At 66.3% G+C, this 57,212-nt stretch carries 53 protein-coding genes and 1 tRNA gene (1 of these 54 only partly in view); 36 read left to right on the top strand and 18 right to left on the bottom strand.

What is annotated here, in order from left to right:
• Positions 1–1,231 carry the 3' portion of a long-chain fatty acid--CoA ligase gene (locus LGM42_RS23505; RefSeq protein ID WP_060312574.1) on the top strand. It extends 443 nt beyond the left edge of the window, so only the last 1,231 of its 1,674 coding nucleotides appear in the window; its start codon lies beyond the left edge, outside the window; it ends in the stop codon at positions 1,229–1,231.
• A gap of 288 nt (positions 1,232–1,519) precedes the next feature.
• Here the strand turns inward: LGM42_RS23505 and LGM42_RS23500 are convergent, their stop codons facing one another.
• Complete coding sequence (locus LGM42_RS23500; RefSeq protein WP_059580821.1) at positions 1,520–2,671, bottom strand: porin; 1,152 nt, start codon at positions 2,669–2,671, stop codon at positions 1,520–1,522.
• A gap of 276 nt (positions 2,672–2,947) precedes the next feature.
• Between LGM42_RS23500 and coq7 the strand changes: the two genes are divergently transcribed.
• From coq7 to lpxC, 18 genes are all read left to right on the top strand, one after another.
• Positions 2,948–3,574, top strand: a complete 627-nt coding sequence (gene coq7, locus LGM42_RS23495; RefSeq protein WP_226233297.1) for a 2-polyprenyl-3-methyl-6-methoxy-1,4-benzoquinone monooxygenase — start codon at positions 2,948–2,950, stop codon at positions 3,572–3,574.
• A 386-nt stretch (positions 3,575–3,960) separates the two neighbouring features.
• Positions 3,961–4,389: a division/cell wall cluster transcriptional repressor MraZ gene (gene mraZ / locus LGM42_RS23490; RefSeq protein WP_006487094.1), complete on the top strand. Its 429-nt coding sequence runs from the start codon at positions 3,961–3,963 to the stop codon at positions 4,387–4,389.
• A gap of 23 nt (positions 4,390–4,412) precedes the next feature.
• Positions 4,413–5,354: a 16S rRNA (cytosine(1402)-N(4))-methyltransferase RsmH gene (rsmH, locus tag LGM42_RS23485; RefSeq protein ID WP_059581194.1), complete on the top strand. Its 942-nt coding sequence runs from the start codon at positions 4,413–4,415 to the stop codon at positions 5,352–5,354.
• A complete protein-coding gene (gene ftsL, locus LGM42_RS23480; RefSeq protein WP_059580826.1) occupies positions 5,351–5,692 on the top strand; it encodes a cell division protein FtsL in 342 nt (113 codons plus the stop codon). Before rsmH ends, ftsL begins: the two co-directional genes overlap by 4 nt.
• Positions 5,689–7,536, top strand: a complete 1,848-nt coding sequence (locus LGM42_RS23475) for a peptidoglycan D,D-transpeptidase FtsI family protein (protein WP_226233296.1) — start codon at positions 5,689–5,691, stop codon at positions 7,534–7,536. Before ftsL ends, LGM42_RS23475 begins: the two co-directional genes overlap by 4 nt.
• Positions 7,533–9,071: a UDP-N-acetylmuramoyl-L-alanyl-D-glutamate--2,6-diaminopimelate ligase gene (locus LGM42_RS23470; RefSeq protein WP_226233295.1), complete on the top strand. Its 1,539-nt coding sequence runs from the start codon at positions 7,533–7,535 to the stop codon at positions 9,069–9,071. Before LGM42_RS23475 ends, LGM42_RS23470 begins: the two co-directional genes overlap by 4 nt.
• The gene (locus tag LGM42_RS23465; RefSeq protein ID WP_226233294.1) at positions 9,068–10,474 is read left to right on the top strand and encodes a UDP-N-acetylmuramoyl-tripeptide--D-alanyl-D-alanine ligase; all 1,407 of its coding nucleotides are present in this window, start codon (positions 9,068–9,070) and stop codon (positions 10,472–10,474) included. Before LGM42_RS23470 ends, LGM42_RS23465 begins: the two co-directional genes overlap by 4 nt.
• Before the next feature lie 16 nt (positions 10,475–10,490).
• A complete protein-coding gene (gene mraY, locus LGM42_RS23460) occupies positions 10,491–11,660 on the top strand; it encodes a phospho-N-acetylmuramoyl-pentapeptide-transferase (RefSeq protein ID WP_006477019.1) in 1,170 nt (389 codons plus the stop codon).
• Between the two features lie 28 nt (positions 11,661–11,688).
• Complete coding sequence (gene murD / locus LGM42_RS23455; RefSeq protein ID WP_226233293.1) at positions 11,689–13,197, top strand: UDP-N-acetylmuramoyl-L-alanine--D-glutamate ligase; 1,509 nt, start codon at positions 11,689–11,691, stop codon at positions 13,195–13,197.
• Positions 13,194–14,477, top strand: a complete 1,284-nt coding sequence (ftsW, locus tag LGM42_RS23450; RefSeq protein WP_059580840.1) for a putative lipid II flippase FtsW — start codon at positions 13,194–13,196, stop codon at positions 14,475–14,477. The genes murD and ftsW overlap by 4 nt, the downstream gene beginning before the upstream one ends.
• Positions 14,478–14,598: 121 nt before the next feature.
• Entirely contained in the window at positions 14,599–15,702 is a 1,104-nt protein-coding gene (gene murG, locus LGM42_RS23445) for an undecaprenyldiphospho-muramoylpentapeptide beta-N-acetylglucosaminyltransferase (RefSeq protein ID WP_060312589.1), read from the top strand.
• Positions 15,699–17,096: a UDP-N-acetylmuramate--L-alanine ligase gene (gene murC, locus LGM42_RS23440; RefSeq protein WP_226233292.1), complete on the top strand. Its 1,398-nt coding sequence runs from the start codon at positions 15,699–15,701 to the stop codon at positions 17,094–17,096. Before murG ends, murC begins: the two co-directional genes overlap by 4 nt.
• 84 nt (positions 17,097–17,180) lie before the next feature.
• Entirely contained in the window at positions 17,181–18,122 is a 942-nt protein-coding gene (locus tag LGM42_RS23435) for a D-alanine--D-alanine ligase (RefSeq protein WP_034206326.1), read from the top strand.
• 19 nt (positions 18,123–18,141) lie between these two features.
• Complete coding sequence (locus LGM42_RS23430) at positions 18,142–18,894, top strand: cell division protein FtsQ/DivIB (protein ID WP_034186356.1); 753 nt, start codon at positions 18,142–18,144, stop codon at positions 18,892–18,894.
• A 26-nt stretch (positions 18,895–18,920) separates the two neighbouring features.
• Positions 18,921–20,153 carry a cell division protein FtsA gene (ftsA, locus tag LGM42_RS23425; RefSeq protein WP_006487138.1) on the top strand — a complete coding sequence of 411 codons (1,233 nt, stop codon included), beginning with the start codon at positions 18,921–18,923 and terminating at the stop codon, positions 20,151–20,153.
• Positions 20,154–20,269: 116 nt separating this feature from the next.
• Positions 20,270–21,466 (top strand): cell division protein FtsZ, encoded by a 1,197-nt coding sequence (ftsZ, locus tag LGM42_RS23420; protein WP_021159911.1) that lies wholly within the window; start codon positions 20,270–20,272, stop codon positions 21,464–21,466.
• Between the two features lie 188 nt (positions 21,467–21,654).
• Positions 21,655–22,161 carry a peroxiredoxin gene (locus LGM42_RS23415; RefSeq protein WP_059580848.1) on the top strand — a complete coding sequence of 169 codons (507 nt, stop codon included), beginning with the start codon at positions 21,655–21,657 and terminating at the stop codon, positions 22,159–22,161.
• Positions 22,162–22,401: 240 nt separating this feature from the next.
• Positions 22,402–23,319, top strand: coding sequence for a UDP-3-O-acyl-N-acetylglucosamine deacetylase (gene lpxC, locus LGM42_RS23410; protein WP_059580853.1), 918 nt, complete (start codon positions 22,402–22,404; stop codon positions 23,317–23,319).
• Between the two features lie 80 nt (positions 23,320–23,399).
• On the opposite strand, the gene LGM42_RS23405 is transcribed toward lpxC, so the two are convergent.
• Positions 23,400–23,876, bottom strand: coding sequence for a DUF721 domain-containing protein (locus LGM42_RS23405; protein WP_059580855.1), 477 nt, complete (start codon positions 23,874–23,876; stop codon positions 23,400–23,402).
• A gap of 256 nt (positions 23,877–24,132) precedes the next feature.
• Between LGM42_RS23405 and secA the strand changes: the two genes are divergently transcribed.
• From secA to LGM42_RS23385, 4 genes are all read left to right on the top strand, one after another.
• A complete protein-coding gene (gene secA / locus LGM42_RS23400; protein WP_226233291.1) occupies positions 24,133–26,925 on the top strand; it encodes a preprotein translocase subunit SecA in 2,793 nt (930 codons plus the stop codon).
• 144 nt (positions 26,926–27,069) lie between these two features.
• Positions 27,070–28,311, top strand: coding sequence for a bifunctional glutamate N-acetyltransferase/amino-acid acetyltransferase ArgJ (gene argJ, locus LGM42_RS23395; protein ID WP_226233290.1), 1,242 nt, complete (start codon positions 27,070–27,072; stop codon positions 28,309–28,311).
• A 19-nt stretch (positions 28,312–28,330) separates the two neighbouring features.
• Positions 28,331–29,200, top strand: coding sequence for an ATP-binding protein (locus LGM42_RS23390; protein ID WP_027783462.1), 870 nt, complete (start codon positions 28,331–28,333; stop codon positions 29,198–29,200).
• Positions 29,197–29,640 (top strand): NUDIX domain-containing protein, encoded by a 444-nt coding sequence (locus LGM42_RS23385; RefSeq protein WP_059580864.1) that lies wholly within the window; start codon positions 29,197–29,199, stop codon positions 29,638–29,640. Before LGM42_RS23390 ends, LGM42_RS23385 begins: the two co-directional genes overlap by 4 nt.
• A gap of 57 nt (positions 29,641–29,697) precedes the next feature.
• Here the strand turns inward: LGM42_RS23385 and LGM42_RS23380 are convergent, their stop codons facing one another.
• From LGM42_RS23380 to LGM42_RS23340, 9 genes are all read right to left on the bottom strand, one after another.
• Positions 29,698–29,898, bottom strand: coding sequence for a DNA gyrase inhibitor YacG (locus tag LGM42_RS23380; RefSeq protein WP_089466612.1), 201 nt, complete (start codon positions 29,896–29,898; stop codon positions 29,698–29,700).
• A gap of 28 nt (positions 29,899–29,926) precedes the next feature.
• Positions 29,927–30,682, bottom strand: coding sequence for a cell division protein ZapD (gene zapD / locus LGM42_RS23375; RefSeq protein ID WP_059580870.1), 756 nt, complete (start codon positions 30,680–30,682; stop codon positions 29,927–29,929).
• Positions 30,683–30,791: 109 nt separating this feature from the next.
• Positions 30,792–31,397, bottom strand: a complete 606-nt coding sequence (coaE, locus tag LGM42_RS23370) for a dephospho-CoA kinase (protein WP_059580872.1) — start codon at positions 31,395–31,397, stop codon at positions 30,792–30,794.
• A gap of 1 nt (position 31,398) precedes the next feature.
• Positions 31,399–32,310 carry a prepilin peptidase gene (locus LGM42_RS23365; RefSeq protein WP_060312599.1) on the bottom strand — a complete coding sequence of 304 codons (912 nt, stop codon included), beginning with the start codon at positions 32,308–32,310 and terminating at the stop codon, positions 31,399–31,401.
• A gap of 46 nt (positions 32,311–32,356) precedes the next feature.
• Complete coding sequence (locus LGM42_RS23360) at positions 32,357–33,568, bottom strand: type II secretion system F family protein (protein WP_226233289.1); 1,212 nt, start codon at positions 33,566–33,568, stop codon at positions 32,357–32,359.
• Entirely contained in the window at positions 33,565–34,818 is a 1,254-nt protein-coding gene (locus tag LGM42_RS23355) for a GspE/PulE family protein (RefSeq protein WP_226233288.1), read from the bottom strand. Before LGM42_RS23355 ends, LGM42_RS23360 begins: the two co-directional genes overlap by 4 nt.
• Positions 34,819–34,901: 83 nt before the next feature.
• Positions 34,902–36,194, bottom strand: a complete 1,293-nt coding sequence (locus tag LGM42_RS23350; protein WP_226233287.1) for an HlyC/CorC family transporter — start codon at positions 36,192–36,194, stop codon at positions 34,902–34,904.
• Between the two features lie 140 nt (positions 36,195–36,334).
• A tRNA-Pro gene (locus tag LGM42_RS23345) sits at positions 36,335–36,411 on the bottom strand.
• 148 nt (positions 36,412–36,559) lie between these two features.
• Positions 36,560–37,555, bottom strand: coding sequence for a polyprenyl synthetase family protein (locus LGM42_RS23340; RefSeq protein WP_059580886.1), 996 nt, complete (start codon positions 37,553–37,555; stop codon positions 36,560–36,562).
• Positions 37,556–37,765: 210 nt separating this feature from the next.
• Here LGM42_RS23340 and rplU point away from each other — a divergent pair, with 210 nt between their 5' ends.
• The 4 genes from rplU (at position 37,766) to proB (ending at position 40,874) form a co-directional block, all read left to right on the top strand.
• A complete protein-coding gene (gene rplU / locus LGM42_RS23335) occupies positions 37,766–38,077 on the top strand; it encodes a 50S ribosomal protein L21 (protein ID WP_006025184.1) in 312 nt (103 codons plus the stop codon).
• Between the two features lie 24 nt (positions 38,078–38,101).
• Positions 38,102–38,365, top strand: a complete 264-nt coding sequence (gene rpmA / locus LGM42_RS23330) for a 50S ribosomal protein L27 (RefSeq protein ID WP_006476999.1) — start codon at positions 38,102–38,104, stop codon at positions 38,363–38,365.
• A gap of 186 nt (positions 38,366–38,551) precedes the next feature.
• Positions 38,552–39,664 (top strand): GTPase ObgE, encoded by a 1,113-nt coding sequence (gene obgE, locus LGM42_RS23325; protein WP_059580889.1) that lies wholly within the window; start codon positions 38,552–38,554, stop codon positions 39,662–39,664.
• A 91-nt stretch (positions 39,665–39,755) separates the two neighbouring features.
• Positions 39,756–40,874 carry a glutamate 5-kinase gene (gene proB / locus LGM42_RS23320; protein WP_059580892.1) on the top strand — a complete coding sequence of 373 codons (1,119 nt, stop codon included), beginning with the start codon at positions 39,756–39,758 and terminating at the stop codon, positions 40,872–40,874.
• 96 nt (positions 40,875–40,970) lie between these two features.
• On the opposite strand, the gene LGM42_RS23315 is transcribed toward proB, so the two are convergent.
• Together LGM42_RS23315 and LGM42_RS23310 are read right to left on the bottom strand one after the other, a co-directional pair.
• Positions 40,971–41,579: a CNP1-like family protein gene (locus LGM42_RS23315; protein WP_059580894.1), complete on the bottom strand. Its 609-nt coding sequence runs from the start codon at positions 41,577–41,579 to the stop codon at positions 40,971–40,973.
• A gap of 13 nt (positions 41,580–41,592) precedes the next feature.
• Positions 41,593–42,237: an RNA pyrophosphohydrolase gene (locus tag LGM42_RS23310; protein WP_059580896.1), complete on the bottom strand. Its 645-nt coding sequence runs from the start codon at positions 42,235–42,237 to the stop codon at positions 41,593–41,595.
• 228 nt (positions 42,238–42,465) lie between these two features.
• Here LGM42_RS23310 and LGM42_RS23305 point away from each other — a divergent pair, with 228 nt between their 5' ends.
• Both LGM42_RS23305 and LGM42_RS23300 read left to right on the top strand, forming a co-directional pair.
• On the top strand, positions 42,466–44,202 hold the full coding sequence (locus LGM42_RS23305; protein ID WP_226233286.1) for a proline--tRNA ligase: 1,737 nt from the start codon (positions 42,466–42,468) through the stop codon (positions 44,200–44,202).
• A gap of 20 nt (positions 44,203–44,222) precedes the next feature.
• Complete coding sequence (locus tag LGM42_RS23300) at positions 44,223–44,825, top strand: MarC family protein (protein WP_059638023.1); 603 nt, start codon at positions 44,223–44,225, stop codon at positions 44,823–44,825.
• A 92-nt stretch (positions 44,826–44,917) separates the two neighbouring features.
• Here LGM42_RS23300 and LGM42_RS23295 read toward each other — a convergent pair whose 3' ends face one another.
• A complete protein-coding gene (locus tag LGM42_RS23295) occupies positions 44,918–45,469 on the bottom strand; it encodes a hypoxanthine-guanine phosphoribosyltransferase (protein WP_059580903.1) in 552 nt (183 codons plus the stop codon).
• A gap of 94 nt (positions 45,470–45,563) precedes the next feature.
• Positions 45,564–46,931: a signal recognition particle protein gene (gene ffh / locus LGM42_RS23290; RefSeq protein WP_059580906.1), complete on the bottom strand. Its 1,368-nt coding sequence runs from the start codon at positions 46,929–46,931 to the stop codon at positions 45,564–45,566.
• Between the two features lie 89 nt (positions 46,932–47,020).
• Here ffh and LGM42_RS23285 point away from each other — a divergent pair, with 89 nt between their 5' ends.
• The 7 genes from LGM42_RS23285 (at position 47,021) to LGM42_RS23255 (ending at position 54,928) form a co-directional block, all read left to right on the top strand.
• On the top strand, positions 47,021–47,914 hold the full coding sequence (locus LGM42_RS23285) for an inner membrane protein YpjD (protein WP_059580909.1): 894 nt from the start codon (positions 47,021–47,023) through the stop codon (positions 47,912–47,914).
• Positions 47,915–47,927: 13 nt separating this feature from the next.
• Positions 47,928–48,212 (top strand): PP0621 family protein, encoded by a 285-nt coding sequence (locus LGM42_RS23280; protein WP_226233285.1) that lies wholly within the window; start codon positions 47,928–47,930, stop codon positions 48,210–48,212.
• Complete coding sequence (gene ampD, locus LGM42_RS23275; RefSeq protein ID WP_059580913.1) at positions 48,209–48,799, top strand: 1,6-anhydro-N-acetylmuramyl-L-alanine amidase AmpD; 591 nt, start codon at positions 48,209–48,211, stop codon at positions 48,797–48,799. The genes LGM42_RS23280 and ampD overlap by 4 nt, the downstream gene beginning before the upstream one ends.
• 452 nt (positions 48,800–49,251) lie before the next feature.
• Positions 49,252–52,266, top strand: coding sequence for a ribonucleoside-diphosphate reductase subunit alpha (locus tag LGM42_RS23270; protein WP_060965546.1), 3,015 nt, complete (start codon positions 49,252–49,254; stop codon positions 52,264–52,266).
• 365 nt (positions 52,267–52,631) lie between these two features.
• Positions 52,632–53,843, top strand: coding sequence for a ribonucleotide-diphosphate reductase subunit beta (locus LGM42_RS23265; RefSeq protein ID WP_006476978.1), 1,212 nt, complete (start codon positions 52,632–52,634; stop codon positions 53,841–53,843).
• Between the two features lie 82 nt (positions 53,844–53,925).
• The gene (locus tag LGM42_RS23260) at positions 53,926–54,252 is read left to right on the top strand and encodes a hypothetical protein (protein ID WP_081059043.1); all 327 of its coding nucleotides are present in this window, start codon (positions 53,926–53,928) and stop codon (positions 54,250–54,252) included.
• A gap of 28 nt (positions 54,253–54,280) precedes the next feature.
• Positions 54,281–54,928, top strand: a complete 648-nt coding sequence (locus LGM42_RS23255; RefSeq protein WP_081059044.1) for a histone H1-like DNA-binding protein — start codon at positions 54,281–54,283, stop codon at positions 54,926–54,928.
• A 237-nt stretch (positions 54,929–55,165) separates the two neighbouring features.
• Here the strand turns inward: LGM42_RS23255 and LGM42_RS23250 are convergent, their stop codons facing one another.
• The 3 genes from LGM42_RS23250 to tpx form a co-directional block, all read right to left on the bottom strand.
• A complete protein-coding gene (locus LGM42_RS23250) occupies positions 55,166–55,639 on the bottom strand; it encodes a glycine zipper 2TM domain-containing protein (RefSeq protein ID WP_059580922.1) in 474 nt (157 codons plus the stop codon).
• Between the two features lie 19 nt (positions 55,640–55,658).
• Positions 55,659–56,597, bottom strand: coding sequence for a carbohydrate kinase family protein (locus LGM42_RS23245; RefSeq protein ID WP_059580925.1), 939 nt, complete (start codon positions 56,595–56,597; stop codon positions 55,659–55,661).
• A gap of 85 nt (positions 56,598–56,682) precedes the next feature.
• On the bottom strand, positions 56,683–57,186 hold the full coding sequence (gene tpx, locus LGM42_RS23240) for a thiol peroxidase (protein WP_050013872.1): 504 nt from the start codon (positions 57,184–57,186) through the stop codon (positions 56,683–56,685).
• Between the last annotated feature and the right edge of the window lie 26 nt (positions 57,187–57,212).

Below are 57,212 nucleotides of genomic sequence, written 5' to 3'. Positions count from 1 at the left end.
CGCATCGATGGGCGACCTGCTGGGCATCAAGGGATGGCTCGTCAATTACGTCGTGCGCAACGTGAAGAAGATGGTGCCGGCGTGGCAACTGCCGTCGTTCACGCGCTTCAAGGCCGCGCTGTCGGAAGGCGCGCGGCAGGCGTTCAAGCCGCAGAAAATCGGCCCCGACGACGTCGCCTTCCTGCAGTACACGGGCGGTACGACCGGCGTCGCGAAGGGGGCGACGCTGCTGCACCGGAACATCGTGTCGAACGTGCTGCAGGCGGGCGCCTGGCACCATCCGGCTCATGAGAAATTCCCGGACGTGAAACAGTTCGTGACGGTCGTCGCGCTGCCGCTGTATCACGTGTTCGCGCTGACCGTCTGCGGTTTCCTGACGATGCGCACGGGCGGCATGGGCATCCTGATCCCGAACCCGCGCGACATCGCCGGGATGATCAAGGAGCTGAAGGGCTACCAGATCTCGACGATTCCGGCCGTCAACACGCTGTACAACGCGCTGCTGAACCATCCCGAATTCGGTCAGCTCGACCTGTCGAAGCTCGTGATCGCCAACGGTGGCGGCATGGCGATCCAGGAAGGCGTGGCGAAGCGCTGGTATGAAAAGACCGGCACCGCGATCATCGAAGGATACGGGTTGTCCGAAACGTCGCCGGTGGCTACCTGCAACCCCGTGACGGCGACCGAATACAGCGGCACGATTGGTCTGCCGCTGCCGTCGACCGAAGTCGCGATCCGCGACGATGCCGGCAACGACGTCCCGCTCGGCGAACCCGGCGAGATCTGCATCCGCGGGCCGCAGGTGATGGCTGGCTACTGGAACCGGCCGGACGAGACCGCGAAGGTCATGTTCGCGGACGGCTTCTTCAAGACGGGCGATGTCGGCGTGATGGATGCGCGCGGCTACGTGAAGATCGTCGATCGCAAGAAGGACATGATTCTCGTATCCGGCTTCAACGTGTATCCGAATGAAGTCGAGGACGTGGTGGCGTCGCATCCGGGCGTATTCGAGGTGGCGGCGGTCGGCGTGCCGGACGAGCATTCCGGCGAAGCCGTGAAGCTGTTCGTCGTGAAAAAGGATCCGGCGCTGACCGACAAGGACATCCTCGCCTATTGCAAGGAGCGGCTCACCGGGTACAAGCGGCCGAAGCTGGTCGAGTTCCGCACGGAGCTGCCGAAGACGAACGTCGGCAAGATCCTGCGGCGCGAACTGCGCGACGGACGCGCGTAACGCGCGCAACGATGCGATCGAACGACAAAGCCCGGCACTTGCCGGGTTTTTTGTCTGTGGGGCGGGCTGGATGACGGAAGCGCGCGTTACGTGCGGGAGACCGCGGCAAGCCTCGCGTTTCGGCCTGACGGTCGGGGGGAGGGGACGGCGCGCCGCGACGTGCGTCTACCGTCGACCCGCTCGACCCACTGCCGCCGACCCGCCACCCGCCGGCCTCCCCGCCGCCCCGGAAAAGAAAAAGGCGCCCGAAGGCGCCTTCAATATGCCGCGGCTTGTCAGACAAGCTGATTAGAACTTGTGACGGATACCGACGCGTGCCGCGACCTGGTTGCTGGTGCTCGACCCGGCCAGACCGTTGATCGCTGCCGTTGCCTTCAGGACGTTGCCGTTCGAATCGAGCACGTTGCCCGATGCGTGCTGGTACACGCCGATCACGTAGACGTCGGTGCGCTTCGACAGGAAGTAGTCGACGCCCAGCGAGCCCTGGTGGTACTTGGCCGCCGAGTTGCCGTCGATCTTGCTGCCTTGCGTGTAGTCGTACGCCGCGCCGAGGATCAACGCCGGGGTCAACTGGTACTTGAAGTTGATTTCGCCATTGTTGAACGTCGCGGTCTGGTTCACGAACGGGCCTGCCGAGAAGCCCTTGAACTTCGTGTTCGAGTACGTCGCACCGATCGTCGCCGCGCCGAACGTGTACGCACCGCCCGCGCCGATGACCTGGTACGTGTTCGCGTTGTTCGCGTACGCGCCGTAGATCGGCGACGAGACCGACGAAGACGTCGAGCCGTTGTTGAACATGCCGCCGAACTGGTTCGGCGTACGTGCGTTCAAGTAACCGACGCCCAACACCAACGGGCCGTTGGTGTAGCCGGCGCCGAGCGACCAGACCTGGTTCTTCGAGAACTGGCCCGCCTGACCGCCGAAGCTGTACAGGCCGCCGAACGTGAGGCCGCCGTAGTTCGCGCTCGTGAACTTGACCGCGTTGTTCACGCGATACGCGTTGTTGAAGTTGTCGAGGTCGCCCGGGTGAGCGGCGATGTAGCCGCCCCACTGGTCGCCTGCCTCGAGCGGGCCGACGAAGTCGACGACGGAGTCGTACTGACGACCCAGCGTGACCGTACCGTACGGGCTCGACAGGCCGACGTAAGCCTGACGACCGAACATCAGGCCGCCCTGACCGAGCCTGCCGCTGTTCACGTCGAAACCGTTTTCGAGGGTGAAGATCGCCTTCAGGCCGCCACCGAGGTCTTCGGTGCCGCGCAGGCCGAAGCGGCTGCCTTGCATCACGCCGCTGGCGAGGCCGTACAGGTGCTTGCCGCCTGCGTTGTTGTTGAAGAGGAAGCCTTCATCGATGATGCCGTAAAGCGTCACGCTGCTTTGCGCATGGGCAGCGCCAGCGAACGCGCCCAGCGCGACGAGCGCGAGAAGCGACTTTTTCATTAGCGGATCTCCAAGAATCACTGAATTTTTTTGACGGGGCGGATAGTTATGTTCTGTCGACGAGCCCCATCAACTTCGCAAGAAGTCGGACGTAATGTAGCAAAGCCGATTTTTGCCACAAAGCGAAATGCTGCTGCTCAAGGTCGCCATGTTTCCTTTATGCAACAATGGTTAAAATCACGGGTTAACCGCAATTTCCGCTGAATAATCAAGTCGGTTACGCAGCGGACTCGTGCCCTTGCCGCGCGCAGCGGCACCTGCAGCCAGGAGAACAGGATGGTGTTGGATGAACTGATCAGCGAATTCGATCGTGGCCTGCGATCGCTGACCGGCATTAGCCGGATGAGCCGGCCGGTGCCCGTGCCGGCCGATGCGCCGGACGTCGAACTGACGCCCGCCGAGCGCACGCACGCGGCCGGACTGATGCGTGTGAACCACGTCGGCGAGGTCTGCGCGCAGGCGCTCTACCAGGCGCAGAAGCTCACCGCGCGCACGGCGTCGGCGAAGGCGATGTTCGAGGAGGCCGCGCGCGAGGAGGAGGATCACCTCGCGTGGACCGCGCACCGGCTGAAGGAGCTCGACTCGCGGCCGAGCCTGCTGAATCCGCTGTGGTATGCCGGCGCGCTCGCGATCGGCGTGGCGGCCGGCTCCCTCGGCGACAAGGTCAGCCTCGGCTTCATGGCCGAGACGGAGCGGCAGGTCGAGAGCCATCTCGAAGGTCACATGTCGGAGTTGCCGGCCACTGACGCCGCGTCGCGCGCGATCGTCGACCAGATGCGGATCGACGAAGTGAAGCACGGCAAGGCCGCGACCGACGCCGGCGGGATCGAGCTGCCGCTGCCCGCGCGGATGCTGATGCGTGCCGCGTCGAAAGTCATGACGAGCACCGCGTACTATCTCTGAGATTTGCGCCGGGGCGGCGTGGGACGTCGCCCCGGTTCGCCGCCTCCGGCATCGCCCGCTTACTCCTCGTTTTCCCGCCCCCGAAAGCCCCGTCCGCACGCCCGTCTGGCCCGTCTTTCTCACGTATCACCTTCACAAGTTGCACTAGCTCATTCATTTATAACGGTTTTTGGTATGAGGGGCCGCATGAGCTTGTGCGCGTAAGTCCTTGTTCTAACTAACAAAATTCGTCAAAAAAGCGGGCCGCTCCCTTGACCGTGCCACACCCTTCCACTAAAGTGGGAGACAGTGTGAGAAAGTGTATTTTTGTGTGATTTAGCAGGCTGTTCCGGCTAAATTCTCAGCATTGAGCGGGTGCTTCGGTGCCCTGAACGGGAGAGCGGAAAGTGTTCCAAGGGGCGTCGGCGCTGACGCTCGATGCGAAAGGGCGGATGTCGGTGCCGGCTCGCTATCGCGAAGCGCTGCAAGGACAGGCAGAAGGACGGGTGACTGTGACCAAGCACCCGGACGGCTGCCTGTTGCTGTTTCCGCGCCCCGAATGGGAAGTGTTCCGCGCCAAGATCGCCGCGCTGCCGATGGACGCGCACTGGTGGCGGCGAATTTTTCTCGGCAATGCGATGGATGTCGATCTCGACAGCGCGGGCCGGATTCTCGTATCGCCCGAGCTGCGCATGGCAGCCGGACTGGAAAAGGAAGTCATGTTGTTGGGAATGGGTAGTCACTTCGAGCTGTGGGATTCGCAGACCTACAACGCGAAGGAGCAGGCAGCGATGGCGCAGGGCATGCCCGACGCGCTGAAGAATTTCACGTTCTGATTGCGGTGACGGAGACGCCCGCGATGGGAAATGAATTGCGGCATCGGACGGTGCTGTTGGATGAGGCGGTCGAGTCGCTCGTGACGCGGCCGGACGGCGTGTATGTCGACGGCACGTTCGGGCGCGGCGGCCACAGCCGCGCGGTGCTCGCGCGGCTGGCGGCGGCCGGGCGGCTGATCGCGTTCGACAAGGATCCGAGGGCGATCGAGACGGCGCAGGGCATCGAGGATGCGCGCTTCTCGATCGTGCATGACAGCTTTGCATCGATGCGCGACGCGCTTGCGGCGCGCGGCGTCGAGAAGGTGTCGGGGGTGTTGCTGGACCTGGGCGTGTCCTCGCCGCAGGTGGACGATCCGGCGCGCGGCTTCAGTTTCCGCGCCGATGGTCCGCTGGACATGCGAATGGATCCGACGCGTGGCGAGTCGGCGGCCGAATGGCTCGCGCGGGCTTCGGTGCAGGAATTGACGGAGGTGATACGGGATTATGGGGAAGAACGGTTTGCTTTTCAGATTGCAAAGGCGCTTGTTGCTCGCCGGGCAGAGTCCGACCGTCTTGGGCCTCTCGACACCACGGGCGAGCTTGCCCAAATCGTGGGTCACGTCGTCAAAACCCGTGAGAAGGGCAAGGATCCGGCAACCCGCACCTTTCAGGCTATACGGATTCACGTCAATCAAGAGCTTGCGGACCTGCAAGTCGTACTAGACGCGGCACTGTCGTTGCTGGAGCAAGGGGGGCGGCTGGTGGTCATCAGCTTTCATTCACTCGAGGACCGGATCGTCAAGCGATTCATGCAGGCGCACGCGAGTGCGCCTGCGGTCGATCGTCGCCTGCCGATCCGCGCCGTCGATCTCCCGAGCCCGCCGCTCAAGATCATCAGCCGCCAGTTTCCGAGCGACGCGGAAGTCGCTGCGAATCCGCGCGCCCGCTCGGCCGTGATGCGCATCGCGGAGCGCGTCACGCCATGAGCCGCCTCAATATCTTCCTGCTGATCATCGTGATGGGTTGCGCGCTGTCGGTCGTCAACTCGACGAACCAGCAACGTCAGATCTTCATCCAGCTGCAGCGCGCGCAGTCGCAGGAGCGTCAGCTCCAGCAGGACTACGCGCAGCTTCAATATCAGCAGAGCGCGCTGTCGAAGACGTCGCGCATCGAGCAGCTCGCGAACGATTCGCTGAAAATGCAGGCGATCTCGACGGGCCGCACGCAATACCTGACGCTGCCGCCGGGCGCCGCGAAGGCGATCGACGCGCCCATCCCGGCGTCGGCCGACACGGCCGGCAAGGGCAAGGGAGGCGCGCGATGAAGCCGTCCCCGAAGCGCCAGAACGTGAAGTTCTCGTCGAGCCCGGTGCTGGGCGTGCATCTGCCGATGTGGCGCTCGAAGCTCGTCGTGTTCCTGCTGTTCATGGCGTTCGTCGCGCTGGCCGCGCGGGCGTTCTGGATCCAGGGGCCCGGCAACGCGTTCTATCAGAAGCAGGGCGAAAGCCGCTACCAGCGCACGATCGAACTGCCCGCGACGCGCGGCAAGATCCTCGACCGCAACGGGCTCGTGCTCGCGACGAGCCTGCCCGTGCGCGCGATCTGGGCGATTCCCGACGCGGTGCCGGACGATCTCGACGCCGACAAGATCAACCAGCTCGGCAAGCTCCTCGGCATGACGCCGAAGGAACTGCGCGTGAAGCTGTCGGAAGACAAGGGCTTCGTCTACGTGAAGCGCCAGGTGCCGATCGACGTCGCGGACAAGGTCGCCGCGCTCGACATTCCCGGCATCTATCAGCGCAACGAATACAAGCGCTTCTACCCGGAAGGCGAGATCACCGCTCACCTGATCGGCTTCACGAACGTCGAGGACGAAGGGCAGGAAGGCGTCGAGCTGGGCGACCAGAAGATGCTGTCCGGCACGTCGGGCATGCGTCGCGTGATCAAGGACCGGATGGGGCACATCGTCGAGGATGTCGCCGAGCAGATCCCGCCGCACAACGGCACCGACGTCGACCTGTCGATCGACAGCAAGATCCAGTACATCGCGTACGCGAACCTGAAGGCCGCCGTCGAGAAGTTCAAGGCGAAGGCCGGCGCGGCGATGGTCGTCGACGTGCGTACCGGCGAAGTACTCGCGCTCGTCAACTATCCGACGTACAACCCGAACGACCGCTCGCGCATGACCGGCGAGCAGTTGCGCAACCGGATCATGACCGACGTGTTCGAGCCGGGCTCGATCATGAAGCCGTTTACGGTATCGCTCGCGCTCGACTTGCACCGCGTGACGCCGAACACGCTCGTCGAGACGGGCAACGGGCATTTCGTGCTCGACGGCGCGCCGATCACCGATGACGCCGGCTTCGGCACGCTGACGGTCGGCGGCGTGATCCAGAAGTCGAGCAACATCGGCGCGACGAAGATCGCGATGACGATGCGGCCCGAGGAAATGTGGAACATGTATACGAGCATCGGCCTCGGCCAGGCGCCGAAGGTCGGCTTCCCGGGCGCGGTGGCCGGCCGCCTGCGGCCGTGGAAGAGCTGGCGCCGCATCGAGCAGGCGACGATGTCGTACGGCTACGGCCTGTCGGTGTCGCTGTTCCAGCTCGCGCGGGCGTATACGGCGATCGCGCACGACGGCGAGCTGATGCCCGTGACCATTTTCAAGACCGACCCCAATCAGCCGATCGCGGGCACGCAGGTGTTCAACCCGACCACCGCGCGCGAAGTACGCGCGATGCTCGAGACGGTCGTCGCGCCGGGCGGCACGTCGCCGGATGCGGCCGTGCCGGGCTATCGCGTCGGCGGCAAGAGCGGCACCGCGTACAAGCACGAAGGCCACGGCTACACGCGCAAGTACCGCGCGTCGTTCGTCGGGATGGCGCCGATGCCGAACCCGCGCGTCGTGATCGCGGTGTCGGTCGACGAGCCGACGGCCGGTAGCCACTTCGGTGGCCAGGTGTCGGGCCCCGTATTCTCGGCGATCGCCGGCGACACGATGCGCGCGTTGAACGTGCCGCCGAACATGCCGATCAAGCAGCTCGTCGTGTCCGACGATTCGCCGGACTCCGCTGCCGCAAAAGGCCCGCAAAAGCTGGCTACGGGGGGCGGCGCGAAGCATATGATCGTATCCAGCACGACCCGTAATTCACCAGGAGTTGTTCGATGAGCGCCGCCCGCAGTTCCCATCCGGCGCATCAGCAGATCGCAGCCGCGCTCGCGTGGCTGCGTCAGCATGTGGCCCCCGCGGCGCAACTGCATGCCGACACGCGCAGCCTCGAGGCTGGCGACGTGTTCGTCGCGTATGCGGTCGACGGGGCAGATAACCGCGCTTTCATGGCCGACGCCGTCGCACGCGGCGCGGCCGCCGTGCTGTATCAGCCGGAAGGGCTGGTCGACGCGCCGGCCGTACCCGTCGCGCTCGCGGTGCCGGCGCTCGATCAACTCGCCGGCGAGATCGCCAGCGGCTGGTACGGCGATCCGAGCGACAGCCTGCTCGCGATCGGTGTCACGGGCACGAACGGCAAGACGTCGTGCACGCAATGGATCGCCACCGCACTGACGGCGCTGCGCGAGCCGTGCGCGGTGATCGGCACGCTCGGCACCGGGATGCCCGGCCAGCTCGTGCCGACGGGCTTCACGACGCCCGACGCGCCGCAGCTGCAGCGCAGCCTCGCGCAATTGCGCGACGCGGGCGCGCAGGCCGTGGCGATGGAAGTATCGTCGCACGCGCTGCACCAGGGGCGCGTGAACGGAACGGCGTTCGACATCGCGGTGTTTACGAACCTCACGCAGGATCACCTCGACTATCACGGCACGTTCGACGCGTACGAGGCCGCGAAGGCGAAGCTGTTCGCATGGCGCGGCCTGCGCGCGGCGGTGATCAACCGCGACGACGCGGCAGGCCGCCGCCTGCTCGAGAAACTGGCCGGCCGCGTGCGCACGATCGCGTACGGAATCGGCGACGCACCGGCGCCCGACGCCGATCGCGCGCTGGTCGCGCTCGACGTGCGCGCCACCGCGACGGGTACCGCATTCCGCCTGCGTTCGTCGTGGGGCGACGCGGACGTCGAGGTCGGCACGCTCGGCACGTTCAACGTCAGCAACCTGCTTGCCGTGCTCGGTTCGCTGCTCGCGGCCGACATGCCGTTCGACGCGGCACTCGCCGAGATCGAGCGGCTCGAGTCGGTCAACGGCCGGATGCAGCGGCTTGGCGGCCGGCTGCAGAACGACGAACCGCTCGTCGTGATCGATTACGCACACACGCCCGATGCGCTCGAAAAGACGCTCGATGCACTGCGCCCGATCGCCGCGGCGCGCGGTGGCCGGCTGATCTGCATGTTCGGTTGCGGCGGCGATCGCGATGCGACGAAGCGCCCGCTGATGGGCGCGATCGTGGAGCGGCTCGCCGACGAAACCGTCGTCACGAGCGACAACCCGCGCAGCGAAGATCCGCAGCGCATCATCGATCAGGTCGTCGCGGGCATGACCGCACCCGATCGCGCACGCCGTATCGAGGATCGCGCGAGCGCGATCCTGCAGGCCGTGCGCGGTGCCGCACGCGAGGACGTCGTCGTGCTGGCCGGCAAGGGCCACGAGGCCACGCAGGAAATCATGGGCAAGAAACGCGCATTCTCCGACCAGGACCACGCACGGCTCGCGCTCGCGGCGCGCGCGACGCACGGCAAGGGAGGCGCCGAATGACGATGCTCAGTCTCGGCGAAGCCGCCCGCCTGATTCCCGGCGCCACCGTCCATGGCGACGCGGGCGTCACGTTCGACCGCGTGTCGACCGACAGCCGCACGGTCGGCCCGGGCGACCTGTTCGTCGCGCTGAAGGGCGAGCGCTTCGACGCGCACGACTTTCTCGGCGACGTCGCCGCGCGCGGAGCGGCCGCGGCGCTCGTCGCGCACGCGCCGGCGGGCGTCGCGATGCCGATGATCGAAGGCGGCGAAACGCGTGCCGCGCTCGGCGCGCTCGCGCATGGCTGGCGCATGCGGTTCCCGCTGCCGCTCGTCGCGGTGACGGGCAGCAACGGCAAGACGACCGTCAAGGAAATGATCGCGTCGATCTTCGCGGCGGCGGTAGGCGCCGACGCGCGGCTCGCGACGGCCGGCAACCTGAACAACGATGTCGGCCTGCCGCTGACGCTGCTGCGCCTGTCGGCCGCGCATCGTCTCGCGGTGATCGAGATCGGCATGAACCACCCGGGCGAAACCGAAGTCCTCGCGCGTCTTACCGCGCCGACGGTGGCGCTCGTCAACAACGCGCAGCGTGAGCACCAGGAATTCATGGCGACGGTCGAAGCCGTCGCGCTCGAACACGCAGCCGTGATCCATGCGCTGCCGCCGGACGGCGTCGCGGTGTTCCCGGCCGACGACGCGTACGCAAGCATCTGGCGCGTCGCGGCGACCGGCAACCGGATCCTCGATTTCGCGCTGCACGACGCCGAACGGCAGAACGACGCGCAGGTCGTCGGTCGCCTGCACGGCGGCGAACTCGCGATCGACACGCCGGCGGGTGCCGTCACGGTGCGGCTGCGCGCGCTCGGCGAACACAACGCGCGCAACGCACTCGCCGCGACGGCCGCTGCGCTCGGCGCCGGCGTCGCGCTGTCGGCGATCCGGCAGGGGCTCGAATCGTTCGAACCGGTCAAGGGCCGGCTGCAAGTGAAGCAGGCGAGCGTCGGCAGCCTCGCCGGCGCGACGGTCGTCGACGATACCTACAACGCGAACCCCGATTCGATGCGCGCCGCGATCGACGTGCTCGCCGCACATCCGGCGCCGCGCGTGCTGGTGATCGGCGACATGGGCGAGGTCGGCGATGAAGGGCCGGTCTTCCACCGCGAGATCGGCGCGTACGCGCGCGAACGCGGGATCGACGCGCTGTTCGCGCTCGGCGACGCATCGCGCGACGCGTGCACGGCCTACGGCGACACCGCACGCCATTTCGGCGACGTCGGCGCGCTCGTGTCGGCGCTGCTCGCGGCCGGTTACGGCGCGCAGGCGACGGTGCTCGTGAAGGGCTCGCGGTATATGAAGATGGAGCGCGTGGTCGACGCGCTGACGAACCAACCCGCGGCGGGCACGGTGCCCGCCGCACACTGAGTAGAAGGAAGGAAGCATGCTGCTGGCGCTGGCGCAATGGCTGCAAGGAGACGCAAGCTTTTTGCGCTTGTTCACGTACCTCACGTTCCGTGCGGTGATGGCCACCATCACCGCGCTCGGGATCGGGCTCGTGTGCGGACCGTGGGTGATCCGCAAGCTGACGCAAATGAAGGTCGGGCAGGCCGTGCGCAAGGACGGCCCGCAGACCCACCTCGTCAAGTCCGGCACGCCGACGATGGGCGGCGTGCTGATCCTGATCGGCATCGCGGTCGCGACGCTGCTGTGGGGCGACCTGACGAACCGTTTCATCTGGATCGTGATGCTCGTCACGTTCGGTTTCGGCGTGATCGGGTGGGTCGACGATTACCGCAAGGTCGTCCACAAGGACCCGCGCGGGATGTCGTCGCGCGAGAAGTATTTCTGGCAGTCGGTGATCGGGCTGTTCGCGGCCGTCTATCTCGCGTTCAGCGTGTCCGAGGCGAACAACGTTCGCGTGTTCGACCTGTTCATGGCGTGGGTGAGGAGCGGCCTGTCGATGGGGCTGCCGGCGCGCGCCGACCTGATGCTGCCGTTCCTGAAGTCGATCAGCTACCCGCTCGGCGTGTGGGGCTTCATCGTGCTGACCTACTTCGTGATCGTCGGCGCGAGCAACGCGGTGAACCTCACCGACGGCCTCGACGGCCTCGTGATCATGCCGGTCGTGCTGGTCGGCGCGTCGCTCGGTGTGTTCGCGTACGTGATGGGCAGCGCGGTCTATTCAAAATACCTGCTGTTTCCGCACATCCCCGGCGCGGGCGAACTGCTGATCTTCTGTTCCGCGATGGGCGGGGCAGGGCTCGCGTTCCTCTGGTACAACACGCACCCCGCGCAGGTGTTCATGGGCGACGTCGGCGCGCTGGCGCTGGGCGGCGCGCTCGGCACGGTCGCGGTGATCGTACGCCAGGAAATCGTGCTGTTCATCATGGGCGGCATCTTCGTCGCGGAAACGCTGTCGGTGATGCTGCAGGTGTCGTGGTTCAAGTACACGAAGAAGCGTTATGGCGAAGGCCGGCGCCTGCTGAAGATGGCGCCGCTGCATCACCATTTCGAATTGTCCGGCTGGAAGGAAACGCAGGTGGTCGTGCGTTTCTGGATCATCACGCTGATGCTGTGCCTGTTCGGTCTGACCACCCTCAAGCTGCGGTAAAGGAAAGGTAACAAGGATGTCTGGCGAGATGTTTGGAGATCGGCAACGGCCGATGGTGCTCGTACTGGGGCTCGGGGAATCGGGTCTCGCGATCGCGCGATGGTGCGCGAGGCACGGGTGCCGGCTGCGTATTGCCGATACCCGCGAGGCGCCGCCGAACTTTGCCGCGCTGCAGGCCGAAGGCATCGACGCGGAATTCGTCGGCGGGGCGTTCACGCCCGCGCTGCTCGACGGCGGCGTCGAGATCGTCGGGCTGAGCCCCGGGCTGTCGCCGCTGGAGCCGGCGCTCGCGGCGCTGGTCGCGGCCGCGAACGAGCGCGGCATCGCGGTATGGGGCGAGCTGGAATTCTTCGCGCAGGCGCTGCGCGCACTCGGCACGAGCGGCTACCAGCCGAAGGTGCTCGCGATTACCGGCACCAACGGCAAGACCACGACGACGAGCCTCACGGGCCTGCTGTGCCAGCGCTCGGGCAAGAAGGTCGCGGTCGCGGGCAACATCAGCCCGGCGATGCTCGACCGGCTCGCGAGCGCGATCGACGAAACCGCGTTGCCCGACGTCTGGGTGCTCGAACTGTCGAGCTTCCAGCTCGAGACCGCACGCACGTTCGCGCCCGATGCGGCCGCGATCCTCAACATCACGCAGGACCATCTCGACTGGCACGGCAGCTTCGACGCGTACGCGCAGGCAAAGGGCCGGATCTTCGGCGCGACGACGACGCGCGTGCTGAACCGCGACGACGCGGCCGTGATGCAGTTCGCGCCGGCAGCCGGCGCGGCCGACGCGCCGCGCACGGTCACGTTCGGCCTGAACGAGCCGACGCAGGACGGCGACTACGGGCTATCGCGCGACAACGGCATCGCGTGGCTGGTGGAGGCCGTCGATCGCGACGCGCCGGATGAGGCGACGACCCGCCGGCGCAAGCGGGACGCCGCGCACACGCCTGACATCGCGCAGAAGCGCCTGATGCCGGCCGACGCGCTGCGCATCCGCGGGCTGCACAACGCGGCGAACGCGCTGGCCGCGTTCGCGCTCGCTCGCGCGATCGATCTGCCCGCCGCGCCGCTGCTGCACGCGCTGCGCGAATACCGCGGCGAAGCGCATCGCGTCGAAGTGATCGCGACGATCGACGACGTCGACTACGTCGACGACAGCAAGGGGACGAACGTCGGCGCGACGGTGGCCGCGCTCGACGGGCTCGCGCAGAAGACCGTGCTGATCGCGGGCGGCGACGGCAAGGGACAGGATTTCGCGCCGCTCGTCGCGCCGGTCGCGCGCTGGTGCCGCGCGGTGATGCTGATCGGCCGCGACGCGCCGGCGCTGCGCGACACGCTCGCCGAAACGGGCGTGCCGCTCGCCGACCACGCGACGCTCGAAGGCGCGGTGCGCGCGGCGGCCGAGCTGGCCGAGCCGGGCGATGCGGTGCTGCTGTCGCCCGCGTGCGCGAGCCTCGACATGTTCAGGAACTACGCCCATCGCGCGGAGGTGTTCCGCGCGGCGGTCGACGCCATCGCCATCGACAAAGGAGCGACGCCATGAGCTGGTCCGATCGCCTCGTCTCCCGTTTCAACGACCGACGCGACACCGGCGGCAACGCCGCGGGCGGCCGCGTCGCATCGGCCACGCGCGCCGCGACGGGCGGCCTCGCCAGCGTCGTCAACGGTGTGCGTCCGACCCGTTCGCGGATGCTCGATTTCGACTATTCGCTGCTGTGGGTCGCGATCGCGCTGCTCGGGCTCGGCGTCGTGATGGTGTATTCGGCGTCGATCGCGATGCCCGATTCGCCAAAATACGCGTCGTATCACGATTACGCGTTCCTGATGCGCCACTGCGTGTCGCTCGGCGTCGCGTTCGGCGCGGCGGTGATCGCGTTCCGCGTGCCGGTGTCGACCTGGGATAAATACGCGCCGCATCTTTTCCTGATCGCACTCGTCGGTCTCGTGATCGTGCTGATCCCGCACGTCGGCAAGGGCGTGAACGGTGCGCGCCGCTGGATTCCGCTCGGCATCACGAACATGCAGCCGTCGGAAATCATGAAGCTCGCGGTGACGATTTACGCGGCGAACTACACGGTGCGCAAGCAGGAATACATGCAGAGTTTCGCGAAGGGCTTCCTGCCGATGGCGTTCGCGGTCGGTCTCGTCGGCGCGCTGCTGCTGCTCGAGCCCGACATGGGCGCGTTCATGGTGGTCGCCGCGATCGCGATGGGCGTGCTGTTCCTCGGCGGCGTGAACGGCAAGCTGTTCGGCGGCCTCGTCGCGACGGCGGTCGGCACGTTCACGATGCTCGTGTGGCTGTCGCCGTGGCGTCGCGAGCGGATCTTCGCGTATCTCGATCCGTGGGACGAACGCTACGCGCAGGGCAAGGCCTACCAGCTCACGCACTCGCTGATCGCGTTCGGCCGCGGCGAATGGTTCGGCGTCGGTCTCGGCGGTAGCGTCGAGAAGCTGAACTACCTGCCGGAAGCGCATACCGACTTCATCCTCGCGGTGATCGGCGAGGAGCTCGGTTTCATCGGCGTGCTGGTCGTGATTCTGCTGTTCTACTGGATCGTGCGCCGCGCGTTCGAGATCGGCCGCCAGGCGCTCGCGCTCGATCGCACGTTCGCGGGCCTGATGGCGAAGGGCATCGGCATCTGGTTCGGCGCGCAGACGTTCATCAACATGGGCGTGAACCTCGGGCTGCTGCCGACCAAGGGCCTGACGCTGCCGCTCGTGAGCTACGGCGGTTCGGGCATTTTGCTGAACTGCGTCGCGCTCGCGGTGCTGCTGCGGGTCGATTACGAAAATCGCGTACTGATGCGGGGAGGGAAGGTATGACCTCCCCGCGTCAGTACGCGATTTCGGTGAAGGCTAACTTCGTGCGCGAAGCGCGCGAAGTTAAGCGAAGCGGCCGTAGCCAAAACATGCGTTCATTCTTGCTGATGCGGGGAGGGAAGGTATGACCGCGTCGCAACGCACGCTGATGGTGATGGCAGGCGGCACCGGGGGCCACGTGTTCCCGGGGCTCGCGGTCGCGCACCGGATGGAAGCGGCGGGCTGGCGCGTCGTATGGCTCGGCAATCCGGCCGGGATGGAAGCGACGCTCGTGCCGAAGCACGGCATTCCGATGGAGTACGTGCGGTTCGGCGGGCTGCGCGGCAAGGGCCTGAAGACCAAGCTGACGCTGCCGGTCAACCTGCTGCGCGCATGCTGGCAGAGCCTCGGCGCGCTGCGCCGCGTGCGGCCGGACGTCGTGCTCGGGATGGGCGGCTACATCACGTTCCCGGCGGGTGTGATGACCGCGCTGTCGGGGCGTCCGCTCGTGCTGCATGAACAGAATTCGATCGCGGGCCTGACGAACAAGGTGCTCGCGAAACTCGCGAAGCGCGTGCTCGTCGCGTTCCCCGGCGCGCTGCCGCACGCGGAATGGACGGGCAACCCGATTCGCGCGGAACTTGCGCATACCGAGCCGCCCCACGCGCGCTATGCGTCGCGCAGCGGCCCGCTGAACGTGCTGGTCGTCGGCGGCAGCCTCGGGGCGGCCGCGCTGAACGAAGTCGTGCCGCGCGCGCTGGCGCTGCTGGCGCCGGGCGAGCGCCCGCGCGTCGTGCACCAGGCCGGCGTGAAGCACATCGATGCATTGAAGGCGAATTACGAAGCGGCCGGTTTCGCGGCCGGCGAAGACGTGCGGCTCGTGCCGTTCATCGACGACATGGCGGCCGCGTATGCGGCGGCGGATCTGGTGATCTGCCGGTCGGGCGCGATGACGGTGTCGGAGATCGCGGCGGTGGGCGTGGCGGCGCTATTCGTGCCGTTCCCGTACGCGGTCGACGATCACCAGACGACCAACGCCGCGTTCCTCGCCGATGCCGGTGCGGCCGTGCTGGTGCAACAACGCGACCTGTCGGCGGAACTGCTCGCCGACTGGCTGCGCGGCCAGTCGCGGGCATCCCTCGCGGAGATGGCGGAACGTTCGCGCTCGCTCGCGAAGCCCGAGGCCACCGACGAAGTCGCGCGTGTGTGCGCGAAGGCGGCCGGCGCGAACCTGGAACAACTGCAATGAAACACATCGTCAAACACATTCATTTCGTCGGGATCGGCGGCGCGGGCATGAGCGGCATCGCCGAAGTGCTCGTCAACCTCGGCTACGCGGTCAGCGGCTCGGACCTGTCGCGCAACGCGGTGACCGATCGCCTCGCGGCGCTGGGCGCGCGGATCGCGATCGGCCACGACGCGGCGAACATCGAGGGCGCGAACGCGGTCGTCGTGTCGACGGCCGTGCGCTCCGACAATCCGGAAGTGCTGGCCGCTCGCCACCAGGGCGTGCCGATCGTGCAGCGCGCGGTGATGCTGGCGGAGCTGATGCGCCTGAAGCAGGGCATCGCGATCGCCGGCACGCACGGCAAGACCACGACGACGAGCCTCGTCGCGAGCGTGCTCGCGGCGGGCGGGCTGGACCCGACGTTCGTGATCGGCGGCCGGCTGATCAGCGCCGGCGCGAATGCACGGCTCGGCACGGGGGATTTCATCGTCGCCGAGGCCGACGAGTCGGACGCGTCGTTCCTGAACTTGTATCCGGTGATCGAAGTCATCACGAACATCGACGCCGACCACATGGACACCTACGGCCACGATTTCGCGCGGCTCAAGCAGGCGTTCATCGAATTCACGCAGCGCCTGCCGTTCTACGGCAGCGCGGTGGTGTGCGTCGACGATCCGAACGTGCGGCAGATCATTCCGTTCATTTCGAAGCCGGTCGTGCGCTACGGCCTGTCGCCGGACGCGCAGGTGCGCGCGGAGGACATCGACGCGCGCGACGGCCGGATGCATTTCAACGTGATCCGCGAAGGTCGCGCGCCGCTCTCGGTGGTGCTGAACATGCCCGGCCTGCACAACGTGCAGAACGCACTCGCGGCGATCGCGATCGCGACCGATCTCGGCGTGTCGGACGACGCGATCCAGCTGGCGCTGGCGGAATTCAACGGGGTCGGCCGGCGCTTCCAGCGTTACGGCGAAGTGCCGAGCGCGGACGGCGGCCAGTACACGCTGATCGACGACTACGGCCATCACCCGGTCGAGATGGCCGCGACGATCGCGGCCGCGCGCGGTGCGTTCCCGGGCCGCCGCCTCGTGCTGGCGTTCCAGCCGCACCGCTACACGCGCACGCGCGACTGCTTCGACGATTTCGTCAACGTGCTGTCGACGGTCGATGCGCTGGTGCTGACGGAAGTCTACGCGGCGGGCGAAGCGGCGATCCCGACGGCCAGCGGCGACGCGCTGTCGCGTGCGCTGCGCGCGGCGGGCAAGGTCGACCCGGTGTTCGTCGCGACGGTCGACGACGTGCCGGACGCATTGGCGAAAGTCGCGCAGAACGGCGACGTGGTGATCACGATGGGCGCGGGTTCGATCGGCGGCGTGCCGGCGAAGCTCGTGCAACACACTGAACAGAAGGCATGACATGAAACGACTCCCACGCTTACTTCGTTCGCTGCCCCCCGCGGGGGCGGTCAGCCTCCTTGGGGCGGCCCGGCGGAGGTCGGCATGAGCGGAATCGATCCGAAACGCTTCGGCAAGGTGGCGGTGTTGTTCGGCGGCGAATCCGCCGAGCGCGAGGTGTCGCTCACCTCGGGCCGCCTCGTGCTGCAGGGCCTGCGTGACGCGGGCGTCGACGCGCATCCGTTCGACCCGGCCGAGCGGCCGCTGTCGGCGCTGAAGGACGAAGGCTTCGTGCGCGCGTTCAACGCGCTGCACGGCGGCTACGGCGAGAACGGCCAGATCCAGGGCGCGCTCGATTTCTACGGGATCCGCTACACGGGCAGCGGCGTGCTCGGGTCGGCGCTCGGCCTCGACAAGTTCCGCACGAAGCTCGTGTGGCAGCAGACGGGCGTGCCGACGCCGCCGTTCGAGACGGTGATGCGCGGCGACGACCTGGCCGCGCGCGCGACCGACATTGTCGCGAAGCTCGGCCTGCCGCTGTTCGTGAAGCCGGCGAGCGAAGGCTCGAGCGTCGCGGTGCTGAAGGTGAAGACGGCCGACGCGCTGCCGGCCGCGCTCGCGGAAGCCGCGACGCACGACAAGATCGTGATCGTCGAGAAGAGCATCGAAGGCGGCGGCGAATACACCGCGTGCATCGCCGGCGATCTCGACCTGCCGCTGATCAAGATCGTGCCGGCGGGCGAGTTCTACGACTACCACGCGAAGTACGTCGCCGACGATACGCAGTACCTGATCCCGTGCGGCCTGCCGGCGCAACAGGAGGCGGAATTGAAGCGCATCGCGCGCCGCGCGTTCGACGTGCTCGGCTGCACCGACTGGGGCCGTGCGGATTTCATGCTCGACGCGGCCGGCAATGCGTATTTCCTGGAAGTGAACACGGCCCCCGGGATGACCGACCACTCGCTGCCGCCGAAGGCCGCGCGCGCGGTCGGCATCGGCTATTCGGAGCTGGTCGTGAAGGTGTTGTCGCTCACGCTCAACGACTGACGCAGGATCGGAACGACGTATGTGGAACAACGTTCGCCAACTCAACCTTGCCGCCAGCGCGCTGTACGCGCTGCTGCTGCTCGTGTTGGCGGCGGCCGGCTGCTACTGGCTGATCCAGCGCCCGACGTTCGCGCTGCGGGAAATCCGGATCGACGGCGACACCGAGCACATCAACTCGCCGACGGTGCGCGCGGGCGTGGTCGGCCGGCTGAAGGGCAATTTCTTCACGGTCGATCTCGATGCGGCGCGTGCCGCGTTCGAGCAGATGCCGTGGGTGCGTCACGCGAGCGTGCGCCGGGTGTGGCCGAATGCGCTGGCTGTCACGCTCGAGGAGTACAAGCCGCTCGGGACCTGGGGCAGCGATCAGCTGGTGAGCGTCGACGGCGAGCTGTTCACCGCGAACCAGGGCGAGCTGGAGCAGGAACTGCCGGCGTTCGACGGTCCGGAAGGCAGTGCGAAGGAAGTCGTCACGCGGTATCGCGACTTCGGGAAATGGTTTGCGCCGCTGAAGGCGGCGCCGGAAGAAGTGACGCTGTCGGCGCGGTACGCGTGGACGGTGAAGCTGTCGAACGGCATGCAGGTCGAGCTGGGCAAGGAACGCAACAGCGACACGCTGCATGACCGGAGCCAGCGCCTGGTGGCCGCGTGGCCGGCCGTCACGGAGCGTTGGGGCAACGACATCGAGTACGCGGATCTGCGTTATCCGAACGGATTCGCGATTCGCGCGGCGGGCATGCGGTTCCTGACCGATACCGACAAGCGCAAGAAGTAACGAGAGATCACACGCAAGAGCACTTTATGAGCAAAGACTACAAGGATCTGCTGGTTTCCCTCGACATCGGCACGTCGAAGGTAGTGGCCATCGTCGCCGAGCTGAAGGGCGAGGGCCACTACGAGGTGATCGGTCTCGGCCAGAGCGAGTCGAAGGGTCTGAAGAAAGGTGTGGTGGTCAACATCGAGGCCACCGTGCAGTCGATCCAGCGCGCGCTCGAGGAAGCCGAGCTGATGGCCGACTGCAAGATCACCAACGTGTTTACGGGGATCGCGGGCAGCCACATCCGCAGCTTCAACTCGAGCGGGATGGTCGCGATCAAGGACAAGGAGGTCACGCAGACGGACGTCGCGCGCGTGATCGAGACCGCGAAGGCGATCAACATCCCGACCGACCAGCAGGTGCTGCACATCCTCACGCAGGAATTCATCATCGACGGCCAGGAAGACGTGCGCGAGCCGATCGGGATGAGCGGCATCCGGCTGGAAGTGAAGGTGCACATCGTGACGGGCGCGGTGAGCGCCGCGCAGAACATCGTCAAGTGCGTGCGCCGCTGCGGGCTGGAAGTGAACGACCTGATCCTGCAGCCGCTCGCGTCGTCGCTGGCGGTGCTGACGGAAGACGAGAAGGATCTCGGCGTGGTGCTGGTCGACATCGGCGGCGGCACGACGGACATCGCGATCTTCGCCGAAGGCGCGATCCGCCACACGGCGGTGATTCCGATCGCCGGCGACCAGATCACGAGCGACATCGCGATGGCGTTGCGCACGCCGACGCCGGATGCGGAAGACATCAAGGTCGGCTACGGGATCGCGAAGCAGGCGCTCGCCGATCCGGACGAAATGGTCGAAGTGCCGGGCCTCGGCGAACGCGGCCCGCGCACGCTGTCGCGCCAGGCGCTCGCGGCCGTGATCGAGCCGCGCGTCGAGGAACTGTTCTCGCTCGTGCAGCAGGTCGTGCGCGAGTCGGGTTACGAAGAACTCCTGAGCTCCGGCGTGGTCATTACCGGCGGCGCGTCGATGATGCCGGGCATGGTCGAGCTCGGCGAAGACATTTTCCTGAAACCGGTGCGCATCGGCGCGCCGGAATATGCAGGCGGCCTCTCCGACGTCGTGCGCAATCCGCGCTACTCGACGGCGATGGGGTTGCTCGTCGAAGGCAGTGCGCAGCGCATGCGCGGCCGCAAGGTCGCCGTGCAGTCCGGCAACGCGGGGCAGGTGTTCTCGCGGATGAAGGAATGGTTCCTGAGCAACTTCTGACGAGTCGAACCGAATCGAAATTCGCGCTGGTGCCGGCGGCTGGCGCGCGACAGGGGGTTGCCCGATCTCCTGCCGAATAACGGCCGAGTAGCAGTCATTCTCTTGACGGAGGCAACATGGAATTCGAAATGCTGGAAACCGAGACCAACGGCACCATCATCAAGGTGGTCGGCGTTGGCGGCGCTGGCGGCAATGCCGTCCAGCACATGATCAACCGCGGCGTGCAGGGCGTCGATTTCATCGTGATGAACACGGACGCCCAGGCGCTGTCGCGTTCGCGCGCATCGTCGGTGATCCAGCTCGGCAACACGGGTCTTGGCGCCGGTGCGAAGCCGGAAATGGGCCGTGCGGCAGCGGAAGAGGCGCGTGAGCGCATCGCCGACGCACTGCGCGGCGCGCACATGGTGTTCATCACGGCCGGCATGGGTGGCGGCACGGGCACGGGCGCGGCGCCGGTGGTCGCGCAGATCGCGAAGGAGATGGGCATTCTGACGGTCGGTGTCGTCAGCAAGCCGTTCGAGTTCGAAGGCGGCAAGCGCATGCGCGTCGCTGAAGCAGGCTCGCAGCAACTGGAGGATCACGTCGACTCGCTGATCGTCGTGCTGAACGACAAGCTGTTCGACGTGATGGGCGACGACGCCGAGATGGACAAGTGCTTCCAGTGCGCGGACGACGTGTTGAACAACGCGGTGGCGGGTATCGCGGAAATCATCAACGTCGACGGCCTCGTGAACGTCGACTTCGAGGACGTGAAGACGGTGATGGGCGAGCAGGGCAAGGCGATGATGGGCACGGCGACGGTTGCCGGCGTCGATCGCGCGCGCCTCGCGGCGGAACAGGCCGTGGCGAGCCCGCTGCTCGAAGGCGTCGATCTGTCGGGCGCGCGCGGCGTGCTGGTCAACATCACGTCGAGCCGTTCGCTGCGCCTGTCGGAAACGCGCGAAGTGATGAACACGATCAAGAGCTACGCGGCGGAAGATGCGACGGTGATCTTCGGTGCGGTGTACGACGACGCGATGGGCGATGCGTTGCGCGTGACGGTCGTGGCGACGGGTCTGGGCCGTGCGGCGAAGAAGCAGCAGTCGGCACCGATGACGCTGCTGCGCACGGGTACGGACAACCAGCCGGTCAGCGCGGTGTCGCACGGCTATGCGCCGGCGCATCACGTCAGCACGGCCGACTACGGCGCGCTCGATACGCCGGCGGTGTGGCGCAACTCGCGCGAAACCGCGGCATCGCACGTGCAGGCGCTGCAGGAGAAGGGGGTCGACACGTACGACATCCCGGCTTTCCTGCGCAAGCAGGCTGACTGACGCAAACACAGGCGAAGCCGCGGCGACACCGCCGCGGTATCGCCGGCGTGACGGATGCCACGGACCACGACAGGCCGCGTCGGATGCGACGCCGGGCCGGGAAAGGTGCCCTCTTCGCTTGTGCGAAGCGGGATGGGCCGTGCTGTCCGCGACACGCTGAAAAACCGTATCGCTATGAGGGACCAGCCATGATTCAAGTGGGCGACGCGCTGCCCGACGCGCAATTGTTCGAGTTCGTCGACGACGCGCGCGAAGGGTGCACGCTGGGGCCGAATGCCTTCAGCGTGCGCGACCAGGTTGCGGGAAAGCGGGTGGTGATCTTCGGATTGCCGGGCGCGTTCACGCCGACCTGCTCGGCGCAGCATGTGCCGGGCTACGTCGAGCACGCCGAGCAACTGCGCGCGGCGGGTATCGACGAGATCTGGTGCGTGTCCGTCAACGACGCATTCGTGATGGGCGCATGGGGACGTGATCTGCACACCGCGGGCAAGGTGCGCATGATGGCGGACGGCAGCGCGGCTTTCACTCATGCGCTGGGGCTGACGCAGGATTTGTCCGCGCGTGGCATGGGAATTCGTTCCCTGCGCTACGCGATGGTGATCGACGGCGGTGTGGTCAAGACGCTGGCCGTCGAGGCGCCGGGCAAATTCGAAGTGAGCGATGCGGCGAGTGTGCTCGCGACGTTGACGTCCTGATCGTGCGGCGCGCCGTTGCCTTCCGGCAACGCTGCTCGCCGGCCTCAGGGCAGTTGTAACACGGGTCGATGACCGGAAACGCCTCCGTTCCGGGCATCGGCCCGTCCCGTATCGGCGCGGGTAAACAGTCGAAACAGATTGATACGCAGTTTCAGACAGCGTTGAATTGGGAATTACGCTATAATCGCGCCTATCGAATATAACTCCTGATTGATATCCTCAATCAAGACGAAGAAGACCATGTTGAAGCAGCGCACCATCAAATCCATCGTGAAGACCGTCGGTATCGGTCTCCACTCGGGCCGCAAGGTCGAACTGACGCTCCGTCCGGCCGCGCCGGGCACGGGTATCGTGTTCTCGCGCGTCGACCTGCCCACGCCCGTCGATATTCCGGCCTCCGCGATGTCGATCGGCGACACGCGGCTCGCGTCGGTGCTGCAGAAGGATGGCGCGCGCGTGTCGACGGTCGAGCACCTGATGTCGGCGTGCGCCGGCCTCGGCATCGACAACCTCTATGTCGACGTGACGGCCGAGGAAATCCCGATCATGGACGGCAGCGCCGCGTCCTTCGTGTTCCTGATTCAATCCGCCGGCATCGAAGAGCAGAACGCGCCGAAGCGCTTCATCCAGGTGAAGAAGCCGGTCGAAATCCGCGATGGCGACAAGTTCGCGCGTCTCGATCCGTATTTCGGTTTCAAGCTGAAGTTCACGATCGACTTCCGTCACCCGGCCGTCGACAAGACCGGCCAGGAGTTGGAGGTCGATTTCGCGAATACGTCGTACGTACGGGAGATCGCGCGCGCGCGCACGTTCGGTTTTGCCCATGAAGTCGAAATGATGCGCGAGCTGGGCCTCGCCCGCGGCGGCAGCATGGACAACGCGATCGTGCTCGACGAGTACCGGATCCTGAACAACGACGGGCTGCGCTACGACGACGAATTCGTGAAGCACAAGATGCTCGACGCGATCGGCGACCTGTACGTGATCGGCCACCCGCTGCTGGCGTCGTACACCGCGTACAAGTCGGGCCACGGGCTGAACAACGCGTTGCTGCGCGAGCTGCTCGCGCACGAAGACGCGTACGAGATCGTGACGTTCGACGATCCGCAGGCGGCGCCGAAGGGGTTCGCGTTCGACGCGCAGACGGCCTTCGCGTGAGCTGTGTTCAGCGCAAGCAATAAAAAAGCGACCCTCGGGTCGCTTTTTTATTGGCGGGCCGCCGCCTGCGGCCCTGGCGATCAACGCGGCTTCGCGCCGTGCCGTGCCGCCATCCGCGCGAGCGCCGCCTGCAGCGGCGACGGTTCGAGGTGGTCGGCGAGGTCGCGCAACGCGGCGGCGCCGGCCGAGGTCATCCGCGCCTGCTTCACATGTGGCGGTTCGGGCGCGTCCTTCGGCCGCACGCGCACCCGCAGCGTCGTCACCGGCCAGCCGCGCTTCTGGAGATCGCCGAGCAGCCGCATTTCGACCTGCCGCAGCCGTGCTGCCAGCGCATTGTGTGCGGCAAAGAGGGTCAGGGTGCCGTCCTTGATGAAGCCCGGTTCGACGTGATTCGCCAGATAATCGGGCAGGCACGCGCCGAGGTCGCGCTGCAGCGACGCGATCTGCTCCACGCCGGCGCGCAACGCCGCGAACGCGTCGGTACGGCCGAGCACTTCGGACACGGGTTGCGGACGATAGGCGGCGAGCGGGCCGAAACGCTTGGAAAATCGGTTCATCGAGGCATTCTTCGAGCGCGCACGCGCGCGGAGGTTGCAGCCGATTGTACTCGCGCCGGCTCGCGCACGCGTGGCTTTCGCCCCTGTCCGCCCGGCCCCGGCGCGCGATGGCCGTCCGGCCGGGACGCGGGCGCATGCGTCCCCGCGTGCTAAAATTCGACGTTTGAGTCCACTAATTCGCTAAGCCGCCGAGGCTCGGGCGCCGGGGCGCGCAACACGCGCCGGGCGCCGGTGCTGCGACGCAGGATCCGATCCGATGACAACCGGTTTTCTCCAGAAAATTTTTGGCAGCCGCAACCAGCGGCTCGTCAAGCAATACCAAAAGACCGTCGCGACGATCAATGCGCTCGAAACGCAGATCGAGAAGCTGACGGACGACCAGTTGCGCGGCAAGACGGACGAATTCCGCCAGCGGGTCGCGGCCGGCGAGTCGCTCGACAAGCTGCTGCCCGAAGCGTTCGCGGTCTGTCGCGAGGCAAGCCGCCGCGTGCTGAAGATGCGCCACTTCGACGTGCAGCTGATCGGCGGCATGGTGCTCCACTACGGCAAGATCGCGGAAATGCGCACCGGCGAGGGCAAGACGCTCGTCGCGACGCTGCCCGTGTACCTGAATGCGCTGGCCGGCCGCGGCGTGCACGTCGTGACCGTCAACGACTACCTCGCGCAGCGCGATGCCGAGTGGATGGCGCGCCTCTACAACTTCCTCGGTCTGTCGGTCGGCATCAACCTGTCTGGCATGGAGCACGACCAGAAGCAGCAGGCGTACGCGGCGGACATCACGTACGGCACGAACAACGAATTCGGCTTCGACTACCTGCGCGACAACATGGTCTACGAGACCGACGCGCGCGTGCAGCGGGCGCTGAATTTTGCCGTCGTCGACGAAGTGGACTCGATCCTGATCGACGAAGCGCGTACGCCGCTGATCATTTCGGGTCAGGCCGAGGATCACACCGAGCTGTACGTGCGGATGAACGCACTGCCGCCGCTGCTCGAGCGCCAGATCGGCGAAGAGAAGGCCGACGGCACGGGCGTCGAGAAGCCGGGTGACTACACGCTCGACGAAAAGTCGCGCCAGGTGTTCCTGACGGAATCGGGCCACGAGAAGGCCGAGCGCCTGCTCGCCGAATGGGGCCTGATCGGCGAGGGCGAGAGCCTGTACGCGCCGCAGAACATCACGCTGATGCACCACGTGTACGCGGCGCTGCGCGCCCACACGCTGTTCCACAAGGATCAGCACTACGTCGTGCAGAACGGCGAAGTGGTGATCGTCGACGAATTCACGGGCCGCCTGATGGCCGGCCGCCGCTGGTCCGACGGCCTGCACCAGGCGGTCGAGGCGAAGGAGCACGTGAAGATCCAGAGCGAGAACCAGACGCTCGCGTCGATCACGTTCCAGAACTACTTCCGGATGTACGCGAAGCTGGCCGGCATGACCGGTACCGCGGACACCGAAGCGTACGAATTCAACGAGATCTACGGCCTCGAGACGGTCGTGATCCCGACCAACCGCCCGCCGAAGCGGATCGACAAGCAGGACCAGATCTACAAGACGGCCAAGGAGCGCTACGACGCGGTGATCCGCGACATTCGCGACTGCTACGAGCGCGGCCAGCCGGTGCTGGTCGGCACGACGTCGATCGAGAACTCCGAACTGCTGTCGCACCTGCTGAAGCAGGCGGGGCTGCCGCACGAAGTGCTGAACGCGAAGCAGCACGAGCGTGAAGCGGCGATCGTCGCGGAAGCCGGCCGTCCGAAGCGCATCACGATCGCGACCAACATGGCCGGCCGCGGTACCGACATCGTGCTCGGCGGCAACGCGGAGAAGCAGGCGGCGTTCATCGAGGCCGACGATGCGATTCCGGCCGACGAGAAGGCACGCCGCATCAAGCAGCTTCACGACGAGTGGGAAACGCTGCACGAGGAGGTGAAGGCCGCGGGCGGCCTGCACATCATCGGCACCGAGCGCCACGAATCGCGCCGGATCGACAACCAGCTGCGCGGCCGTGCGGGCCGTCAGGGCGACCCCGGCTCGTCGCGCTTCTACCTGTCGCTCGACGATCCGCTGCTGCGCATTTTCGCGGGCGACCGCGTGCGCTCGATCATGGATCGCCTGAAGATGCCGGAAGGCGAGGCGATCGAGGCCGGCATCGTCACGCGGTCGATCGAATCGGCGCAGCGCAAGGTCGAGGCGCGCAACTTCGACATCCGTAAGCAGCTGCTCGAATACGACGACGTGTCGAACGACCAGCGCAAGGTGATCTACCAGCAGCGCAACGAACTGCTCGAAGCGCACGACATCACCGAGACGATCACCGCGATGCGTCACGGGGTGATCACCGAAGTCGTCCGCCAGTTCGTGCCGGAAGGCAGCATCGAGGAGCAGTGGGATGTGCCGGAGCTCGAGGAAGCGCTGCGCAACGACTGGCAGCTCGATCTCGCGATCCAGGAAATGGTGAACGAGTCGTCGTCGATCACGGCCGACGAGATCCTCGACGCCGTGACGACGGCCGCCGACGAGCAGTACGAGGCGAAGGTCGCGATGGTCGGCCGCGAATCGTTCAGCGCGTTCGAGCGCTCGGTGATGCTGCAGACGGTCGACCGCCTGTGGCGCGAGCACCTCGCGGCGCTCGACCACCTGCGCCAGGGTATTCATCTGCGCGGCTACGCGCAGAAGAACCCGAAGCAGGAGTACAAGCGCGAGGCGTTCGAACTGTTCGCCGCGATGCTCGACGCGATCAAGCAGGAAGTCACGCGCATCGTGATGAACGTGCAGATCCAGTCGCCGGAGCAGCTCGAGGAAGCCGCCGAGCAGATCGAGGAGCGCAGCGGTCATCTCGAGAACGTCGAATACCAGCATGCCGATTACGCGGACGCCGGCGCGCCGGTGGCGAACGTCACGGCAGCCGCGGCGGCGACGGCCGACATGGTCGGCAGCGCGATGACGCACAGCGGGCCCGGCGGCGAAATGCCGAAGGTCGGCCGCAACGATCCGTGCCCGTGCGGCAGCGGCAAGAAGTACAAGCAATGTCACGGGAAGCTGTCATGATCGGCGGCGGCGCGCATCACGCGCGCCGCGTCGTTCGCAGCTTCCAGTCAGTGACGTGAGTTGTGGCGGCCCGCGCGTGCGGCCGCCGGTTCTTCCAATCGATGCCGGCACGTGCCGGCATTTTCCATCCGGCAGGTGTGCCCCATGGCTGTCAATTTTCCGTCGATCGATCCCGCCCAACTCCATCCCGTCGCCGGCGTCACGCTCGGCTGGGCGGAAGCGAACATCCGCAAGCCGAATCGCAAGGACGTGCTGGTCATCTCCGTCGACGAAGGCGCGACGGTCGCGGGCGTGTTCACCGAAAACCGTTTCTGCGCAGCGCCGGTCACCGTCTGCCGCGAGCACCTGGCGAAGGTGCGTGCCGGCGGCGCGGGCATTCGCGCGCTGGTCGTGAATACGGGCAATGCGAACGCGGGCACCGGCGAGCCGGGCCTCGTGAACGCACGCGAAACCTGCACGGAACTCGCGCGTCTGGCCGGCATCGAGCCGGCGCAGGTGCTGCCGTTCTCGACCGGCGTGATCCTCGAGCCGCTGCCGATCGATCGCCTGAAGGCCGGCCTGCCGGCCGCGCTCGCGAACCGCAAGGCCGCGAACTGGTTCGACGCCGCGCAGGCGATCATGACGACCGACACGCTGCCGAAGGCGACGTCGCGCCAGGTGGCGATCGACGGCCACACGGTCACGCTGACGGGCATCAGCAAGGGCGCGGGCATGATCAAGCCGAACATGGCGACGATGCTCGGCTTCCTCGCGTTCGATGCGAACGTCGCGCAGCCGGTGCTCGACACGCTCGTGAAGGAAGTCGCCGACCGCTCGTTCAACTGCATCACGATCGACGGCGACACGTCCACGAACGACTCGTTCATCCTGATCGCGTCGGGCAAGAGTACGCTGCCCGCGATCACGTCGACCGATTCGCCCGCCTATGCGGCGCTGCGCGGCGCGGTGACGGAAGTCGCGCAGGTGCTGTCGCAACTGATCGTGCGCGACGGCGAAGGCGCGACGAAGTTCATGACGGTGCAGGTCGAAGGCGGCAGGAGCGTCGCCGAATGCCGCCAGATCGCGTACGCGATCGGCCATTCGCCGCTCGTGAAGACGGCCTTCTACGCATCCGACCCCAACCTCGGCCGGATTCTCGCGGCGATCGGCTATGCGGGCGTCGCGGATCTCGACGTCGGCAAGATCGATCTTTATCTCGACGACGTGCTGGTCGCGAAGGCGGGCGGCCGCAATCCGGCCTACCAGGAAGAAGACGGTCAGCGCGTGATGAAGCAGAGCGAGATCACGATCCGCGTGCTGCTGGGGCGCGGCGATGCGCAGGCCACCGTCTGGACGTGCGACCTGTCGCACGATTACGTGAGCATCAACGCGGATTACCGCTCCTGATCGGGAGCGCTCGAACGACATGGACAAGCTTGAACAGTTTCTGACACGCGCGGAAGCGCTGCTCGGCCGTCTCGAAGGGATGCTGCCGCCCGCGCCGGCGGCCATCGACTGGAACGCGGCGCACGCGTTCCGCTGGCGCAAGCGCCAGGGGCGCGGTTATCTGCAGCCGGTGCCGGCCGTGTCGTCGATCACGCTCGGCGACCTGCACAACATCGACCGCCAGAAAGCGCTGATCGACCAGAACACGCGCCAGTTCGTGCAGCGCAAGCCGGCCAACAACGTGCTGCTGACCGGCGCACGCGGTACCGGCAAGTCGTCGCTGATCAAGGCGTGCCTGAATGCGTACGCGAACGACGGGCTGCGCCTGATCGAAGTGGACAAGGACGACCTGCACGATCTCGGCGACATCGTCGACCTGATCTCGCAGCGTCCGGAGCGGTTCATCGTGTTTTGCGACGACTTGTCGTTCGAGGACGGCGAATCGGGCTACAAGGCGCTGAAGGTCGCGCTCGACGGCTCGATCGCCGCGCAGTCGGACAACGTGCTGATCTACGCGACGTCGAACCGCCGCCACCTGCTGCCCGAGTACATGAGCGACAACGAGTCGTACAAGCATCTGCCGGACGGCGAGATTCACCCCGGCGAAGTCGTCGAGGAGAAGATCTCGCTGTCGGAGCGCTTCGGCCTGTGGGTCAGCTTCTATCCGTTCAAGCAGGACGACTACCTCGACATCGTCGCGCACTGGCTGCGTCACTTCGGCTGCCCGGATGCGGAGATCGAGACCGCGCGCGGCGACGCGCTCGTATGGGCGCTCGAGCGCGGTTCCCGCTCGGGCCGCGTCGCGTGGCAGTTCGCGCGGGACTGGTCGGGCCGCAAGGAGCAGGCATGAGCGCGGATCAGGCACAAGGCGCCGTGCGGGCGCCGGACGGCCGCAAGGTGACCGAAGTCGCGGTCGGCGTGATGGTGCAGCCGGACGGCAGGTATCTGCTCGCGCAACGCCTGCAGGGCAAGCCGTATGAAGGTTACTGGGAGTTCCCGGGCGGCAAGCTGGAGGCCGGCGAAAGCGTCGAGGACGCACTGGCGCGGGAGCTGCACGAGGAACTCGGCATCGAAGTCACGGCCAGCCACCGCTGGCACACGCTCGAGCACGATTATCCGCACGCGTATGTCCGGCTCTATTTCTGCAAGGTGACGGGCTGGACGGGCGAGCCGCACAGCAAGGAAGGACAGGCGTTCGTGTGGCAGCAACTGCCGGTCGAGGTCGCGCCGCTGTTGCCGGCGGCGCTGCCGGTGCTCGAACTGCTCGAGAAGGAAGCGGCGTCGCAGTGACGCCGCGGCGGCCTGCCTGAAACGCAGGCCATATTGGCGGACGGCGGCGCGCGCCGCTCAACTGTCGCGGCGATTGTCCGTGCCGTCTTCTTCCGACGATGGGCCTTCGTCGGCGGAACCGCCGATCCGATACTTTTCCGCGGCCCATGCGCCGAGGTCGAGCTGCTTGCAGCGGGCCGAACAGAAGGGACGGAACTTGTTTTCAGGCGTCCAGCGCACTTCTGCGCCGCACGAAGGACATTTCACGACGGTAGTCATACGAAAGCGTTGAACCGGCACGCGGCCGTTACAGATTACACAGGGTCAGATGGAACGGCACGTCGATGTCCACCGCGCGCGGCCGCACGTCGCCGTCCTGCATCGTGAACCGCACCCACAGCATGTATTTGTTGGCGCTCGCCTCGGGAATCACGCGCAGCTCCGGCGACACCCGCACCTGCATCAACTGGTAGCTGCGCCCGGACAGCATCTGCTGATAGCTGCCCTGCATCGCCATGACCTTCGACGCCTGACCCGATTCGCGCGCGAGCCGCAGCACGATCGCTGCTGCGTCGCGCAACGGCAGCAACGGCAGGATCCACTTCGCGATGTCCTGGCGCCGCTGCTCGGCCGGCCACTGCTGCCACGCGTAGTACGACGGCAGGTCGAACTTGCACGTACCGCCCGGGATCACCGCGCGGCTGCGGATGCTGGCGAGCCACTCGTTGTCGACGAGGTGCTGGCCGGTCTTGCCCTGCATCTGCGCGAGATTCGCGAGCGTCTGCTCGATTTCGCCGAGCACGGCTTCGAGCGCGTTCTGCTCGATGCCCGGATTGCCGCGAAAGGGGGCGAGCGTCTGGCGTTGGCGTTCGAGCTCCTTCATCAGATCCGATTTCAGGTCCGCGCGGCCCGTCACCTCGGCGATTTCGAACAGCGTCGTCAGCGCGACGTGGTGCTCACGCGGGTCCTCCTGAGCCAAAAAGAACGCGAAGCGCTCGAACAGATCTTCGAGACGCAACAGCGTGCGAATTCGCTCGTTGAACGGATACTCGTAAAGAATCAAGCGCGCTCGCCTCTTGGGTAGGGATTGAAACAATGAAGGACATTCTAATGCCCCCTCTCTACCCTAGCAACGCGCCAATTTCGTACACCATCAGGATTGCATGCGATGCTCAGTGCGCGGCCGCGAATCCGACGTAGCGTTGGTGCAGTGCATCGACCTGCGCGGCGAGCGCGTCGGGCGTGACCGCGTCGTTGACGATCACGTCGTCGGCCGCCGCGAGGCGGGCCTCGCGCGTCGCCTGTCGCGCGATGATCGCTTCGACCTGTTCGCGCGTGAAGCCGTTGCGCCGCATCACGCGCGCGATCTGCGTTTCGACCGGGCAGTCGACGACGAGCACGCGATCGCTGCGCGCCTTCCAGGTGCCCGACTCGACGAGCAGCGGCACGACGAACATCACGTACGGGCCCCGCGCCTCGCGCGCCTCGCGGTCGGTCTCCGCGCGGATCAGCGGATGCGTGATCGCTTCGAGGCGCCGGCGCGCGTCGTCGTCGCTGAAGATCAGCGTGCGCATCTTCGCGCGATCGAGCGAGCCGTCGGCGGCCACGAAGCCGCGGCCGAAAGCCTGCTCGATCGCCGGCATCGCGAGACCGCCCGGCGCGGTGATGCGGTGGGCGATCAGGTCGGTATCGACGAGCGATGCGCCACGGGCGCCAAACAGGTCGGCAACGGTCGTCTTGCCGCTGCCGATGCCGCCCGTGAGTCCTACTGAAAACATGTCAGCCTCCGAGCGCCGCATAGAAAGGGGTGCCGAAAAACAGCGTGGCGACGCCGCCGGCCGCGAGGAACGGGCCGAACGGAATCGGCTCCTCGAAGCGCATGCGGCCGCGCCAGGTCGCGACGAGCCCGACGATCGCGCCGGTCACCGCCGCGAACAGCACGACCTGCGGCAGCGCGGCCCAGCCCATCCATGCGCCGAGCGCGGCAAGCAGCTTCAGGTCGCCGAAACCGATGCCCTCGATGCCGCGCAGCCACTTGAACAGCCAGTAGATCGACCACAGGAACAGGTAGCCGGCCATCGCGCCGATCACGGCCGAGCGCAGCGACGTGAAGGTGCCGCCGAGGTTCAGCGCGAGCCCGGCCCACAGCAGCGGCAGCGTCATCGAATCGGGCAGGTAGCCGGTCCGGATGTCGATCGCGCTCATCGCGAGCAGCGCCGCGCACAGCGCGAACGCGGCAAGCGCGGCGACGGTCGGGCCGAACGCCGCGAGCGAGACGGCGGCGAGCAGCGCGCACGCGAGTTCGACGAGCACATAGCGGATGCCGATCGCATGGCCGCAGCGCCGGCAGCGCCCGCGCAGCACCAGGTAGCTGACGATCGGGATGTTCTCCCAGGCGCGCAACACGTGGCCGCAATGCGGGCAGGCGCTGCGCGGGCGCCACAGATCGTAGCGCGGCGGATAACCGTCGTCGGGCGGCGGGGGCTCGGTGCCCGTCGCTTCGGCGATTTCGGCCTGCCACGCACGCTGCATCATCACGGGCAACCGGTGCGCGACCACGTTCAGGAAGCTGCCGACGCACAGGCCGATGACGATCGCGAACGCATACTGCAGCGCGGGCGGCAGCATCGCCAGCGCGAGCAGCGTGCTCTCGGGCGAATCGGAAACGGCGGACAGGAGCGCTGGCGTCATGAGGATCAAGGTTCGGGGCAAAAAGGCGACAGAGTCGGTTGCGATGCTACACCACGTTGCCGAGCTGAAGGATGGGCAGGTACATCGCGATCACGAGGCCGCCGACGAGCGCGCCCAGGACGATCACGATCAACGGTTCGCCGAGCGCCGCGAGCGCATCGAGGCGCGCGTCGAGCTGACGTTCGCACAACGCGGCGATGTCGGCGAGCATCGTGTCGAGCGCACCGGTTTCCTCGGCGACGGCGATCGGTTGCACGACGTCGTCCGGAAAGCAGCCGGCCGAATGCATCGCATCGGCCAGACGCACGCCGCGCAACACGCGAGCGGCGATGTACGCGGTGGCGCGGGCGAACACCGGGTGGCCGGCCGTGCGCTCGAGCGTGGCGAACGCATCGGCGAGCGGCACGCCGGCGCCGAGCAGGGTCGCCAGCGAGCGGCACCAGCGTGCGGCGGCGAACCGCTCCAGCGCGCTGCCCGCGAGCGGGGCGCGCAACAGGTGTCGCGCGAGCGCATGGCGCAATGCGGACGAGCGCCGAAGCGCGTGCTGCGCGGCAAGCCCCGTGGCGGCCGCGCCGGCCAGCAGCACGCCGCCCCACGCCGACAGCGCGGAGGACAGCGCGAGCAGCGCGCGGGTCGGTGCGGGCAGGGCGGCGCCGAAACCGTCGAAGATCTGCCGGAAGGTCGGCACGACCCACACCATCAATGCTGCCGAGATCGCGAGCGCGAACAGGATGACGGCGGCCGGATACGCGAGCGCGGCACGCAGCTTGCGCCATTGCGCGTCGGCGCGCTCGCGGTGTTCCGCGACCCGCGTCAGCACGATGCCGAGCGAACCGGACGCCTCGCCGACCTCGATCAACTGACGATACAGCGTACCGAACTGCGATGGATAACGTGCGAGTGCATCGGCGAAGCGCCGGCCGCCGACGATCTCGCGGGCGAGCCCCGCGGCGATGCGCGGCACGCCGTCGCGCGTGCGGGTGCGCGCGAGCATCTCGAGCGACGGTGCAAGCGGCAGGCCGGCCTGCAGCAGGCTCGCGAGCTGGCGCGTGAAGCGCGTGATGTCGCGTGCGGCGGCCGCCGGCGGACGGGCCGGCCCGCGGACGTCGAGCGACAGTACCGCGATGCCGTCGCGCGCGAGCGTGGCGCGCGCGGCCGCCGCGTCGAAGGCGATGACGATCCCGCGGCGCGGCGCGCCGTCGCGATGGCGGCCGCGCCATGCAAAGCGGGTTTCGCGCGGCGGCGTGCGCACGTTCACGCCGCGGGCGTGGCGGCGACGGCTTCAGCGATGCTCGTCGTGCCGTCCAGCACGCGCGCGAATGCCGCGTCGCGCAGGGTACGCACGCCCTCGGCAACCACGCATTGCGCGAGTTCCCCGACGCTTGCCCGCGCGACGATGCGCTCGGCCAGCCCGGGCGATACCGGCATCGTCTGATGCAGCCCGATGCGGCCGCGATAGCCGATTCCGTGACAGGCGGAACAGCCGCGCGCGACGAACGGCCGCCAGCCGGTCGCCAGCGCCGCCGGGTCGCAGCCGGCTTCCCGCAACGCGCGCGCCGATGCGTCCGAATGCACGCGGCAGGCGACGCACAGGCGCCGGACGAGGCGCTGCGCGGTGACGAGGTGCAGCGCGGCCGCGAGGTTGTACGGCGCGACGCCGATGTCGAGCAGCCGCGCGACGGCGGCCGGCGCGTCGTTCGTATGCAGCGTCGACAGCACGAGATGGCCTGTCTGGGCGGCCTTGATCGCGACATCGGCCGTCTCCGCATCGCGAATCTCGCCGACCATGATGACGTCGGGATCCTGTCGCAACAGCGCGCGCAGCGCGGTCGCAAACGTGAGACCGGCCTTGTCGGCGACGCCGACCTGGTTGATCCCGTCGAGCTGGATCTCGGCGGGATCCTCGACCGTACAGACGTTGTGCGCGTCGCGATCGAGCATCTGCAGTGCGCAGTAGAGCGACAGCGTCTTGCCGCTGCCGGTCGGGCCGGTGACGAGCACGAGGCCATGCGGCGCACGGATCGCGGCCTCCATCGCGGCGGCCTGCCGCGCGTCGAAGCCGAGGTTGGCAAGCGTGAGATCGGGCGGCAGTGTTTCGAGCCGCCGCAGCACGAGCTTTTCGCCGAACAGCGTCGGCAGCGAACTGACGCGGTAGTCGCCGCGCGTGCCGCCGTCGATCGCGATGCGCAGCCGGCCGTCCTGCGGAAGCCGCCGCTCGGCGATGTCCATGCGCGAGAGCACCTTGATCCGCGTCACGAGCGCATCGCGCAGGTGCAGCGGCGGTCGCGCATGTTCATGCAGTACGCCGTCGATGCGCAGACGGATGCGCCAGCCGGCTTCGAACGGCTCGACGTGGATGTCCGACGCGTCGCGCACGCGCGCCGCGTGCAGCGTGTCCGTCAGCAGCCGTACGGCGGGGGCATCGTCGAGCTGGGCCGCATCGAGTGCATGGGGCGCGGCGGCGTGCGCGGGCGTGTGCGGCGACGCCCCGGAGGAAGGGAAGTGCATGTGAGCCGGCGCGCTGGCCGCCTGTTGACCGTGATGCGCAGATGATCGCGCGTCGCGGGCGGCGCCGGCAGTCGGCCGTTCGGCTAGCGGGAGGCGGCGCGCCCGGTGCGCGTGCCGCGCGGCTTGAACAGCTTGACGGTGCGTACCGCCTGATCGTCGCTGCGCATCACTTCGAGCATCACGTCGCCGATTTTCAGGCACACGTCGTCTTCCGGAATTTCCTCGAGGATCTCGAGCACGAGCCCATTCAGCGTCTTCGGCCCGTCGGTCGGCAGTTTCAGGTGCAGCCAGCGGTTCAGTTCGCGCAGCGGCATGCTGGCCGACACGATGCATTCGCCGTTCTCGTCCCAGCCACCCGCGCGTTCGCTGCGCGGCATCGACGTCGTGAATTCGCCGATCAGCTCCTCGATGATGTCCTCGGGCGTGACGAGTCCTTCGAGCTCGCCGTACTCGTTGACGACGAGCGCGGTGCGCTGCCGGGTTTCCTGGAAGAACTGGAGCTGCTGGACCACCGGCGTGCCCGATGGCACGTAGTACGGCTCGGCGAGCAGCGTGCGCAGCGTCTCGCGGTCGAAATCCTGGTTGTGCAGCGCGGTGAGCGTCTTGCGTACGTGCAGCACGCCGAGCACCTTGTCGATGTCGCCTTCGTAGACGACCAGGCGGTTGTGATAGCAGGTTTCGAGCTGATGCAGGATGTCGTCGAGCGGCGCGTAGAAGTTGAGCGACTCGATCTGGCGGCGCGGCACCATCACGTCGTCGACCGTGATGTTCTCGAGGTCGAACAGGTTGAGCAGGATGCTGCGGTGCTTGGTCGGCATGAAACTGCTCGATTCGAGCACGATGGCGCGCAGCTCGTCGGCCGACATCCGCTGGTCGCGGCCCTTCTTCGTGTTGATGCGCAGCACCCACAGCACGCCGTTCGCGAGCGCATTGACGAACCAGACGACCGGCTTGAACACGCGCATCAACGGGGCGATCACGAGGCTCGCGGGTAGCGCGATGCGCTCGGGGAACGTCGCGCCGACGATCTTCGGCGCGATTTCCGCGAACACGATGATCAGGAACGCGACGACGCCGGTCGCTATCGACAGCGCGAGGTTGTTGCGGCCGAACGTATGGAGCGCGAGCGACGTCGTGAGGACCGGAATGATCGTGTTGAACAGGTTGTTGCCGATCAGGATCACGCTGAGCAGCAAGTCAGTGCGCGTGAGCAGCCCCTGCGTGGTTTTCGCGCCGAGCACGCCCTGGCCGGCGAGATGCTTCAGCCGATGGCGATTGAGCGCCATCATCGCGGTCTCGGAAATGGAAAAGAAGCTGGAACAGAGGAGAAGCAGGAAGACGGCGCCGATTTGCGCCCATAAGGGAATTTGGTCCACGCGTTGGAAAGGGCAGTGAAGGACAGGGATGGGGCAAATATAGCAGAGGCCGGCGACCGCGATGTGTCGCGCGCGACACAAGGGCCCGCGGCGGCCGGACGAAAAAAAACCGTGCACAAGGTGCACGGTTTTTTTAAATCTGGTCGGGGTGAGAGGATTCGAACCTCCGGCCTCTACGTCCCGAACGTAGCGCTCTACCAGGCTAAGCTACACCCCGATTTTTGCTCTTCGGACTTCGCCGTCTTCTTGAAGATCGCTGCGTCGTCACAAGCAAGAACGTAACTATAACGATGTTTTTTCTAAAAGGGAATACTTTGGTGAAGAAATTTTTCGAGACAAGGCGTCGCTTCCCGTTCGCCGCGTGTTTACGACTGCCGCGACGTCGAATATGAACACAGCCCGAGCAGGCTTTCCTTGTAGATCGAATCGGGGAACGCGGCAATCGCCGCCGCCGCCGCCTGCGCTTCCTGGCGTGCGCATTCGAGCGTGTGGTCGAGCGCGCCCGAGCGCGTGATCGCTTCGAAAATCGTGTCGAAGCGATCGGTGCCGCCGTGTTCGATCGCCTCGCGGGCGAGCGCCGACTGGTCGGGCGTGCCGCGTTCGATCAGATAGATGAGCGGCAGCGTCGGCTTGCCTTCGCGCAGGTCGTCGCCGGCATTCTTGCCCATTGCCTCGGCGGTGCCCGCATAGTCGAGCCAGTCGTCCATGATCTGGAATGCGGTGCCGATCCGGCGGCCGTATTCGGCGGCGGCGGCCTCGGTCGGCGCGTCGGCGCCCGCGAGCACCGCGCCCAGGCGGGCCGACGCCTCGAACAGCTTCGCCGTCTTGTAGCGGATCACCTGCATGTAGCGCGTTTCGTCGACGTCCGCGTCGTGCATGTTCAGGAGTTGCAGCACCTCGCCTTCCGAAATGATCGTCGTCGCTTCGGACAGAATCTCCATCACGCGCATCTTGCCGACGCCGACCATCATCTCGAACGAGCGCGAGTAGAGGTAATCGCCTACCAGCACGCTCGCCGCGTTGCCGAACAGCGCATTGGCGGTCTGGCGGCCGCGGCGCAGCTCGGATTCGTCGACGACGTCGTCATGCAGCAGCGTGGCCGTATGGATGAACTCGACGACGGCGGCCAGCACGTGCCGCTGGTGCGACGTTTCGCCGAGCGCGCCGGCGACGAGCAGCAGCAACGCCGGACGCAGCCGCTTGCCGCCCGCGCCGATGATGTACTCGGCGATCTGGTTGATCAGCAGCACGTCGGACGCGAGGCTTTGCCGGATAACGCGATTCACCTGCTCCATGTCGCTGGTGATCGGGGCGAGCAGGTGGGCGGCGCTGAGGGTGGGGGAGGCGGTGGACGACGACATGATGATGGAATTGGGTGATGCGGCGGATTATAAGTCGAATCCGCGATATGCCGGTCTGTCAGACATACCCGTGGCGCGATTTTGGCCGTTCGGCCGAGGCCCGCGCGCGGCAATCGTCGATCGGCTTTGACTTGGGTGCTAACCCCATGTATAATCACGTGTTTTCCGCGCGTGGTGTGCGGAAAAATTGGATCCAGAGTGAGGTTCTCAATGTACGCGGTCATAAAAACCGGCGGCAAGCAGTACAAGGTTGCCGTTGGCGAAAAACTCAAAGTAGAACAGATACCGGCTGACATTGACGCTGAAATCACGCTCGACCAGGTTCTCGCAGTGGGCGAAGGCGAATCGATTAAGTTCGGTACGCCGCTGGTCAGTGGGGCTTCCGTCAAGGCCACCGTCGTGTCGCACGGTCGTCATGCCAAGGTCACCATCTTCAAGATGCGTCGCCGGAAGCACTACCAAAAGCACGGCGGCCACCGCCAGAACTACACTGAGCTGCGCATCGACGCGATCAACGCGTAAGCGCCTCGGTAAAGGAGCAATCAGATGGCACACAAAAAGGCAGGCGGCTCTTCCCGGAACGGCCGCGACTCCGAGTCGAAACGTCTCGGCGTGAAAGTGTACGGCGGCCAGGCAATCAACGCTGGCGGCATCATCGTGCGTCAGCGCGGCACGCGCATGCACGCTGGCGAGAACGTCGGCATGGGCAAGGATCACACCCTGTTCGCGCTGGTCGACGGTCACGTCAAGTTCGCGACGAAGGGCGCGGACAAGAAGCATCTGGTCATCGTCGTCCCGGCGGCTGCCTGAGTCAGGCACCCACGGGCTTCGTAGCCGAAAGGCCCCGCAGTCTTCGCGGGGCCTTTTTTATTGGGTCGCCGGCCGCAAATGCGGGCCGGCGACCTTCGCGCAACCGGCGTACGATCGGCCGAACGGCAGATTGTTCAAGCGTGTCGGCGCGCGGCACAATAGCGGAAATACTGGGCGGAGTGACGAATGAAGTTCATTGACGAAGCACGAATCGAAGTCATCGCCGGCGACGGAGGCGATGGCAGCGCGTCGATGCGCCGCGAGAAATTCGTCCCGTTCGGCGGGCCGGACGGCGGCGACGGCGGCCGGGGCGGCAGCGTTTACGCGATCGCCGACCGCAACATCAACACGCTGATCGACTACCGTTACGCGAAGAAGCATCTCGCGCGCAACGGCGAAAACGGCCGCGGCTCGGATTGCTACGGCAAGGGTGGCGACGATGTCACGCTGCGCATGCCGGTCGGCACGATCATCAGCGACATGGATACCGGCGAGTTGATCGCCGATCTGACCGAGCACGACCAGCGGGTGATGCTCGCGCAGGGCGGCGCCGGCGGCCTCGGCAACCTGCATTTCAAGTCGAGCACGAACCGCGCGCCGCGCCAGAAGACGGACGGCAAGCCGGGCGAGCGGCGCATGCTGAAGCTCGAGCTGAAGGTGCTCGCCGACGTTGGCCTGCTCGGCATGCCGAACGCGGGCAAGTCGACCTTCATCTCGTCGGTGTCGAACGCGAAGCCGAAGATCGCCGACTATCCGTTCACGACGCTCGCGCCGAATCTCGGCGTGGTGCGTGTCGGGCCGAGCAAGAGCTTCGTGATCGCCGATATCCCGGGGCTGATCGAAGGGGCGGCCGAAGGGGCGGGCCTCGGGCATCAATTCCTGCGCCACCTGCAGCGTACCGGCGTGCTGCTGCATCTGGTCGATCTCGCGCCGTTCGACGAAAGCGTCGATCCGGTCGCGGAAGCGACGGCGATCGTCGGCGAGTTGCGCAAGTACGACGAGGCGCTCTACGAGAAGCCGCGCTGGCTCGTGCTCAACAAGCTGGACATGGTGCCGGAAGACGAGCGCGAGGCCCGCGTCGCGGATTTCCTCGACCGCTTCGGCTGGGACGGCCCCGTGTTCGAGATCTCGGCGCTGACGGGCCAGGGCTGCGAAGCGCTGTGCTACGCGATCTACGACTACCTCTCCGAACATTCGGACGCGCATCGCGCGGCGGAGGCGGAGGATCTCGCGGCGGACGTGCGTTTCCGCGAGGCGCCGTCGGCGAAGGGTGGTGCGGCGCCGGGCGACGACGCCTGAACGGTTCGCTGACGCGCCGGGCGTGCCGCCCGGCGTTGGCGTTCCATCGGGCCCGTCCGGGGCGGGCATCAGATACAGGAGACAGTGCAGGATGCGTTCGATCATCGCGGATTCGAAGCGATTGGTGGTGAAGGTGGGCTCCAGCCTCGTGACGAACGACGGCAAGGGGCTCGATCATGCTGCAATCGGCCGCTGGGCAGCCCAGATCGCTGCGCTGCGTGCGCAGGGCAAGGAAGTCGTGCTCGTCAGTTCGGGCGCGATCGCCGAAGGCATGCAGCGGCTCGGCTGGAGCAAGCGGCCGCGGGAAATCGACGAGTTGCAGGCCGCCGCCGCGGTCGGCCAGATGGGGCTCGCGCAAGTCTACGAAAGCCGCTTTACCGAGCACGGCATCCGCACCGCGCAGATCCTGCTCACGCACGCCGACCTGGCGGATCGCGAGCGCTATCTGAACGCGCGTTCGACGCTGCTCACGCTGCTGCGGCTCGGCGTCGTGCCGATCATCAACGAGAACGACACGGTCGTCACCGACGAAATCAAGTTCGGCGACAACGACACGCTCGGCGCGCTCGTCGCGAACCTGATCGAAGGCGATGCGCTGATCATCCTCACCGACCAGTCGGGGCTGTTCACGGCCGATCCGCGCAAGGACCCGAATGCGACGCTCGTCGGCGAGGCCAATGCGGGCGCGCCGGAGCTCGAGGCGATGGCGGGCGGGGCCGGTTCGAGTCTGGGCCGCGGCGGAATGCTGACGAAGATCCTCGCGGCGAAGCGGGCGGCGCACAGCGGCGCGAATACCGTGATCGCAAGCGGCCGGGAGTCCGACGTGCTCGTGCGTCTGGCGGCCGGCGAGGCGATCGGCACGCAACTGATCGCACGGACCGCGCGGATGGCGGCACGCAAGCAATGGATGGCCGATCATCTGCAGGTGCGCGGCCATGTCGTGATCGATGCCGGCGCGGTCGAGAAGCTGACGGCCGGCGGCAAGAGCCTGCTGCCGATCGGCGTCACCGACGTGCAGGGCGCGTTCGCGCGCGGCGAGGTGATCGCGTGTGTCGGCCCGGACGGGCGCGAGGTGGCGCGCGGGCTCACGAACTACAGCAGCGCGGAAACGAAGCTGATTCACCGCAAGCCGAGCGGCGAGATCGAGGCCGTGCTCGGCTACATGCTGGAGCCCGAACTGATTCATCGCGACAACCTCGTGCTGGTGTGATCGCCAGCCGGTTTTCGTCGTCGAAATGAAAAAGCCCGCATCGCGCGGGCTTTTCGTTGCAGCGGGGCGATGCGGGCGACGGGCCCCCGCGCGCCGTCAGCGCAGCTGCGTCATCGCGGTGCGGTGGAACCGGATGTTTTCGAGGATCTGCCGGGTGGAGCCCTGGGGCATCTTGTTCGAGCAGAAGTAGTCCTGGTAGAGCGCGGAGTGGTAGGCGTTCAACTCGCCGTTCTCGATGCGCCGCCAGTCGTTCTCGACGGTGCGATCCCAGCCGTTGTGGTCCGCGTTCAGGCCGGCGTACTGGCGCCATTCGTAGGTGTCGCAGCGGATGCCTTCGTAGTTCACGTTGCGCGCGCCGGCGGGGCTCGTGATCACGACGGCGTAGCGCACGACGCCGTCGGTGCCGACGTCGAGCGACTTCGCATCGACGAAGAACTTGAGCGGCGTGTTCTGCGACACGTTGAATGGCAGCAGATCGCCCGTTTGCGGCAGCGGCGGCAGCGTGTCGACGGCGTTTTCCTTCCAGGTTCCCTGACGGTCGAGCAGGTACACGAACTCGCTGTCATCCTTGTTGGACGGCGCTTTCGAGTTCGCGCAGCCGGCCAGGGCGGCCATCGCGGCGATCGATGCGAGCGCGAGAGCAATCGCTTTCAATATGCATTCCTCGTAAAAAAAGGGCGCGACACCAAGGTCGCGCCCGGTCATGCAGTCCAACTCGTCATTTGCCGACGATCACGCGGGGCGGCATCTCGTCGAGCGTGCTCGCTTCCACTTCGACCTCCGAACAGACTACCGATGCGTCGACAATCGTCAGCGTCTGGGCCTGTGCGCCGATGACGCGCGGATAGCGCGACACACGCGGCCCGCGCGGCTTCTCGGCTCGCTGCGCCGGGCGGCGCAGGAAGCGCGACAGTTCCGTCAGCGCCAACTGATAGACATCCCGCTTGAACTCGATCACCGCATCGAGCGGCACCCAGTACTCGTTCCAGCGCCACGCATCGAACTCCGGGTGATCGGTCGCGCGCAAGCAAATGTCGCAATCGCGTCCGACCATCCGCAGCAGGAACCAGATCTGCTTCTGGCCGCGGTAATGACCGCGTACTTCGCGTTTGATGAACTTGTCAGGCACCTCGTAACGCAACCAGTCGCGAGTGCGGCCGATTATCTTGACGTGTTCCGGATGCAGGCCCGTTTCCTCGTGCAGTTCCCGGTACATCGCCTGCATGGGGGTCTCGCCGTACTTGATCCCACCTTGAGGAAACTGCCAGGAATGCTCGCGGAGCCGCTTGCCCCAAAACACCTCGTTGCGCGCGTTCAAGAGGATGATGCCGACGTTCGGGCGAAAGCCTTCACGATCCAGCATACAACCACCTTCGAATCCTTTAAAATTGCTTTGATTATAAACAGATAACGGGCGCTGCGCACCGTGACGGAGCGAATCCGCGCGGGGTACGCCGGCTGAATTGTCCCTGATTAGTCTGCTACGTCGTCTGCGCCATCGTCGTCCCTCGTTGTTCGCCGCGCGCAGCTTTTTCACCTTGAAACTTTTTCGGGCGCCCCGCCTGGGGGCGCCGTTTTTGGAACCGTCCGCATGAAAGCTTCCCGTTTCTTTATCGGCACCCTGAAAGAGGCACCCGCCGACGCAGAGATCGTCAGCCACAAGCTGATGGTCCGCGCCGGCATGATCCGTCGCGTCGCCGGCGGCATCTACAACTATCTGCCGGTCGGCCTGCGTTCGATTCGCAAGGTCGAGGCGATCGTGCGCGAGGAAATGAACCGGGCGGGCGCCATCGAGCTGCTGATGCCGGCCGTGCAGCCGGCCGAGCTGTGGCAGGAATCGGGCCGCTGGGAACAGTACGGCCCCGAGTTGCTGCGCTTCAAGGACCGCAAGGACAACGATTTCGTGATCGGGCCGACGCACGAGGAAGTCGTCACCGACATCGCACGCAACCAGATCAAGAGCTACCGGCAGATGCCGGTGAACTTCTACCAGATCCAGACGAAGTTCCGCGACGAGATCCGTCCGCGCTTCGGCGTGATGCGCGGCCGCGAATTCATCATGAAGGACGCGTATTCGTTCGACAAGGATGCGGCGGGCCTGAACGAGTCGTACCGCAAGATGTACGACGCGTACGTGCGCATCTTCACGCGCCTCGGCCTCGAGTTCCGCGCGGTGGCGGCCGACAGCGGCTCGATCGGCGGCAACTTCTCGCACGAATTTCACGTGATCGCCGACACCGGCGAGGACGCGATCGCGTACTGCCCGACGTCCGAATTCGCGGCGAACGTCGAGGCGGCCGAAGCGCTGCCGCTGATTGCCGAGCGCGCGGCGCCGGCCGAAACGATGGAAAAGGTCGCGACGCCCGGCAAGGCGAAGTGCGAGGCCGTCGCCGAACTGCTGTCGATCCCGCTCGAGCGCACGATCAAGTCGATCGTGCTCGCGACCGACAATGAAGGCGCCGAGCCGACCATCTGGCTCGTGATGCTGCGCGGCGATCACGACCTGAACGAGATCAAGGTGTCGAAGCTGCCGGGCCTGAAGAACCACCGCTTCGCGACCGAGCAGGAAATCGTCGAGTGGTTCGGCACGCCGCCGGGCTACCTCGGCCCGGTCGGCACGAAGAAGCCGGTGAAGGTGATCGCCGACCGCACGGTCGCGAACATGAGCGACTTCGTCGTCGGCGCGAACGAGGTCGACTATCACATCGCGGGCGTGAACTGGGGCCGCGACCTGCCGGAGCCGGAAGTCGCCGACGTGCGCAACGTGAAGAAGGGCGATCCGTCGCCGGACGGCAAGGGCGTGATCGACATCTGCCGCGGCATCGAAGTCGGCCACGTGTTCCAGCTCGGCACCAAGTACTCGGAAGCGATGGGCGCGACGTTCGTCGACGAGTCGGGCAAGCCGCAGCCGATGCTGATGGGCTGCTACGGCGTCGGTATCACGCGTATCCTGGGTGCGGCGATCGAGCAGAACTTCGACGACCGCGGCATTATCTGGCCCGAGTCGATCGCGCCGTTCGAGGTCGTGCTGTGCCCGATGGGCTACGACCGCAGCGACATGGTGCGCGAGACGGCCGACAAGCTGTACGCGGAACTCGTCGCCGCCGGCATCGACGTGATCCTCGACGATCGCGGCGAGCGCCCGGGCGTGATGTTCGCCGACTGGGAGCTGATCGGCGTGCCGCATCGTCTCGTGATCGGCGAGCGCGGCCTGAAGGAAGGCAAGGTCGAATACCAGGGCCGCCGCGACGCCGAAGCGACGCTGCTGCCGGCCGACGCGGCCGCGGCGACGGTCGCCGAGAAGATCCGCGCCGCGCTCGCGCACTGAGCGCGGCGACCGGGGACACGATGGAATACACGTTCCTGTCCGCCACCGTGCTCCTCGTGCTGATCACGGACCCGCTCGGCAACATCCCGCTGTTCATTTCGGCGATGCGGGATGTGCCGCGCGAGCGGCGCGTGAAGCTGATCCTGCGCGAAGTAGGGATCGCGTTCGTGATCCTGCTGTTCTTCATGCTGGTCGGCGATCGCTTTCTGCGGATGATGAGCCTCACCGACCTGTCGCTGCGGCTCGGCGGCGGGATCGTGCTGTTCCTGATCGCGCTGCGGATGATCTTCCCGCATCCGGACGGCGCGCTCGGCAGCGATCCGCGCGCGGGCGGCGAGCCGTTCATCGTGCCGCTCGCGATTCCGGCGCTGGCGGGGCCGTCCGCGCTCGCGACGGTGATGCTGATGACGTCGCAGGCGCCCGGCAAGATGCTCGAGTGGGTCGGCGCGCTGACGGTCACGATGCTCGTCTGCGCGATCACGCTGGTGCTGGCCGAACGGATCCAGCAGTGGCTCGGCGAGCGGACGGTCGCGGCGTTCGAGCGGCTGATGGGGCTCGTGCTCGTCGCGATCTCGGTCGAGATGCTGCTGGCCGGCATCCGCGCGTTCGTGCACCAGTTATAAGCAGGCGGCGCGGAAACAAAAAAGCGGCGCTCCGGGCAACCGGCGCGCCGCTTTCTATTTATATGGCGGGTATATGGCGGACAGCGCGGCGATCAGACGTTCGCGGTCAGCGCGCGGATCGTCGGCAGGTTGCGCCAGTAGCCCTTCGCGTCCATCCCGCAGCCGAACACGTAGCGGTCCGGCACCGAGAAGCCGCAGAAGTCGGGGTGCAGCGGTTTCGCCTTCGTGAGCGTCTTCTCGCACAGCACGGCGGACATGAAGCGCTTCGCGCCCATGTCGAGGATGCGGTCGCGGATCGCGGCCATCGTCTCGCCTTCGTCGAGGATGTCGTCGAGTACGAGCACGATGCGGTCCTTCACCGATTCGCGCGGTGCGACGCGCCAGTGCATCTCCGGGCTGCCCTGCGTCGTGTTGCGGTAGCGGGTCAGGTGGATGTAGTCGAATTCGAGCGGGAAATCGAGATGCGGCAGCAGCATCCCGGTAAACACCGCGGCGCCGCCCATCACCGAGAGAACGAGCGGGAACGCGTCGCCGATCTCGGCGCGGATCGCGTCGGCCATCTTCGAGATCGACGCGTTGACGGCGTCGGCCGAGACGATCTCTTCGGAGTGGTCGAAAATGTGGAGGGCTTCTTCGCGGTTCATGTGTTCTGGCGGGCAGTCGGTATACAAATAAGGATGAAGCAGAACGGCCGGCGCGCGCTACGGCAAAAACCCGCGCGCCGGCCGACGGGCGAAATCAGCGCATGCCGGGCATCATGCCCTTCAGCCCGCGCATCATCTTCTGCATGTTGCCGCCCTTCAGCTTCTTCATCATCGTACGCATCTGGTCGTACTGGTTCAGCATCCGGTTGACTTCCTGCACCGGCACGCCCGCGCCGGCTGCGATGCGGCGCTTGCGCGTCGCCTTGATGATTTCGGGTTTCGCGCGCTCGGCGGGCGTCATCGAGCTGATGATGCCTTCCATCCGGCGGATCGACTTCTCGGCCTGGCCCATGTCGGCGCCGGCCGCCGCCTGCTGGAACTGCGCGGGCAGTTTGTCCATCAGCGACGACAGGCCGCCCATGTTCTTCATCTGCGAGATCTGCGCGCGGAAATCGTTCAGGTCGAAGTCGCCGCCTTTCTTGACCTTGTCGGCGAGCTTCTGCGCGGCCTGGACGTCGACGCCGCGCTGCGCCTCCTCGACGAGCGCGAGGATGTCGCCCATGCCGAGGATCCGGTTCGCCATCCGGTCGGGGTGGAACACCTCGAGGCCGTCGAGCTTCTCGGCGACGCCGACGAACTTGATCGGCTTGCCCGTGATGTGGCGCACCGACAACGCGGCGCCGCCGCGCGAGTCGCCGTCGAGCTTGGTGAGGACGACGCCGGTGAGCGGCAGCGTGTCGTTGAAGGCCTTCGCGGTGTTGACCGCGTCCTGGCCGAGCATCGCGTCGACGACGAACAGCGTTTCGGCCGGCTTCAGCACGCCGTGCAGCGCGGCGATTTCCTGCATCATCGCCTCGTCGATGCCGAGGCGGCCGGCCGTGTCGACGATCAGCACGTCATGGTAGTGACGCTTCGCCCAGTCGACGGCCGCGAGCGCGATGTCGACGGGCTTCTGGTCCGGCGTGGACGGGAAGAAATCGGCGCCGACCTGTTCGCTCACCGTTTTCAGCTGCATGATCGCGGCCGGGCGATACACGTCGCACGACACGGTCAGCACCTTCTTCTTGTACTTCTCGCGCAGCAGCTTCGCGAGCTTGCCGGCGGTCGTGGTCTTGCCCGCGCCCTGCAGGCCGGCCATCAGGATCACCGCGGGCGGCGTGACCGCGAGGTTCAGCTCGGCGGCCTTGCCTTCGTAATCGCCGCCGATCACGGCGGTGAGTTCCTTCTGGACCACGCCGACGAGCGCCTGGCCCGGCGACAGGCTGCTGATCACTTCTTCGCCGAGCGCCTTTTCCTTGACCTTGGCGATGAATTCGCGGACGACCGGCAGCGACACGTCGGCTTCCAGCAGCGCGAGACGCACCTCGCGGAGCATCTCCTGCGTATTCGCCTCGGTGAGCCGGGCCTCGCCGCGCAGCGTCTTGACGACGCGCGCCATCCGTTGAGTGAGATTGTCGAGCATGGGGAGCGATGGACAGTGGGGCCCGAAGGCGCGGCGGAACCGAACAAAGGGAGCCGTCGCGGGGAGGGGGCCTAGTGTAAACTTCGAACATGGATATTGTACTGTATGCCCTCACCGCATTCCTGTACGGCGGCCTCGCCGTCGCAGGCTGGCGTGCGCACCGCCAGGGTGCGACGCCGCTCGTCGCGAGCGTGCCGGCCGTGCCGGTCCCGGCGTCCGCCGCGTCCGGGATGAGCGGGGCCGGCCGCGCGCTGCTGTTCGCCGCGCTGGTCGCGCACGGCGTGCTGCTGCACATGACGATCTTTCCGAACGACGCGATGGTGTTCGGCTTCGCGTTCGCGCTGTCCGCGATGTTCTGGCTCGGCGCCGGCATCTACTGGATCGAGAGCTTCTTCTTCCCGCTCGACAGCCTGCGCCTGCTGGTGCTGCCGCTCGCGTGCGGCGCGTCGCTGCTGCCGCTGATATTCGGCGGCGTGCGGGTGCTGCCCTATGCCGCGGCGCCGCTGTTCAAGCTGCATTTCCTGATCGCGAACATCGCGTACGGCCTCTTCGCGATCGCCGCGCTGCACGCGATCCTGATGCTGATGGTCGAGCGGCGTCTGCAGTCGCTCAGGAGCGGCGGGCGCGACGGCTCGACGGGCTGGATCGCGAGCTGGCTCGAAACGCTGCCGCCGCTGCTCACGCTCGAGAAGCTGCTGTTCCGCCTGATCGGCGCCGGCTTCGTGCTGCTGACGCTGACGCTCGCGTCGGGCATCCTGTTCAGCGAGCAGGTCGACGCGCGCGCGTTGCGGCTCGATCACAAGACGGTGTTCGCGATCCTGTCGTGGCTGATGTTCGGCGGCCTGCTGGTCGCCCGCAAGACCTCGGGCTGGCGTGGCCGCGGGGCCGCGCGCTGGGTGCTCGTGTCGTTCGCCGCGCTGCTGCTCGCGTATGTCGGCAGCCGGTTCGTTTTCGAGGTGCTGCTGCACCGCTCCGTGGTTTGACCGCAGGTTTCCGATGCGACAGATTCTTCTCCTGATTCTTCTCTTCTTCGCGGGTTCGTGGCTCGCGCGCAAGCTGCGCCACGCGCAGGAACAGGCGCAGGCGCGCGGCGGTCGCGGCGCCGGTGCCGCGCGCCCGAACGGCGACGCGCGCTCGCTGCCCGAACCGATGGTGCGCTGCGCCGAGTGCGGCGTGCATGCGCCGAAGGGCGATGCCATCGCCGCGAGCGGCGAATACTTCTGCAGCGCCGAGCATGCGCAGCGCCACGCCGCGCGCGTGAACGGCCGCGACGCCCGATGAGCGACGCGCCGGTGTTGTCGGTCGACGCGAACGGCTGGGTGCGCGAAGCGCGCCATGCGCCGTCGCCGAACTTCGAGGCGCGGCCCGCGGGTGCGGTGCCGACGCTCGTGGTCGTCCACAACATCAGCCTGCCGCCCGGCGAATTCGGCGGCGACGCGATCGAGGCGCTGTTCCTGAATCGTCTCGACTGCGATGCGCACCCCTATTACCAGAGCCACCTGCGCGGCGTGCGCGTGTCCGCCCATTTCCTGATCCGTCGCGGCGGCGAGCTCGTGCAGTTCGTGTCGTGCGACGAGCGCGCATGGCACGCGGGCTCGTCCGAGTTCTTCGGCCGCACGCGCTGCAACGACTTCTCGATCGGCATCGAGCTCGAGGGGGCCGACGACGTGCCGTTCGACGATGCGCAATACGCGGTGCTCGCCGCGCTCTCGCGCGCGCTCGCCGCGCGCTACCCGGTCGATGCGTTCGCCGGGCATTCGGACGTCGCGCCGGGCCGCAAGACCGACCCGGGCCCGCATTTCGATTGGCAACGCTTCGCGAGCGATGCCGGTTTTTCCGCCGAATACTTTCCTTTCCGTCAGCACTGATCGCGGGGTTTTTTGATCGGAGAAAGTTTTTTCTCCGATCAATGCCTTGCCGCGTCTGCGCGTGAGCGATGTCAAGACCTCTATCGCAAATTATCCGTTTGGACGTCCTCCGAATGTCCACTATACTTGGTGCCAGTTGAGCGGTTCTGTACTAGATATAGTGTGTGTCGCAGGGGAAAACCCGAGCAGCACCGGCCGGCGGGCAACGTCGGCGGACAGGGTTCTCAAGGCGGCGCGTCAGGCCAGGCGGTCCGGGCGTCGCGACCAGCGCAGCGAACATCGACGGGGCAGGGTACACATGACGAAGCACACGACCGGCCGGGTTGTCGCGCATCGACCGAACCGGCTTCCCCGGCACATCGCTCGCCTCTTACCGCTCGCGCACCGCATTGCGCAGCGTTCGTTTTAATCCGCGGTTCTCTCCGCACCATCCAACACCAGGAGCTTTGCACATGCAAACCACCGACAACGCGACGTCCCAGTACGAGAGCGCCTCGAGCCGTCCGCTCGGCGGGACCGAACAGGGCGCGAAGGCGCTCGCGCCGCAGGCCACGTTCGCCGACTACAAGGTGATCCGCCGCAACGGCAGCGTGGTGTCGTTCGAACCCTCGAAGATCGCGATCGCGGTGACCAAGGCTTTCCTGGCCGTCAATGGCGGGCAGGGCGCGGCATCGGCGCGCGTACGCGAGCAGGTCGAGCAACTGACGCACAACGTCGTCCGCGCGCTCGTGCGCAGCCGCCCGAACGGCGGTACGTTCCATATCGAAGACATCCAGGATCAGGTCGAACTCGCGCTGATGCGCGGCGGCGAGCACAACGTCGCGCGTGCGTACGTGCTGTACCGCGAGAAGCGTCACCTCGAGCGCCAGCATGCGGGCGAGGAAGCGGCGGCAGCGGGCGGCGAGTCGACCACCGGCATCAACGTCGTCGACAACGGCGTCACGCGCCCGCTCGACCTGAACGCGCTGCGCGCGCTGATCGTGTCGGCGTGCGACGGCCTCGGCGCTGCGGTTAACCCTGACCCGATCGTCGCGGAGACGGTGAAGAACCTGTACGACGGCGTGCCGATGAGCCAGGTCTACGACTCGGCGATCCTCGCGGCGCGCACGATGATCGAAAAGGATCCGGCATACAGCCAGGTCACGGCCCGCATCCTGCTGCACACGATCCGTCGCGAGATCCTCGGCGAGGAAGTCGTGCAGGCCGAGATGTCGACCCGCTACGCCGAGTACTTCCCGCAGTTCCTGAAGCGCGGCGTGGACGCCGGCCTGCTCGACGACAAGCTGCTGCAGTTCGACCTGAAGCGCCTCGGCGAAGCGCTCGACGCGAACCGCGACCTGCAGTTCGGCTACCTCGGCCTGCAGACGCTGTACGACCGCTACTTCCTGCACGTCGAAGGCACCCGCATCGAAATGCCGCAGGCATTCTTCATGCGCGTCGCGATGGGCCTGTCGCTGAACGAGATCGACCGCGAAACGCGCGCGATCGAGTTCTACAACGTGCTGTCGAGCTTCGACTTCATGAGCTCGACGCCGACGCTGTTCAACTCGGGCACGCACCGCTCGCAGCTGTCGTCGTGCTACCTGACGACGGTCGCGGACGATCTCGACGGCATCTATGAGGCGCTGAAGGAAAACGCGCTGCTGTCGAAGTTCGCCGGCGGCCTCGGCAACGACTGGACGCGCGTGCGCGCACTCGGCTCGCATATCAAGGGCACGAACGGCAAGTCGCAAGGCGTGGTCCCGTTCCTGAAGGTCGTGAACGACACGGCCGTCGCGGTGAACCAGGGCGGCAAGCGCAAGGGCGCGGTCTGCGCGTACCTCGAATCGTGGCACCTCGACATCGAGGAGTTCCTGGAGCTGCGCAAGAACACCGGTGACGACCGTCGCCGCACGCACGACATGAACACGGCGAACTGGATTCCCGACCTGTTCATGAAGCGCGTGATGGAAGGCGCCGACTGGACGCTGTTCTCGCCGTCGACCTGCCCGGACCTGCACGACAAGTTCGGCGCGGAATTCGAGGCGGCTTACACGGCTTACGAAGACAAGGTCGCGCGCGGCGAGATCAAGCTGTTCAAGAAGATCCCGGCGCAGCAGCTCTGGCGCAAGATGCTCGGCATGCTGTTCGAGACGGGCCACCCGTGGATCACGTTCAAGGATCCGTGCAACGTGCGCTCGCCGCAGCAGCACGTCGGCGTCGTCCACTCGTCGAACCTGTGCACGGAAATCACGCTGAACACGAGCGACACCGAAATCGCGGTGTGCAACCTCGGCTCGGTGAACCTCGTCGCCCACCTGGTGAAGCAGGCCGACGGCAGCTACGCGCTCGACCACGACAAGCTCAAGCGCACGATCAGCGTCGCGATGCGCATGCTCGACAACGTGATCGACATCAACTACTACGCGGTGCCGAAGGCGCGTAACTCGAACCTGAAGCACCGCCCGGTCGGCATGGGCATCATGGGCTTCCAGGACTGCCTGCACCTGCTGCGCACGCCGTACGCGTCGCAAGCGGCGGTCGAGTTCGCCGACCGTTCGATGGAAGCCGTCTGCTACTACGCGTACTACGCGTCGACCGAGCTGGCCGAGGAGCGCGGCCGCTACTCGAGCTACCGCGGCTCGCTGTGGGATCGCGGCATCCTCCCGCAGGACACGCTGAAGCTGCTGACGGAAGCGCGCGGCGGCTACGTCGAGGTCGACACGTCGGAATCGCTCGACTGGACGACGCTGCGTGCGCGGATCGCCACGCACGGCATGCGCAACTCGAACTGCGTCGCGATCGCGCCGACGGCGACGATCTCGAACATCATCGGCGTGTCGGCCTGTATCGAGCCGACCTTCCAGAACCTGTACGTGAAGTCGAACCTGTCGGGCGAATTCACGGTGGTGAACGAATATCTCGTCCGCGACCTGAAGGAGCGCGGCCTGTGGGACGAAGTGATGGTCGCCGACCTGAAGTACTTCGACGGCATGCTGTCGCGCATCGACCGCATCCCGGCCGACCTGCGCGCGATCTACGCGACCGCGTTCGAGGTCGACCCGACGTGGCTGGTCGAAGCGGCATCGCGTCGCCAGAAGTGGATCGACCAGGCGCAGTCGCTGAACATCTACATGGGCGGCGCGTCGGGCAAGAAGCTCGACGAGGTGTACAAGCTCGCATGGCTGCGCGGCCTGAAGACGACCTACTACCTCCGCACGATGGCGGCGACGCACGTCGAGAAGTCGACGGTCGCGCACGGCGCGCTGAACGCGGTGCCGACGGGCGGTGCGGGCAGCGGCGGTGCAGGCGGTTCGGGCAGCGGCGGCGCGCAAGGCGCGGCGGGCGGCTTCGGTGCGGCAGGCGGCGCTGCATCGTCGGGTGCGGTCAACGCGGCGCCGGCGCTCGCGCCGGTCGAAGCAGACGGTCCGGTGTGCACGATGCGTCCGGGCGACCCCGGCTTCGACGAGTGCGAAGCGTGCCAGTAACGCAGTGCGCCTGACCTGAGAAGCAGGCCTGGGCGGCGCGCACGACGACCGATCGAGGTTGAAGTGTGCGCCGCTCTCAACTAAAAAAATGATAAGGAATCTGTAACGCGACACCTGCGTTGCAGGCAGTGACAAGCGATCGAAACAGCCCCGACGACGTCGCGTTTCGATCAGCGTTCGACGCGTCGAGCGCACCTCGCGATACAAGCGCGACTCACATCGCGCGCTGCATGAACGACGATGCGTTGCTCAAAGTGTTGTATCGAGGTCGCAACGCGAATCGAAAAAAGGATTTTTCGTGAGCGAACCCTTTTATCGCTCAGGAAAAGATGGTACAAACCGTTCTAAATTGATGGTGAGAATTTATGCTCAACTGGGATGACGAGAAGACTGCCGTAACCCCCGCGAGCGGAGCGCAGCAAAACGCGATGCGCACCTCCGCCGGGATGGCTGTCGGAATGCAGGCTGCAACGCCTGCCGCCCATCAGGTCCGTGACATTTTCGAAGGCGATCTTGCGGTGCCGCCGCAAGCATCGGCTGTTCCCGCCGGCGGTACGGAAGCGCGGGTCAATGTCGCCGACAAGCGCATCATCAACGGCCAGACTGACGTCAATCAGCTGGTGCCGTTCAAGTACAAGTGGGCGTGGGAAAAGTATCTGGCCGGTTGCGCGAACCACTGGATGCCGCAGGAAATCAACATGTCCCGCGACATCGCACTGTGGAAGGACCCGAACGGTCTGACCGAGGACGAGCGCCGCATCGTGAAGCGCAACCTCGGCTTCTTCGTGACGGCCGATTCGCTCGCGGCGAACAACATCGTGCTCGGCACGTACCGCCACATCACGGCGCCCGAGTGCCGGCAGTTCCTGCTGCGCCAGGCGTTCGAGGAAGCGATCCACACGCACGCGTACCAATACATCGTCGAATCGCTCGGCCTCGACGAAGGCGAGATCTTCAACGCGTACCACGAGGTCACGTCGATCCGCGCGAAGGACGAATTCCTGATCCCGTTCATTCATACGCTGACGGACCCGGCCTTCAAGACCGGCACGCTCGAAGCGGATCAGAAGCTGCTGAAGTCGTTGATCGTGTTCGCCTGCATCATGGAAGGCCTGTTCTTCTATGTCGGGTTTACGCAGATCCTCGCACTCGGCCGCCAGAACAAGATGACGGGTGCTGCGGAGCAATATCAGTACATCCTGCGCGACGAGTCGATGCACTGCAACTTCGGCATCGACCTGATCAACCAGATCAAGCTCGAGAACCCGCATCTCTGGACCGCCGAATTCCGCGCCGAGATCCGCGAGCTGTTCAAGCAGGCTGTCGAACTCGAATACCGCTACGCCGAGGACACGATGCCGCGCGGCGTGCTGGGTTTGAACGCGTCGATGTTCAAGAGCTATCTGCGCTTCATCAGCAACCGCCGTTGCCAGCAGATCGGCCTCGACCCGCTGTTCCCGAACGAGGAAAACCCGTTCCCGTGGATGAGCGAGATGATCGACCTGAAGAAGGAACGCAACTTCTTCGAGACGCGTGTGATCGAGTATCAGACGGGGGGCGCGCTGTCCTGGGAATAACCCGCAGCAGCGAACCCGTTACATGATGGAGCAGCCGGTGGCCTCTCGGCCCCGGCCCAAGGTTTAGGAGCAAGAACGCCTGATGCAAAGCATGCCCGGTGCCTTAGCGGCCCAACGATACGACAGGCACTTTGCGAACCCTTCAGTGGGATGGGCAAACTTCCCTCCGGAAAAAGCGGACGGCCGTGTGGCGGTCCGCTTGATCAAGCGATTAGGGGTAGCGGCGCGAGGTGCGCCGGCTACCGACTTGATTTGGCGCGCGAGGCCGGGTGGTCACGCGCGCCATACCGTATTCATTAGCGTAAGCGCGCGGTATCTGCGTACGCCGATGAATAGCCCGCTTCGAAGCGCACGTCCTGAACAGCGTCCGCGGGAAGCGGGTTTTGACGAAGGGTGTAGTTTGAACTGACTCTCATCTGAACCTGAAGGAGAACAACATGGCTACTGCCAAGAAGAAACCGGCTGCTAAGAAGGTTGCTGCAAAGAAGACCGTTGCGAAGAAGGCTGCTGCTCCGGCGAAGAAGGCCGCGGTGAAGAAGGTTGCCGCGAAGAAGGTCGCGGTGAAGAAGGTTGCCGCGAAGAAGGCAGCACCGGCGAAGAAGGCCGCTGCAAAGAAGGTTGCAGCCAAGAAGGTCGCAACGAAGAAGGTTGCAGCCAAGAAAGTCGCAGCGAAGAAGGTCGCGGTGAAGAAGGTTGCTGCAAAGAAGGCAGCACCGGCCAAGAAGGCCGCCGCGAAGAAGGTTGCAGCCAAGAAAGTCGCGGTGAAGAAGGTTGCCGCGAAGAAGGCCGCACCGGCGAAGAAGGCTGCTGCGAAGAAGGCCGCGCCCGCGAAGAAGGCTGCTGCGAAGAAGGCCGCGCCTGCGAAGAAGGCTGCCGCGAAGAAGGCTGCGCCCGCCAAGAAGGCTGCCCCTGCGAAGACGGCTGCCGCACCGGCGAAGAAGGCTGCTGCGCCGAAGAAGGCCGTCGTGAAGAAGGCCGCGCCGGCAACGACCGCGTCGACCGCATCGGTTGCGCCGGCATCGGGCGTGAAGACCGCGCTCAACCCGGCAGCCGCATGGCCGTTCCCGACCGGCAGCCGTCCGTAATCGCGGCTGAGCAGCATCACCCGGACACTCATGTGTCCGTGGGTTGAGTAGCGCTACTCAATCAGTCCCGCCATCTGGCTCAGGTGGCGGGATTTTTTTCGTCCGTATTCGTCCGTATGGGTCATCGATCGGCGGGCCGACGCGAGCGCGGACGAAAACGGCCGGACGAAAAAAAACGCATGCGCGGCTTCGCACATGCGTTCGACCGCGGCTTGCGCCGCGTGCTGAGGATATCGGTTAGTGCGTGACGCGCGTGACGCCGCCGCTCGACAGCAGGCGTACGCGCTCGCCGGCGCGGAACGCTTCGCCGCTCGCTGCCTGCGTGATCGAGCGCAGGTCGCCGTTGTCGAGACGCACGGTGATTTCGACACCGTTCGCCGTGCTGAGGTTTTCGCCGACCGCGTTGCCCGCGACCGCACCGACGAGGCCGCCGGCGATCGCCGTCAGGATCGAACCTTTGCCGCCGCCGATCGCGCTGCCCGCGACCGCACCGAGTGCGCCGCCGCCGAGCGTGCCGATCGCGCTGCCGCCGCCGTCGGACTGGATGCGCACCGCGCGGACGCTTTCGACCGTGCCCATGCGGACCGTTTGTTCGCGCTGCGCCTGGCCGACGCTATAGACATCCGCCGAACCGGGTGCCGTGAAGCAGCCGGCGAGGGTCAGCGTGGCCGTCAGCATGGCCGCGAGCGTGAGGGTTTTTCTGGTCAACATCTTTGCTCTCCCACAATATTCATTTGAGACTGTAACCGAATGCAGTCTCGAAGCGTGCGTCGATTTCCTCGCGCGTCAGTACGTAAGTCTGGGGCCCTTGATGAGCGATCTTGAGCGAGCCCAACAGGCTCGCGAGGCGGCCCGTGGTTGCCCAGTCGAGACCGTGCTCGATGCCGTACAGCAAGCCGCCCCGGAAGGCGTCGCCGCAGCCGGTCGGATCGGCGATGCGCTCGGCCGGCACGACCGGAATCTGCTCCGTGCCCTGCTTGTGGCGGATGGTCGCGCCGTGCTCGCCGCGCGTAATGACGAGCGCGTCGACCCGGCTGGCGATTTCGTCTTCGGACCATCCCGTCTTGTCGCTCACCAGCTTGGCCTCGTAGTCGTTGACCGCTACATAGGTCGCAAGTTCAATGCTGCGGCGCAGCGTCGCACCGTCGAACAGCGGCAGGCCCTGGCCCGGATCGAACACGAACGGCACACCGGCGCGGGCGAGTTCTTCCACGTGCTGCACCATTCCGTCGAAACCGTCCGGGCCGACGATCGCGAGCTTGATGTCCGGCGCGTCGCCCGCATGGTTCAGGTGCGACTGCATCATCGCGCCCGGGTGGAATGCGGTGATCTGGTTGTTGTCGAGATCGGTCGTGATCATCGCCTGCGCGGTGTACGTATCGGGCAGCACGCGCACATGGTCGCGGCGCAGGCCGAGCTGGTCGAACCGGTCGAGATACGGCTGCGCGTCGAACGCGCCCATCGTGGCCATGATGCGCGCATCGCCGCCGAGCAGGTGCAGCGCGTACGCGATGTTGCCCGCACAGCCGCCGAATTCGCGGCGCATCGTCGGCACGAGGAAGCTCAGGTTGATGAGGTGCACCTGGTCGGGCAGGATGTGCTCGCGGAACCGCCCTTCGAAGGTCATGATGGAGTCGTAGGCGATCGAGCCGCAAATCAGCGTAGCCAAGGTGTGCGTTCCTGTAGAAATGAGGGGCCCTGCGCGACAACGCCGCGCGAAGGGCGCGGCGCGGCAGGGGAAAGCGGAAGAAAGCTTACTTCAGTGCGGCGAGCGCTGCATCGTAGTTCGGCTCGTCCTTGATTTCGCCGACGAGTTCCGCGTGGATCACCTTGTCCTGCGCGTCGAGCACCACCACCGCACGCGCGGTCAGGCCGTTCAGCGGGCCGCTCGTCACGTCGACGCCGTACGCGTTCGCGAATGCGCGGCCGGTGCGGAACGTCGATGCCGTCACGACGTTCGCGAGGCCTTCGGTCGTGCAGAAGCGCGTGGCGGCGAACGGCAGGTCGGCGGACACGACGATCACGACCGTGTTGTCGAGCGACGACGCGGCTTCGTTGAACTTGCGGGTGGACGTCGCGCAGGTCGGCGTGTCGAGGCTCGGCACGATGTTCAGCACCTTGCGCTTGCCGGCGAAGCTGGCGAGCGTCAGATCGGCGAGATCCTTGCCGACCAGCTTGAAATCGGCGGCTTGCGCGCCGACGGCCGGGAACGTGCCGGCGAGATCGATCGGGTTGCCACCCAGCGTAACTTTGCTCATGTTCGTGCTCCGAAATAGCGCGCCGC

It is taken from the genome of Burkholderia sp. AU39826 (genome assembly GCF_020419965.1).
In the GTDB taxonomy this organism is placed as follows: Bacteria; Pseudomonadota; Gammaproteobacteria; order Burkholderiales; family Burkholderiaceae; genus Burkholderia; species Burkholderia semiarida.
The sequence above is the reverse complement of the archived record's forward strand: the minus strand, read 5'-3'. Positions and strand labels throughout refer to the sequence as shown.

Coding starts and splice junctions, on each gene's coding strand:
- LGM42_RS23365 (WP_060312599.1), bottom strand. CDS start 32,310: ATGACGCCAGCGCTCCTGTCCGCCGTTTCCGATTCGCCCGAGAGCACG.
- ftsW (WP_059580840.1), top strand. CDS start 13,194: ATGAGCTGGTCCGATCGCCTCGTCTCCCGTTTCAACGACCGACGCGAC.
- murC (WP_226233292.1), top strand. CDS start 15,699: ATGAAACACATCGTCAAACACATTCATTTCGTCGGGATCGGCGGCGCG.
- LGM42_RS23430 (WP_034186356.1), top strand. CDS start 18,142: ATGTGGAACAACGTTCGCCAACTCAACCTTGCCGCCAGCGCGCTGTAC.
- ftsL (WP_059580826.1), top strand. CDS start 5,351: ATGAGCCGCCTCAATATCTTCCTGCTGATCATCGTGATGGGTTGCGCG.
- LGM42_RS23250 (WP_059580922.1), bottom strand. CDS start 55,639: ATGTTGACCAGAAAAACCCTCACGCTCGCGGCCATGCTGACGGCCACG.
- murG (WP_060312589.1), top strand. CDS start 14,599: ATGACCGCGTCGCAACGCACGCTGATGGTGATGGCAGGCGGCACCGGG.
- LGM42_RS23260 (WP_081059043.1), top strand. CDS start 53,926: ATGCAAAGCATGCCCGGTGCCTTAGCGGCCCAACGATACGACAGGCAC.
- coaE (WP_059580872.1), bottom strand. CDS start 31,397: ATGTTTTCAGTAGGACTCACGGGCGGCATCGGCAGCGGCAAGACGACC.
- ffh (WP_059580906.1), bottom strand. CDS start 46,931: ATGCTCGACAATCTCACTCAACGGATGGCGCGCGTCGTCAAGACGCTG.
- LGM42_RS23385 (WP_059580864.1), top strand. CDS start 29,197: ATGAGCGCGGATCAGGCACAAGGCGCCGTGCGGGCGCCGGACGGCCGC.
- ftsZ (WP_021159911.1), top strand. CDS start 20,270: ATGGAATTCGAAATGCTGGAAACCGAGACCAACGGCACCATCATCAAG.
- rpmA (WP_006476999.1), top strand. CDS start 38,102: ATGGCACACAAAAAGGCAGGCGGCTCTTCCCGGAACGGCCGCGACTCC.
- LGM42_RS23500 (WP_059580821.1), bottom strand. CDS start 2,671: ATGAAAAAGTCGCTTCTCGCGCTCGTCGCGCTGGGCGCGTTCGCTGGC.
- LGM42_RS23300 (WP_059638023.1), top strand. CDS start 44,223: ATGGAATACACGTTCCTGTCCGCCACCGTGCTCCTCGTGCTGATCACG.
- argJ (WP_226233290.1), top strand. CDS start 27,070: ATGGCTGTCAATTTTCCGTCGATCGATCCCGCCCAACTCCATCCCGTC.
- LGM42_RS23405 (WP_059580855.1), bottom strand. CDS start 23,876: ATGAACCGATTTTCCAAGCGTTTCGGCCCGCTCGCCGCCTATCGTCCG.
- LGM42_RS23265 (WP_006476978.1), top strand. CDS start 52,632: ATGCTCAACTGGGATGACGAGAAGACTGCCGTAACCCCCGCGAGCGGA.
- LGM42_RS23285 (WP_059580909.1), top strand. CDS start 47,021: ATGGATATTGTACTGTATGCCCTCACCGCATTCCTGTACGGCGGCCTC.
- LGM42_RS23390 (WP_027783462.1), top strand. CDS start 28,331: ATGGACAAGCTTGAACAGTTTCTGACACGCGCGGAAGCGCTGCTCGGC.
- LGM42_RS23475 (WP_226233296.1), top strand. CDS start 5,689: ATGAAGCCGTCCCCGAAGCGCCAGAACGTGAAGTTCTCGTCGAGCCCG.
- ampD (WP_059580913.1), top strand. CDS start 48,209: ATGAGCGACGCGCCGGTGTTGTCGGTCGACGCGAACGGCTGGGTGCGC.
- obgE (WP_059580889.1), top strand. CDS start 38,552: ATGAAGTTCATTGACGAAGCACGAATCGAAGTCATCGCCGGCGACGGA.
- LGM42_RS23465 (WP_226233294.1), top strand. CDS start 9,068: ATGACGATGCTCAGTCTCGGCGAAGCCGCCCGCCTGATTCCCGGCGCC.
- proB (WP_059580892.1), top strand. CDS start 39,756: ATGCGTTCGATCATCGCGGATTCGAAGCGATTGGTGGTGAAGGTGGGC.
- LGM42_RS23380 (WP_089466612.1), bottom strand. CDS start 29,898: ATGACTACCGTCGTGAAATGTCCTTCGTGCGGCGCAGAAGTGCGCTGG.
- LGM42_RS23355 (WP_226233288.1), bottom strand. CDS start 34,818: ATGCACTTCCCTTCCTCCGGGGCGTCGCCGCACACGCCCGCGCACGCC.
- LGM42_RS23295 (WP_059580903.1), bottom strand. CDS start 45,469: ATGAACCGCGAAGAAGCCCTCCACATTTTCGACCACTCCGAAGAGATC.
- LGM42_RS23305 (WP_226233286.1), top strand. CDS start 42,466: ATGAAAGCTTCCCGTTTCTTTATCGGCACCCTGAAAGAGGCACCCGCC.
- rplU (WP_006025184.1), top strand. CDS start 37,766: ATGTACGCGGTCATAAAAACCGGCGGCAAGCAGTACAAGGTTGCCGTT.
- ftsA (WP_006487138.1), top strand. CDS start 18,921: ATGAGCAAAGACTACAAGGATCTGCTGGTTTCCCTCGACATCGGCACG.
- secA (WP_226233291.1), top strand. CDS start 24,133: ATGACAACCGGTTTTCTCCAGAAAATTTTTGGCAGCCGCAACCAGCGG.
- lpxC (WP_059580853.1), top strand. CDS start 22,402: ATGTTGAAGCAGCGCACCATCAAATCCATCGTGAAGACCGTCGGTATC.
- LGM42_RS23270 (WP_060965546.1), top strand. CDS start 49,252: ATGCAAACCACCGACAACGCGACGTCCCAGTACGAGAGCGCCTCGAGC.
- LGM42_RS23435 (WP_034206326.1), top strand. CDS start 17,181: ATGAGCGGAATCGATCCGAAACGCTTCGGCAAGGTGGCGGTGTTGTTC.
- LGM42_RS23280 (WP_226233285.1), top strand. CDS start 47,928: ATGCGACAGATTCTTCTCCTGATTCTTCTCTTCTTCGCGGGTTCGTGG.
- LGM42_RS23315 (WP_059580894.1), bottom strand. CDS start 41,579: ATGACCGGGCGCGACCTTGGTGTCGCGCCCTTTTTTTACGAGGAATGC.
- murD (WP_226233293.1), top strand. CDS start 11,689: ATGTTTGGAGATCGGCAACGGCCGATGGTGCTCGTACTGGGGCTCGGG.
- mraY (WP_006477019.1), top strand. CDS start 10,491: ATGCTGCTGGCGCTGGCGCAATGGCTGCAAGGAGACGCAAGCTTTTTG.
- LGM42_RS23415 (WP_059580848.1), top strand. CDS start 21,655: ATGATTCAAGTGGGCGACGCGCTGCCCGACGCGCAATTGTTCGAGTTC.
- rsmH (WP_059581194.1), top strand. CDS start 4,413: ATGGGAAATGAATTGCGGCATCGGACGGTGCTGTTGGATGAGGCGGTC.
- LGM42_RS23310 (WP_059580896.1), bottom strand. CDS start 42,237: ATGCTGGATCGTGAAGGCTTTCGCCCGAACGTCGGCATCATCCTCTTG.
- coq7 (WP_226233297.1), top strand. CDS start 2,948: ATGGTGTTGGATGAACTGATCAGCGAATTCGATCGTGGCCTGCGATCG.
- LGM42_RS23470 (WP_226233295.1), top strand. CDS start 7,533: ATGAGCGCCGCCCGCAGTTCCCATCCGGCGCATCAGCAGATCGCAGCC.
- LGM42_RS23255 (WP_081059044.1), top strand. CDS start 54,281: ATGGCTACTGCCAAGAAGAAACCGGCTGCTAAGAAGGTTGCTGCAAAG.
- tpx (WP_050013872.1), bottom strand. CDS start 57,186: ATGAGCAAAGTTACGCTGGGTGGCAACCCGATCGATCTCGCCGGCACG.
- LGM42_RS23340 (WP_059580886.1), bottom strand. CDS start 37,555: ATGTCGTCGTCCACCGCCTCCCCCACCCTCAGCGCCGCCCACCTGCTC.